The sequence below is a fragment of the Ectothiorhodospira shaposhnikovii genome (assembly GCF_016584105.1).
Taxonomy (GTDB): Bacteria; Pseudomonadota; Gammaproteobacteria; order Ectothiorhodospirales; family Ectothiorhodospiraceae; genus Ectothiorhodospira; species Ectothiorhodospira shaposhnikovii.
In genome coordinates this window covers 1-48,677 of record NZ_NRSM01000028.1, presented here as the reverse complement: position 1 = coordinate 48,677, position 48,677 = coordinate 1, and the positions used below count along the sequence as shown (strand labels likewise).

45 protein-coding genes and 1 pseudogene are annotated in these 48,677 nt (G+C 64.4%); 36 read left to right on the top strand and 10 right to left on the bottom strand.

Annotated features, from left to right (window positions below; all coding sequences use genetic code 11):
• Positions 1-228 precede the first annotated feature (228 nt).
• The 7 genes from uvrA to lnt all read left to right on the top strand — a co-directional run bounded on the left by uvrA (position 229) and on the right by lnt (position 9,399).
• The gene (gene uvrA / locus CKO35_RS14050; protein WP_200176761.1) at positions 229-3,066 is read left to right on the top strand and encodes an excinuclease ABC subunit UvrA; all 2,838 of its coding nucleotides are present in this window, start codon (positions 229-231) and stop codon (positions 3,064-3,066) included.
• A 330-nt stretch (positions 3,067-3,396) separates the two neighbouring features.
• The gene (gene ssb, locus CKO35_RS14045; protein ID WP_200176760.1) at positions 3,397-3,843 is read left to right on the top strand and encodes a single-stranded DNA-binding protein; all 447 of its coding nucleotides are present in this window, start codon (positions 3,397-3,399) and stop codon (positions 3,841-3,843) included.
• A gap of 207 nt (positions 3,844-4,050) precedes the next feature.
• Complete coding sequence (gene miaB / locus CKO35_RS14040; protein WP_200176759.1) at positions 4,051-5,421, top strand: tRNA (N6-isopentenyl adenosine(37)-C2)-methylthiotransferase MiaB; 1,371 nt, start codon at positions 4,051-4,053, stop codon at positions 5,419-5,421.
• A 78-nt stretch (positions 5,422-5,499) separates the two neighbouring features.
• Entirely contained in the window at positions 5,500-6,486 is a 987-nt protein-coding gene (locus CKO35_RS14035; RefSeq protein WP_200176767.1) for a PhoH family protein, read from the top strand.
• Positions 6,486-6,932, top strand: coding sequence for an rRNA maturation RNase YbeY (ybeY, locus tag CKO35_RS14030; protein WP_200176758.1), 447 nt, complete (start codon positions 6,486-6,488; stop codon positions 6,930-6,932). Before CKO35_RS14035 ends, ybeY begins: the two co-directional genes overlap by 1 nt.
• Positions 6,933-6,953: 21 nt before the next feature.
• The gene (locus tag CKO35_RS14025) at positions 6,954-7,832 is read left to right on the top strand and encodes an HlyC/CorC family transporter (RefSeq protein WP_200176757.1); all 879 of its coding nucleotides are present in this window, start codon (positions 6,954-6,956) and stop codon (positions 7,830-7,832) included.
• Between the two features lie 4 nt (positions 7,833-7,836).
• Entirely contained in the window at positions 7,837-9,399 is a 1,563-nt protein-coding gene (gene lnt / locus CKO35_RS14020) for an apolipoprotein N-acyltransferase (protein ID WP_200176756.1), read from the top strand.
• Here lnt and CKO35_RS14015 read toward each other — a convergent pair.
• Complete coding sequence (locus CKO35_RS14015) at positions 9,396-9,920, bottom strand: zinc ribbon-containing protein (protein ID WP_008931207.1); 525 nt, start codon at positions 9,918-9,920, stop codon at positions 9,396-9,398. The genes lnt and CKO35_RS14015 overlap by 4 nt on opposite strands.
• Positions 9,921-10,269: 349 nt before the next feature.
• On the opposite strand from CKO35_RS14015, the gene leuS reads away from it, so the two are divergent.
• The 13 genes from leuS (at position 10,270) to tldD (ending at position 26,041) form a co-directional block, all read left to right on the top strand.
• Positions 10,270-12,726, top strand: a complete 2,457-nt coding sequence (leuS, locus tag CKO35_RS14010; RefSeq protein ID WP_200176755.1) for a leucine--tRNA ligase — start codon at positions 10,270-10,272, stop codon at positions 12,724-12,726.
• Positions 12,726-13,253, top strand: a complete 528-nt coding sequence (locus CKO35_RS14005) for an LPS-assembly lipoprotein LptE (RefSeq protein ID WP_242467206.1) — start codon at positions 12,726-12,728, stop codon at positions 13,251-13,253. The genes leuS and CKO35_RS14005 overlap by 1 nt, the downstream gene beginning before the upstream one ends.
• An 8-nt stretch (positions 13,254-13,261) precedes the next feature.
• Positions 13,262-14,293: a DNA polymerase III subunit delta gene (gene holA / locus CKO35_RS14000; RefSeq protein ID WP_200176754.1), complete on the top strand. Its 1,032-nt coding sequence runs from the start codon at positions 13,262-13,264 to the stop codon at positions 14,291-14,293.
• Positions 14,294-14,298: 5 nt separating this feature from the next.
• Complete coding sequence (locus tag CKO35_RS13995; protein ID WP_200176753.1) at positions 14,299-15,573, top strand: glutamate-5-semialdehyde dehydrogenase; 1,275 nt, start codon at positions 14,299-14,301, stop codon at positions 15,571-15,573.
• Positions 15,574-15,591: 18 nt separating this feature from the next.
• Positions 15,592-16,245 carry a nicotinate-nucleotide adenylyltransferase gene (gene nadD, locus CKO35_RS13990; protein WP_200176752.1) on the top strand — a complete coding sequence of 218 codons (654 nt, stop codon included), beginning with the start codon at positions 15,592-15,594 and terminating at the stop codon, positions 16,243-16,245.
• Positions 16,246-16,333: 88 nt separating this feature from the next.
• Complete coding sequence (rsfS, locus tag CKO35_RS13985) at positions 16,334-16,732, top strand: ribosome silencing factor (protein WP_200176751.1); 399 nt, start codon at positions 16,334-16,336, stop codon at positions 16,730-16,732.
• 6 nt (positions 16,733-16,738) lie between these two features.
• Complete coding sequence (gene rlmH, locus CKO35_RS13980) at positions 16,739-17,209, top strand: 23S rRNA (pseudouridine(1915)-N(3))-methyltransferase RlmH (protein WP_200176750.1); 471 nt, start codon at positions 16,739-16,741, stop codon at positions 17,207-17,209.
• A gap of 61 nt (positions 17,210-17,270) precedes the next feature.
• Positions 17,271-17,852, top strand: coding sequence for a Maf family protein (locus CKO35_RS13975; protein WP_200176749.1), 582 nt, complete (start codon positions 17,271-17,273; stop codon positions 17,850-17,852).
• 10 nt (positions 17,853-17,862) lie between these two features.
• Positions 17,863-19,341 (top strand): ribonuclease G, encoded by a 1,479-nt coding sequence (rng, locus tag CKO35_RS13970; RefSeq protein WP_200176748.1) that lies wholly within the window; start codon positions 17,863-17,865, stop codon positions 19,339-19,341.
• A 37-nt stretch (positions 19,342-19,378) separates the two neighbouring features.
• Positions 19,379-23,206: a YhdP family protein gene (locus tag CKO35_RS13965; RefSeq protein ID WP_200176747.1), complete on the top strand. Its 3,828-nt coding sequence runs from the start codon at positions 19,379-19,381 to the stop codon at positions 23,204-23,206.
• Positions 23,207-23,249: 43 nt separating this feature from the next.
• On the top strand, positions 23,250-23,597 hold the full coding sequence (locus CKO35_RS13960; protein ID WP_200176746.1) for a hypothetical protein: 348 nt from the start codon (positions 23,250-23,252) through the stop codon (positions 23,595-23,597).
• A 24-nt stretch (positions 23,598-23,621) separates the two neighbouring features.
• Positions 23,622-24,446: a carbon-nitrogen hydrolase family protein gene (locus CKO35_RS13955; protein WP_338031807.1), complete on the top strand. Its 825-nt coding sequence runs from the start codon at positions 23,622-23,624 to the stop codon at positions 24,444-24,446.
• A gap of 149 nt (positions 24,447-24,595) precedes the next feature.
• On the top strand, positions 24,596-26,041 hold the full coding sequence (gene tldD, locus CKO35_RS13950; RefSeq protein ID WP_200176745.1) for a metalloprotease TldD: 1,446 nt from the start codon (positions 24,596-24,598) through the stop codon (positions 26,039-26,041).
• On the opposite strand, the gene yjgA is transcribed toward tldD, so the two are convergent.
• Positions 26,035-26,550 carry a ribosome biogenesis factor YjgA gene (gene yjgA / locus CKO35_RS13945; RefSeq protein ID WP_200176744.1) on the bottom strand — a complete coding sequence of 172 codons (516 nt, stop codon included), beginning with the start codon at positions 26,548-26,550 and terminating at the stop codon, positions 26,035-26,037. The two genes, tldD and yjgA, sit on opposite strands and share 7 nt — an antisense overlap.
• A gap of 65 nt (positions 26,551-26,615) precedes the next feature.
• Here yjgA and pmbA point away from each other — a divergent pair, with 65 nt between their 5' ends.
• The 3 genes from pmbA to CKO35_RS13930 all read left to right on the top strand — a co-directional run bounded on the left by pmbA (position 26,616) and on the right by CKO35_RS13930 (position 30,368).
• Positions 26,616-27,959 carry a metalloprotease PmbA gene (gene pmbA / locus CKO35_RS13940; protein WP_200176743.1) on the top strand — a complete coding sequence of 448 codons (1,344 nt, stop codon included), beginning with the start codon at positions 26,616-26,618 and terminating at the stop codon, positions 27,957-27,959.
• Positions 27,960-28,155: 196 nt separating this feature from the next.
• The gene (locus CKO35_RS13935; protein ID WP_200176742.1) at positions 28,156-29,307 is read left to right on the top strand and encodes a flagellar motor protein MotA; all 1,152 of its coding nucleotides are present in this window, start codon (positions 28,156-28,158) and stop codon (positions 29,305-29,307) included.
• 44 nt (positions 29,308-29,351) lie between these two features.
• Positions 29,352-30,368: a peptidoglycan -binding protein gene (locus tag CKO35_RS13930; RefSeq protein ID WP_200176741.1), complete on the top strand. Its 1,017-nt coding sequence runs from the start codon at positions 29,352-29,354 to the stop codon at positions 30,366-30,368.
• 22 nt (positions 30,369-30,390) lie between these two features.
• On the opposite strand, the gene CKO35_RS13925 is transcribed toward CKO35_RS13930, so the two are convergent.
• From CKO35_RS13925 to purM, 4 genes are read right to left on the bottom strand one after another with little or no spacing between them, the layout of a single operon-like run.
• Entirely contained in the window at positions 30,391-31,815 is a 1,425-nt protein-coding gene (locus CKO35_RS13925) for a dihydrolipoyl dehydrogenase family protein (RefSeq protein ID WP_200176740.1), read from the bottom strand.
• Positions 31,802-32,524 carry a DUF3108 domain-containing protein gene (locus CKO35_RS13920; protein WP_200176739.1) on the bottom strand — a complete coding sequence of 241 codons (723 nt, stop codon included), beginning with the start codon at positions 32,522-32,524 and terminating at the stop codon, positions 31,802-31,804. Before CKO35_RS13920 ends, CKO35_RS13925 begins: the two co-directional genes overlap by 14 nt.
• Positions 32,525-32,552: 28 nt before the next feature.
• A complete protein-coding gene (gene purN, locus CKO35_RS13915) occupies positions 32,553-33,233 on the bottom strand; it encodes a phosphoribosylglycinamide formyltransferase (RefSeq protein ID WP_200176738.1) in 681 nt (226 codons plus the stop codon).
• Positions 33,233-34,288, bottom strand: a complete 1,056-nt coding sequence (purM, locus tag CKO35_RS13910) for a phosphoribosylformylglycinamidine cyclo-ligase (RefSeq protein ID WP_200176737.1) — start codon at positions 34,286-34,288, stop codon at positions 33,233-33,235. Before purM ends, purN begins: the two co-directional genes overlap by 1 nt.
• A 295-nt stretch (positions 34,289-34,583) precedes the next feature.
• On the opposite strand from purM, the gene CKO35_RS13905 reads away from it, so the two are divergent.
• Genes CKO35_RS13905 through hda form a run of 3 tightly spaced genes read left to right on the top strand, consistent with a single transcriptional unit; the run spans position 34,584 to position 36,845 of the window.
• Positions 34,584-35,558: a DUF2066 domain-containing protein gene (locus CKO35_RS13905; protein WP_200176736.1), complete on the top strand. Its 975-nt coding sequence runs from the start codon at positions 34,584-34,586 to the stop codon at positions 35,556-35,558.
• Complete coding sequence (locus CKO35_RS13900) at positions 35,555-36,112, top strand: CDP-alcohol phosphatidyltransferase family protein (RefSeq protein ID WP_200176735.1); 558 nt, start codon at positions 35,555-35,557, stop codon at positions 36,110-36,112. Before CKO35_RS13905 ends, CKO35_RS13900 begins: the two co-directional genes overlap by 4 nt.
• A 37-nt stretch (positions 36,113-36,149) precedes the next feature.
• A complete protein-coding gene (gene hda, locus CKO35_RS13895) occupies positions 36,150-36,845 on the top strand; it encodes a DnaA regulatory inactivator Hda (protein WP_200176734.1) in 696 nt (231 codons plus the stop codon).
• A 9-nt stretch (positions 36,846-36,854) separates the two neighbouring features.
• On the opposite strand, the gene CKO35_RS13890 is transcribed toward hda, so the two are convergent.
• Both CKO35_RS13890 and wrbA read right to left on the bottom strand, forming a co-directional pair.
• A complete protein-coding gene (locus tag CKO35_RS13890; RefSeq protein ID WP_200176733.1) occupies positions 36,855-37,196 on the bottom strand; it encodes a DUF2069 domain-containing protein in 342 nt (113 codons plus the stop codon).
• Positions 37,193-37,813: an NAD(P)H:quinone oxidoreductase gene (gene wrbA / locus CKO35_RS13885; protein WP_200176732.1), complete on the bottom strand. Its 621-nt coding sequence runs from the start codon at positions 37,811-37,813 to the stop codon at positions 37,193-37,195. The genes CKO35_RS13890 and wrbA overlap by 4 nt, the downstream gene beginning before the upstream one ends.
• Positions 37,814-37,954: 141 nt before the next feature.
• Between wrbA and CKO35_RS13880 the strand changes: the two genes are divergently transcribed.
• The 3 genes from CKO35_RS13880 to CKO35_RS13870 all read left to right on the top strand — a co-directional run bounded on the left by CKO35_RS13880 (position 37,955) and on the right by CKO35_RS13870 (position 39,360).
• Positions 37,955-38,260, top strand: a complete 306-nt coding sequence (locus CKO35_RS13880; RefSeq protein ID WP_338031806.1) for a DUF4398 domain-containing protein — start codon at positions 37,955-37,957, stop codon at positions 38,258-38,260.
• A 128-nt stretch (positions 38,261-38,388) separates the two neighbouring features.
• Positions 38,389-38,976, top strand: a complete 588-nt coding sequence (locus CKO35_RS18050) for a LysM peptidoglycan-binding domain-containing protein (RefSeq protein ID WP_338031805.1) — start codon at positions 38,389-38,391, stop codon at positions 38,974-38,976.
• A 96-nt stretch (positions 38,977-39,072) separates the two neighbouring features.
• A complete protein-coding gene (locus CKO35_RS13870) occupies positions 39,073-39,360 on the top strand; it encodes an acylphosphatase (protein WP_200176731.1) in 288 nt (95 codons plus the stop codon).
• Between the two features lie 12 nt (positions 39,361-39,372).
• Here CKO35_RS13870 and CKO35_RS13865 read toward each other — a convergent pair whose 3' ends face one another.
• The gene (locus CKO35_RS13865) at positions 39,373-40,254 is read right to left on the bottom strand and encodes an HDOD domain-containing protein (protein ID WP_200176730.1); all 882 of its coding nucleotides are present in this window, start codon (positions 40,252-40,254) and stop codon (positions 39,373-39,375) included.
• A 134-nt stretch (positions 40,255-40,388) separates the two neighbouring features.
• Between CKO35_RS13865 and CKO35_RS13860 the strand changes: the two genes are divergently transcribed.
• From CKO35_RS13860 to CKO35_RS18675, 6 genes are all read left to right on the top strand, one after another.
• On the top strand, positions 40,389-42,779 hold the full coding sequence (locus tag CKO35_RS13860) for a DUF1631 domain-containing protein (RefSeq protein WP_200176729.1): 2,391 nt from the start codon (positions 40,389-40,391) through the stop codon (positions 42,777-42,779).
• A 99-nt stretch (positions 42,780-42,878) separates the two neighbouring features.
• Positions 42,879-44,039: an ABC transporter substrate-binding protein gene (locus CKO35_RS13855; protein WP_200176728.1), complete on the top strand. Its 1,161-nt coding sequence runs from the start codon at positions 42,879-42,881 to the stop codon at positions 44,037-44,039.
• A gap of 78 nt (positions 44,040-44,117) precedes the next feature.
• Positions 44,118-44,993: a branched-chain amino acid ABC transporter permease gene (locus CKO35_RS13850; protein WP_200176727.1), complete on the top strand. Its 876-nt coding sequence runs from the start codon at positions 44,118-44,120 to the stop codon at positions 44,991-44,993.
• The gene (locus tag CKO35_RS13845; protein ID WP_200176726.1) at positions 44,993-46,009 is read left to right on the top strand and encodes a branched-chain amino acid ABC transporter permease; all 1,017 of its coding nucleotides are present in this window, start codon (positions 44,993-44,995) and stop codon (positions 46,007-46,009) included. The genes CKO35_RS13850 and CKO35_RS13845 overlap by 1 nt, the downstream gene beginning before the upstream one ends.
• A gap of 4 nt (positions 46,010-46,013) precedes the next feature.
• Positions 46,014-46,823, top strand: coding sequence for an ABC transporter ATP-binding protein (locus CKO35_RS13840; RefSeq protein ID WP_200176725.1), 810 nt, complete (start codon positions 46,014-46,016; stop codon positions 46,821-46,823).
• A 37-nt stretch (positions 46,824-46,860) separates the two neighbouring features.
• Complete coding sequence (locus CKO35_RS18675; RefSeq protein ID WP_008931171.1) at positions 46,861-48,207, top strand: ATP-binding cassette domain-containing protein; 1,347 nt, start codon at positions 46,861-46,863, stop codon at positions 48,205-48,207.
• 16 nt (positions 48,208-48,223) lie between these two features.
• Here CKO35_RS18675 and CKO35_RS18485 read toward each other — a convergent pair.
• Positions 48,224-48,409 (bottom strand): annotated as a pseudogene (locus CKO35_RS18485) (hypothetical protein); the annotation flags it as partial.
• 79 nt (positions 48,410-48,488) lie between these two features.
• Between CKO35_RS18485 and CKO35_RS13825 the strand changes: the two are divergent.
• A partial coding sequence (locus tag CKO35_RS13825) for a transposase (RefSeq protein ID WP_200173378.1) occupies positions 48,489-48,677 on the top strand: 189 nt, incomplete at its 3' end.

The following is a 48,677-nucleotide window of genomic DNA, read 5'->3' as shown; positions in this document are numbered from 1 at the left end:
CTCATCATTACCGCACCCCGCGTCATGCCCCCCACCCCCTCCGTCATTCCCGCGAACGCGGGAATCCAGTGGCAGGGCAGAAAACCATGGACTCCCGCTTGCGCGGGCGTGACGACGGGGATGAGGTAAGGGAGCGACAATAAGACCTTGCTTTCACGGCAAGGGCTTTGCTTTCAGTGCTAAAATGCCCGTTTGCCCGCCGGCAACCCACTCGGGAGCCTCTGTTCCATGGAAAATATCCTCATCCGCGGTGCCCGCACCCATAACCTTCAGAATGTGGATCTGACCCTGCCGCGGGATCGGCTGATCGTCATTACCGGAGTATCCGGTTCCGGCAAATCTTCCCTGGCCTTCGACACCCTCTTTGCCGAAGGACAGCGTCGCTATGTGGAATCCCTGTCCGCCTATGCCCGACAATTCCTGTCGGTGATGGAAAAGCCGGATGTGGATCATATCGAGGGCCTGTCTCCCGCGATTTCCATCGAACAGAAGACCACGTCCCATAATCCGCGCTCCACCGTGGGGACGATCACCGAGATCTACGACTACCTGCGTTTGCTGTTTGCCCGCGCCGGGATTCCCCGTTGCCCCGATCACGACACCAGCCTTGAGGCCCAAACCGTGAGCCAGATGGTGGATCAGGTCATGGCGCTTCCCGAAGGTGAGAAGCTCATGCTGCTGGCCCCCGTTATCCAGGAGCGCAAGGGTGAGCACCAGAATGTGCTCGAAGGCTTGCGAGCCCAGGGCTATCTGCGCGCCCGTATCGATGGCGAACTGGTGGAACTGGATGATCCCCCCAAGTTGGAACCTCGTCGCAAGCACACCATTGAGGTGGTGGTGGATCGTTTCCGAGTGAGGGATGATGTCCGCGTGCGCCTGGCGGAATCCCTGGAAACGGCCTTGAATCTCTCCGAGGGGATCGCCTTGGTGGCCTGGCTGGATGAGCCGGACCGGACGCCGATGGTGTTTTCCTCCCGCTTTGCCTGCCCTGTCTGCGGCTATGCCATTCAGGAACTGGAACCCAGGCTGTTTTCCTTCAACAATCCGGTGGGCGCCTGTTCCACCTGTGACGGTCTGGGCGTGCAGCAGTTCTTCGACCCCGAGCGGGTGGTGGCCCACCCGGAACTGAGTCTGGCCGGTGGGGCGGTGCGAGGCTGGGATCGTCGCAACGCCTATTACTTCCAGATGATCCAGAGTCTGGCGCGGCATTATGATTTCGATATCGAAGCACCGTTTCAATCTCTGGATGTATCGATTCGCCACGTGGTGCTCCATGGCAGCGGTCGCACGCGTATCGAGTTCGAATATCAGAACGAACGAGGGCGGACCGCTCGTTCCACCCACCCTTTTGAGGGGATCATCCCCAATCTGGAGCGACGTTACCGGGAGACGGATTCCAGTGCCGTGCGCGAGGAACTGGCCAAGTATCGCTCAATGCATCCTTGCCCGGATTGTCGGGGAACGCGCCTGAACCGGGCCGCCCGACATGTGTTCATCGGGAATCATTCGTTGCCGGAGTTGACCCGTCTGCCCATCGGGACGGCCCGACACTTTTTCCAGGATCTTTCCCTGCCCGGCAAGCAGGGCAGGATTGCGGACAAGGTCGTCAAGGAAATCGTCGCCAGGCTGGATTTTCTGGTGAACGTGGGACTGGATTACCTCACCCTGGACCGATCCGCGGATACGCTCTCCGGAGGTGAGGCCCAGCGTATCCGGCTGGCCTCCCAGATCGGTGCCGGGTTGGTGGGTGTCATGTACATCCTGGACGAGCCTTCCATCGGTCTGCATCAGCGGGACAACGAACGCCTGCTTAATACCCTGACCTATCTGCGGGATCTGGGCAACACGGTGATCGTGGTGGAGCATGATGAAGATGCCATCCGCCGGGCGGATCATGTGGTGGACATCGGTCCCGGGGCCGGTCGTCACGGTGGTCGCATCGTGGCTCAGGGAAGCCCTGAGGAGATCAGTCGTGCCGCTGATTCCCTGACCGGCCAGTACCTGTCAGGGCAGCGCCGGATTGATGTTCCCGTCCGGCGGCATCCGGCGGACCCGGAGCGTCAACTGGCCATCCGGGGCGCCAGCGGCAACAACCTGCGTGATGTGGATCTGTTCATCCCGGTGGGGTTGTTCACCTGTGTCACTGGCGTTTCCGGTTCCGGCAAGTCCACTCTGATCAACGATACCCTGTATCGCCTCATGGCCCTGCGCATCAATCGTGCCGGTGAACAGCCGGCTCCTTATGCCGCACTGGAAGGGGCAGAGTTTTTTGACAAGGTGGTGGACATCGACCAGAGCCCCATCGGTCGCACACCCCGTTCCAATCCGGCCACTTACACCGGCCTGTTCACGCCCATCCGCGAACTGTTCTCCGGTGTACCGGAGGCCCGTTCACGAGGCTATGCCCCGGGGCGTTTCTCGTTCAACGTGAAGGGCGGGCGTTGCGAGGCCTGTCAGGGTGACGGCGTCATCAAGGTGGAGATGCATTTTCTGCCGGATGTCTATGTGCCCTGTGATGTCTGCAAGGGCAAACGCTACAACCGTGAGACCCTGGAGATTCGTTACAAGGGCAAAACCATCCATGAAGTGCTGGAAATGACCGTGGAGGATGCCCTGGAGTTTTTCCAGGCGGTGCCGGCACTGCGGCGCAAGCTGGAAACACTGATGGATGTGGGGCTGTCCTACATCCAGTTGGGGCAGAATGCCACCACCCTGTCCGGTGGCGAGGCCCAGCGGGTGAAGCTGGCGCGGGAACTGTCAAAGCGGGATACCGGTCGTACCCTTTACATCCTCGACGAGCCCACCACCGGGCTGCATTTTCACGATGTGGAACAATTGCTCAAGGTGCTGCACCGCCTGCGCGACCATGGCAACACGGTGGTGGTGATCGAACACAACCTGGACGTGATCAAGACGGCGGACTGGCTCATCGATCTGGGGCCGGAAGGAGGTTCCGGTGGCGGCGAGATCATCGCCACGGGGACGCCGGAGCAGATCGCCGCCGAGCCTCGCTCACATACGGGGCGGTTTCTGGCACCGATGCTGGCGCTGGATCCCACTGGATGACCGAATACGGCTCTCAGCATGTCATTAGATTCTCAGCAGGTCGTTATACGGCTCTCAGCATGTCATTCCCTCGAAAGCGGGAATCCTGTCGCGGGCTGTGAAGTTCTGGACTCCCGCTTTCGCGGGAGTGGCGGTAAGTCTTTTCCGGGTGTAGCGGCAAGCCTCCTTGCTTGAGTCACGGCAAGGGAGGGGTGGTGAGCCTGGACAGTAGCATGACCTGTTCCCCATGACCCATGGACGGTCTATGCTCTGGTGGGCGGGCGGATAAATTCCGGCCTTGCCCCCTCAATCACGATACAATGGACGATTTCTGTTTTCGGGAGCGGTCTCATGGCTAAAGGCATCAACAAGGTCATCCTCATCGGCAATCTGGGCAATGATCCGGATGTGAAATACATGCCCAGTGGGGCCGCCGTGGCCAACGTGAGCCTGGCTACCGCGGAACGCTGGAAGGACAAACAGACCAATGACTGGACGGAGCGCACCGAGTGGCACCGCCTGGTGTTCTTCGGGCGTCTGGCAGAGATCGCCGGCGAATACCTGCGCAAGGGCTCCCAGGTCTATGTGGAAGGGCGCCTGCAGACCCGGGAATGGGAAAAGGACGGCATCAAGCGCTATACCACCGAGATCGTGGTCAATGAAATGCAGATGTTGGGTGGTCGCAGCGGCGGTCATGATCCTGGCGATGGCGGCAGACCCGCTCCCCGGCAGGCACCGGCCCCGGCTTCTTCCAGTCGTCCGATGCAGGATGATTTCGAGGACGATATTCCGTTCTAATTGCCACGTTTTTATGTTTATGTTTATTTAACCCTTCCCTTTCCCACCCGTGGGAGACGGGAAGGGGATGAGGGGAGGCCGGACACCGGCTTGATGCCGGTGCCGGGTACCCTGCCCCTTACCCCAACCCCTCTCCCATAAGGGGGGAGGGGCTTGTTCTGCGGCATTCATTTCGCTTTGCCTTACCGGACTCCCAAGAATCACCCCATGCGTACCAAAATCTATATCCAGACCCACGGCTGCCAGATGAACGAGTACGACTCGGGCAAGATGCTGGACGTGCTGCGTGAATCCCATGGGGGCGAGTTGACGGACGATCCCATGGACGCGGATGTGCTTCTGCTCAACACCTGTTCCATTCGGGAAAAGGCTCAGGAAAAGGTCTTTTCCCTGCTGGGGCGTTGGCGTGCCATCAAGGAACAGCGCCCCGGCGTGGTGATTGGTGTCGGCGGTTGCGTGGCCAGCCAGGAAGGGGATCTGTTGCGGGAGCGCGCGCCCTTCGTGGACATGGTTTTTGGCCCCCAGACCCTGCACCGGCTGCCCCAGATGCTGGAAAGCGCCCGGGGTGGCCGCTATCCGGTGGTGGACGTGTCCTTCCCCGAGATCGAGAAGTTCGACGCTCTGCCTGAACCCCGGGCCAACGGCCCCACGGCGTTTGTGTCCATCATGGAAGGGTGCAGCAAGTACTGCACTTACTGTGTCGTCCCCTATACCCGGGGTGAGGAGATCAGCCGGCCCTTCGACGATGTCCTGGCCGAAGTGGCCCAGCTGGCGGCCCAGGGGGTGCGGGAGGTGAACCTGCTGGGGCAGAACGTGAACGCCTACCGGGGACGCATGCACGATGGCGAGATCGCCGACCTGGCCCTGCTGATCCACTATGTGGCAGCGGTGGACGGGATCGATCGCATCCGCTTCACCACATCCCATCCGGTGGAGTTTTCCGACAGCCTGATCCGCGCCTTCGCCGAGGTGCCCCAGCTGGCCAGCCATCTGCACCTGCCGGTACAAAGCGGTTCGGACCGGATACTGGCGGCCATGAAGCGCGGACATACGGCCCTGGAGTACAAGTCCAAGATCCGGCGCATCCGCGAGGCCCGGCCGGACATCTGCCTGTCTTCGGATTTCATCGTCGGCTTCCCCGGTGAAACGGAGACGGATTTCCAGGCCACCATGAAACTGATTCATGACATCGGCTTTGACCAGTCCTTCAGCTTCATCTACAGTCGCCGTCCCGGCACCCCGGCGGCAGTGATGGAGGATGACGTGCCCCTGTCGGTGAAGAAGCAACGCCTGCAGTACCTGCAGGACACCATCAATGCCTCCGCCCAGGCCATCAGTGAAGCCATGGTGGGGCAGGTGGAGTCGGTACTGGTGGAAGGCCCGTCCCGCAAGGATCCGCGCTGGATGGCGGGACGCACCGGCAACAACCGGGTGGTGAACTTCCCGGCGGATCCGGACTGCATCGGACAATTCGTTCCGGTGCGCATTACCGAGGCCCTGAGTCATTCACTGCGGGGCGAACGGGTGCCTGACGAGCAACAACCCGAACCGATGCCGAAGGCCGCCGCGAGCGGCTGATCAGGCTATACTCCGTGGACACACAACCTGCCTTGATGGCCTGAACCTGCCTTGACTGAAACTCCTGCCGATTCTCAAGTGGCGGCCTCCCCGGTGACAGTGGAACTGTCCCTGGAGCCCGCCGACAACCTGCGCCTGGCAAATCTCTGTGGTCAGTTCGATGAGCATCTGCGGCTCATGGAGCAGCGCCTGGGCGTGGAAATCAACAACCGGGGTGCCCGCTTCAACGTGATCGGTGACCCGCAACCGGCCCAGGCCGGCGCCGAGCTGTTGCGGGATCTCTACCGGGCCACCGCGAAGGAGACCCTCAACCCCGCCCGCGTCCACCTGCATCTGCAGGCGTCGGGGATTGACCGCCTGTTGTCCCGACGGGAGGAAAAGGCGGACGAGGATGAAACGCCGCTGCATCTCAAGCGGGGCGTGATCCGGGGTCGCGGGGCCAACCAGCTCCGCTACCTGCGCAACATCCGCACCCATGACCTGAACTTCGGCATCGGGCCGGCGGGTACGGGCAAGACCTACTTGGCCGTGGCCGCCGCCTGTGAGGCCCTGGAAACGGAGCGGGTGCGGCGCCTGGTGCTGGTGCGTCCGGCGGTGGAGGCCGGGGAGCGACTGGGATTTTTGCCCGGGGACCTGGCCCAGAAGATCGACCCCTATCTGCGGCCCATGTACGACGCCCTCTACGAGATGCTGGGTTTTGAAAAGGTGGCCAAGCTGATGGAGCGCAACGTCATCGAGGTGGCCCCCCTGGCCTACATGCGTGGCCGCACCCTGAATGATGCCTTCGTGATCCTGGACGAGGCCCAGAATACCACCTCGGAGCAGATGAAAATGTTCCTGACACGCATCGGCTTTGGTTCCACCGCAGTGGTGAACGGTGACGTGACCCAGACGGACCTGCCCAATCCCCGGCAGTCGGGGCTACGCCACGTGATCGAGATCCTGCAGGATGTGAAGGGTATCAGCTTCACCTTCTTCACCTCCCGGGACGTGGTCCGCCATCCCCTGGTGCAGCGCATCGTCGAGGCCTATGACGCGAGCGAATCGTCTCGCAAGGACCGCTGATGTTCCGGGATGTGCAATTGCAATACGCGGTGCCGCGCAAGGGGATACCCGGACCGGCGAGCTTTCGTCGCTGGGTGGACCTGGCCTGCCAGGGCTGCGAGGGGGCGGTGCTGATCCGCGTCACCGATGAGGCGGAAAGCGCCGAACTCAATCATCAGTACCGGGGCAAGTCCGGCCCCACCAATGTGCTGTCATTCCCCTTCGAGGCCCCGGTGGACGTGCCGATGGCCCACCTGGGAGACCTGGTGATCTGCGCCCCGGTGGTGGCCCGGGAGGCTGAGCAGCAGGGCAAGCCGGTGCAGAGCCACTGGGCGCACATGGTGATCCACGGTGTACTGCACCTGCGCGGCTTCGATCACCTGTCAGAGGCCGAGGCCGAGGTGATGGAGACGATTGAAACATTGCTCATGGCAGAATTGGGCCATGCAGACCCCTATGCGTACTGAATCCTTCCGACCTCTCATCCCATGAATACCGATCGCTCCAGCGAACCTCCCGCCCGTAGTTGGGTGGAACGTCTCACCCTGGCCCTGTCCGGGGCCGAGCCCAGGGACCGCGCCCAACTGGTGGAACTGCTGCGCGGCGCCCATCAGCGCCAGATCATCGATCCCGATGCCCTGGGCATGATCGAGGGGGTGATGCAGGTCTCCGAGATGCAGGTGCGGGATATCATGATCCCCCGCGCGCAGATGGATGTGGTGCGGCGGGATGCCGCCCTGGACGACATCGTCGCCATCCTGGCCGATTCGGCCCATTCCCGCTTTCCAGTGATCGGTGACGACCGGGACGAGGTGGTGGGCATCCTGCTGGCCAAGGACATGCTGCGTTATTTCGTGAAGGACGGTCGGGAGGTCTTCGACATGCAGGACATCTTGCGCCCCGCCGTCTTCGTGCCCGAGAGCAAGCGCCTGAACGTGCTGCTCAAGGAGTTCCGCAACAGCCGCAATCACATGGCCATCGTGGTGGATGAGTACGGCGGCGTGGCGGGGCTGGTGACCATCGAAGATGTGCTGGAGCAGATCGTCGGCGAGATCGACGACGAGCATGACATCGAGGACTTCCTCACTCACATCCTGCGCCACGCCAATGGCCGCTTCACGGTGAAGGCCCTCACGCCCATCGAGGAGTTCAACGCCTATTTCAATACTGATTACAGCGATGACGAGTTCGACACCATCGGCGGATTCGTGATCCATCGCTTCGGCCATGTCCCCAAGCGCGGCGAGGAACTGAGCTTCGATCGTTTCCATGTCCGGGTGTTGCGGGCCGATAACCGCCGGGTGCATCTGCTGGAACTCAGTTACCGTGAAACCCCGCCCGCCGAGGCGGAGCCCACCCCGCTCTGATCCCATGACCCACGCGCTCGCGGCTGTGCCCCTGATCCGGACGCTGGAACGGCACCCCCGTTGGGCCCTGTGTCTGGCCCTGTTGGCCGGCGCCGCCCTGGTGCCGGCCTTTGCCCCCTTTGAACTGCGTGTGCTGGGTGTGTTGGCGCCGGCCCTGCTGTTCGTGCTCTGGGCCGGGGCACAACCCCGCCAGGCGGCCTGGCGGGGCTATGCCTTCGGCCTTGGCATGTTCGGGGCCGGCGTCTACTGGGTGTATTACAGCCTGCACCTGTTCGGCGCGGCCATTGCCCCCCTGGCGGCCCTGATCACGGCCGGCTTCGTCATGCTGCTGGCCCTGTTCCCGGCCCTGCTTGGCTATCTGGCCGCCCGCCTGAGGGGGCGGACGCCCGCCTTTGTGCATCTGGTGCTGTTGGTGCCGGCCCTGTGGGTCCTGTTCGAGTGGTGGCGTGGCTGGTTTCTCACCGGATTCCCTTGGCTGCTGCTGGGGACGGCCCAGCTGGATACGGCCCTGGCCGGCTACATGCCGGTGCTGGGAGTCTTCGGTACCGGCATGGTGGCGGCGATGATGGCCGGCGCCCTGGCCTGGGGTGTCGTGAGCGGGCATCGTCGGCTGGCGGCGGGGCTGGGATTGGTGGGATTGCTGTGGCTGGGGGGGCTGGGACTCAAACAGGTGGAATGGACCCGCCCCGTGGGCGAGCCGTTGCAGGTCAGCCTGTTGCAGGGGAACATGGCCCAGGAGGACAAGCTGCGTCCGGAGGAACTGGTGACGGCCATGGGCCTGTATGCCTACCTGACCGAAGAGGCCTTCGGCAGTGACCTGATCCTCTGGCCCGAGACGGCGGTGCCCAATTTCTATCATTACCTGGAAGAGGATTTCCTCCTGCCCCTGGAGGCGGAGGCGCGCACCCATGGCAGCGAACTGCTGGCCGGCATCTTCACCTACGAACCCGAAACCCGGCGCATGTTCAACAGCATCGCCAAGGTGGATGCCGAGCGCCCTCAGTTCTATCACAAGCGCAAGCGGGTGCCCTTTGGTGAATACCTGCCACTACGGGGACTGCTGGAGTGGCTGGACGGCTATATCGAGCTGCCCATGGCGGACCTGTCCAAGGGATATGGGGATTTCACGCTGGAAGCGGCCGGGATCGTGCTGGGAGCATCCATCTGCTACGAGGATGCCTTCGGACATCTGATCATCCGTGCCCTGCCGCGGGCACAGATGCTGGTGAACGTGACCAACGATGCCTGGTTCGGGGATTCCATCGCCCCCCATCAGCATCTGGAGATCGCCCGGGTGCGGTCACTGGAAGCGGGGCGGGAAATGCTCCGGGCCACCAATACGGGGATCTCGGCGGTGATTGATCATCGGGGCGGGATCCGGGATCGTTCGCCCCAGTTCAAGACCCACGTGCTGACCACCCGGGCGCAGCCCCGGGAAGGGCGTACCCCCTATGCCCTGTGGGGGAACTGGCCGGTGGTCACGGGGCTGACGTTGCTGGTGGCGGGGCTGGTGCTGGCCGGGCGACGCGGCCCGGCGTCCCCTTCATCACCGGTGCCTCGCTCCTAGTCCCGGGCCCTTCGATATTCGGTGCCGTGGCACTTCGGGCAGGGCGGGATCCGGCCGCTCTCGGTGAAATGCAGTTCGGTGTCACACCGCTTGCAGGCCAGCACTCCCGGCGCCGCCACTTCACCGGTGTGCCAGACTCCCACCGCCCGGGCACGGGCCTCCAGTTCCGCCAGCTCCACCCGGGTGCGGTCGGCGATGGAGGACAGCAGGTCCAGGATCCGGGCCTCGATGAGTTGCAGGTCCATGCGGAACCAGGTGCGAAAATCCCGGCTCGACTCGTTCAGGTAGTCGCCGATGTCATGCAGATCCCGGCGGATGTATTCGGCCACCTCGTGGGCCTCCTCGCGGGTGGCCTCGCCCAGTTCCACGGCTTTGTGACGGGCGTCCTCGATGGCATGTTCCAGGGTCGGGCCGGTCTTTTCCTCTGCCACTTCCACGGCATGCCGCACCCGTTCCAGCATCCGGTCGTAGGCATGGACCAGTCCGTCCCGGATGGGATGTTCGCTCTGTTTGTCCGACATGATTCCAACCTCCAGTGAATTCATCAAAAAATGGATCGGTGCCGCAGAAGGGGTAGGCCGTGGTCCTGGCGGCGGGCGTTTGCCGCAGGGATGCGGCAATCAAGCCTACAGGGACGTATTCACGGCGTCCCGCCGATGGGGCCACGGCCTACCTCTGTCTTCCACCATGCTTCCAAGAGTACACCAGGTTTCACGCGTACCACCCATGCCTCGGCTCAGGTCAATGTGCCGGAAGTTGTGACCCCCCGGCAGTCACGCTATCCTTGCCGGTCTTCCCGGAGCCATGGACAACGCAGCGGCGGTCCGCGCCCCTGGCCCGTGCATTCCCAGATTCAGCCGGTGGAACCCCATGCAAGAACACTACGAACCCGAAGTCATCGAAACCGATGCCCAAGCCTGGTGGGAAGCCAATGACTGCTTCCGTGCCCGGGAGGATGACGGCCGGGAACCCTTCTACTGCCTCTCCATGTTCCCGTACCCCAGTGGGCGGCTCCACATGGGCCATGTGCGCAACTACACCATCGGCGACGTCATCGCCCGCCACCAGCGCATGCAGGGGCGCAACGTGCTCCAGCCCATGGGCTGGGATGCCTTCGGCCTGCCCGCCGAGAATGCCGCCCTCAAGCACGGCGTGCCCCCGGCCAAGTGGACCTACGAGAACATCGACTACATGCGCGGCCAGCTCAAGCGCCTGGGGTTTGCCTACGACTGGTCCCGGGAAATCGCCACCTGCCGGCCCGAGTATTACCGCTGGGAACAGTGGCTGTTCACCCGCCTGTTTGAAAAGGGGCTGGTCTACAAGAAGACCGCCGTGGTCAACTGGGACCCGGTGGACCAGACTGTACTGGCCAATGAACAGGTCATCGACGGCCTGGGGTGGCGCTCCGGTGCCCCGGTGGAACGCCGGGAGATCCCCCAGTGGTTCCTGCGCATCACCGACTATGCCGAAGAGCTGCTCAACGGCCTGGATACCCTGACCGGCTGGCCGGAGCAGGTACGCACCATGCAGCGCAACTGGATCGGCCGCTCCGAAGGGGTGGAAGTGGTCTTCCAGGTAGACGGCCACGACACCCCCCTGACCGTCTATACCACCCGCCCCGACACCCTGATGGGGGTGAGCTATCTGGCGGTGGCGCCGGAACACCCCCTGGCCGCCCTGGCCGCCGAGGACAACCAGGCCCTGGCCGGTTTCATCGAGGAATGCAGCCACACCAAGGTGTCCGAGGCCGACATGGCCACCATGAAGAAACGGGGTGTGGCCACCGGTCTCAAGGCCATCCACCCCATCACCGGGGAAAGGGTGCCCGTGTGGGCCGCCAACTTCGTGCTCATGGAATACGGCACCGGCGCCGTGATGGCGGTGCCCGCCCACGACCAGCGGGACTGGGAGTTTGCCCGGGCCTACGGGTTGCCCATCCGGCAGGTGATCCGTCCCGCCGACGGGGCCGCCGCCATCGACCTGGACAAGGAAGCCTTCACCGAAAAGGGCATTCTGCTGGCCTCCGGCCGTTTCGACGGCATGGCCTTCGACCAAGCCTTTAATGCCATCGCCGATCAGCTGGAAGCCGAAGGCCAGGGGCGTCGTCGGGTTAATTACCGGCTGCGGGACTGGGGTGTCTCCCGGCAGCGTTACTGGGGTTGCCCGATTCCCATCATCAACTGTCCTGACTGCGGTCCGGTCCCCGTCCCCGAAGACCAGCTGCCGGTGGTACTGCCGGAAGCGGTGGCCTTCGACGGTGTGGGTTCCCCGATCAAGAAAATGCCCGAATTCTACCGCACCACCTGCCCCCGCTGCGGCGGCGAGGCGGAGCGGGAAACGGACACCTTCGATACCTTCTTCGAGTCCTCCTGGTATTACGCCCGCTACGCCTGCCCGGACAACGACGGCGCCATGATGGACGAGCGGGCCCGTCACTGGCTGCCCGTGAATCAGTATGTGGGCGGCATCGAGCATGCGGTGCTGCACCTGCTCTATGCCCGCTTTTTCCACAAGCTGATGCGGGACGAGGGGCTGGTGCCGGGGGATGAACCCTTCGCCAACCTGCTGACCCAGGGCATGGTGCTCAAGGATGGGGCCAAAATGTCCAAGTCCAAGGGCAACACGGTGGACCCCCAGGAACTGATTCAGCGGTACGGTGCCGATACCGTGCGCCTGTTCATGATGTTCGCCGCGCCGCCGGAGATGTCCCTGGAATGGTCCGATTCCGGGGTGGAGGGGGCATCCCGTTTCCTCAAGCGGCTGTGGAAACAGACCCACGACCATGTCAGTGCCGGACCTGTCACGGCCCTGGACGCGGCATCGCTGACCGAAGCCCAGGCGGATCTGCGCCGCAAGCTGCACCAGACCATCGCCAAGGTGAGCGATGACATGGGCCGGCGCCACACCTTCAACACCGCCATCGCCGCCTGCATGGAACTGCTCAATGATCTGAGCCGTTGCGAGGACACCACGCCCCAGGGACGCGCCCTGATGCAGGAGGCCCTGGAGGCCATCGTGCTCATGCTCTCGCCCATCGTGCCCCACATCACCCATCGCCTGTGGGCCGACCTGGGACACCCGGATGCCCTGGTGGATCGCCCCTGGCCCCTGGTGGATCCCACTGCCCTGGAGAGTGACACCCAGGAGTTGGTGATTCAGGTGAACGGCAAGCTGCGCGGCCATCTGCGGGTGCCCACCGGCGCCGAGCGCGACGCCATCGAAACCCTGGCCCTGGCCGACGAGAACGTCAGGCGACACATCGACGGCAAGACCGTGGCCAAGATTATCGTGGTCCCGGGCAAGCTGGTGAATGTGGTTGCCAAGTGATGAGCGGCCGGATCGCCAAGCGATGGCTGGCGGGACCGGGGCGGGTTGCCCTGGCACTGACGGCGTGCCTGTTGCTGGTAGCCTGCGGCTTTCAACTGAGAGGGGCGGTCGGGTTGCCGCCGGAGATGGCGCATACCGCCATCACCGGGCTGAGTGCCACCGATCCCCTGGTGATCGAACTGCAGATGGCCTTGCGTGCCGGCGGGGTCGTATCGGTGCCCTTGTCCGAGGCCACGGCCGAGCTGCGCATCCATGACCTGAGGACCGGCCGCCGCGCCCTGTCCGTGGGGCGAGATGCGCAGATCTCCGAGTACGAGATATTTACCCGCCTGCGCTATTCGGTGAGAGGGCGGGGCAATGACTTCGAGATCCCCGAACAGACTCTGACCCTGACCCGGGACTATCTCTTCGACCCGGAAGGCGTGCTGGGCCAGGCCCAGCAGGAACAGAGTCTGCGGGAGGCCATGCGCCGCGACATGGTGCAGCTGATCCTGTTGCGACTGCAGGCGGTCGCACGGGACGACTGATCGCTGCCATGCGACTCAAACCGGAACAACTGGAAGGACATCTGCAAAAGGGGCTGGCGCCCATCTATCTGCTCAGCGGCGAGGAGCCATTGCAACTGATGGAGGCTGCCGATGCGATCAGGGCGCGGGCCCGGGCCGAGGGGTTTGAGGACCGGGAGGTCTTCACCGTGGACAAGGGATTTGACTGGGGTCAGGTCCAGACCGCCGCCGAGAGCCTGTCCCTGTTCGCCCAGCGCCGGGTCCTGGAGCTGCGCATGCCGTCCGGCAAGCCCGGCGTCCAGGGAGGCAAGGTACTGGAGGGCTGTGCCGGGCAGCCGTCCGCGGATACGGTACTGATCGTTCAGTGCGGCAAGCTGGAACGACAGGAGCAAAAGTCCCGCTGGTGTCAGGCCCTGGAGCAGGCCGGGGTGATGATCCAGGTCTGGCCCCTGGACCTGGCGGGGACCGAAACCTGGATCACCCGTCGCATGACCCGCCGTGGGCTGCGCCCCACCGCCGAGGCCGCCCGGTTGCTGGCGGAACGGGTGGAAGGCAACCTGCTGGCGGCGGCCCAGGAGATCGACAAGCTGGTGCTGTTGCAGGGGGACGGTCCGGTGGACGAGGCCGCGGTGATGGCCGCCGTGGCCGACAGTGCCCGTTTCAGTGTCTATGATCTGACCGACGCCGCCCTGGCCGGGGAGACGGGCAGGGCGGTGCGGATACTGTCCGGTCTGCGGGCCGAGGGCATCGCACCGGTGCTGGTGAGCTGGGCCCTGGCCCGGGAGATCCGCACCCTCAACCGGCTGGCGGAACAGGCCGCCGCCGGTACGCCGCCCCAGGCGGTGCTCAAGTCGGTCTGGCCGCCCCAGCGCCAGCCGGTGGTGCGCCAGGCCCTGCGACGCCTGTCCCTGCATGCCCTGGGGCAATTGCTGCGGGAGGGCGCGCGGGCGGATCAGGTGGCCAAGGGGCAGAAGCCGGGCAGCCCCTGGGATGAATTGTTAGACTTGACCCTGGGACTGGCAGGACATCCGTCTTTCTTGAGCCGCAACCACTCACATTGAAAAAGATGGCAGACACCGTGATCGAGAACATCAACGACTACATGCTGCAGCTGGGTCGACAGGCCCGTGCCGCTTCCCGGGTCCTGCTGCGCGCCGACACCGCCGCCAAGAATGCCGCCCTGCTGGCCATGGCGGAACTGATCGAGGCCCGGGCCGACACCCTGATGGCGGAAAACCGCAAGGATCTGGAGGCCGGTGAAAGGAATGGCCTGGATGCCGCCATGCTGGACCGTCTGGCCTTCAATCCCGAACGCCTGGGCACCATGGCCGAGGGGCTGCGCCAGATCGCCGCCCTGCCGGATCCGGTGGGTGCCATCTCCGATCTCAATTACCGCCCCAGCGGCATTCAGGTGGGCCGCATGCGCGTCCCCCTGGGGGTCATCGGCATCATCTTCGAGTCCCGGCCTAATGTCACCGTGGATGCCGCCGGCCTGTGCCTCAAATCCGGCAATGCCGCCATCCTGCGCGGAGGCTCCGAGGCGTTTCATTCCAACCGGGCCCTGGCCGACTGCATCCGCGAGGGTCTGGACCGGGCCGGCCTGCCCGCCGACGCGGTGCAGGTGGTGGGGACCACCGACCGGGCCGCGGTAGGCGCCCTGCTGCGCCTGAAGGATCATGTGGATGTGATCGTGCCCCGGGGCGGCAAGGGACTCATCGCCCGGGTCAGCGAGGAATCCCTGATTCCGGTGATCAAGCACCTGGACGGCATCTGTCATGTCTACATCGACGATCATGCGGACCTGGACAAGGCCGTCAGGGTCACCCTCAATGCCAAGACCCAGCGCTACGGCACCTGCAACACCCTGGAAACCCTGCTGGTGGCCGAATCCATCGCCCCCAGGGCCCTGACCGCCCTCAAGCCCCTGTTCGACGACAAGGGCGTGGAACTGCGGGGCTGTGCCCGTACCCGTGCCTTCCTGCCGGATATCAGCGAGGCCACCGAGGAGGACTGGCAGACGGAATACCTGGCGCCGATCCTGAGTATCCGGGTGGTACCCGGACTGGACGAGGCCATCGATCACATCAATCACTACGGTTCCCGCCACACCGATACCATCGTCACGGAAAACTACACCCGTGCCCGGCGGTTCCTGCGGGAAGTGGATTCCAGTTCGGTGATGGTGAATGCCTCCACCCGCTTTGCCGACGGCTTCGAATACGGCCTGGGGGCCGAGATCGGCATCAGCACCGACAAGCTCCATGCCCGTGGCCCGGTGGGGCTGGACGGTCTCACCACCCTGAAATACGTGGTTCTGGGGGACGGTCATGTGCGCGGGTGAGCACGGGCTCGGGGAGCGATGATCGGCATCCTGGGCGGCACCTTCGATCCCATCCATTTCGGACACCTGCGTCCGGCGCTGGAGATCCAGGAATGCCTGGATCTGGATGAGCTGCGCTTCATCCCCTGCGGCCTGCCGCCCCACCGGCGCCGGCCCGAGGCCGACATGTCGCACCGCCTGGCCATGGTGGAACAGGCGGTGGCCCTCCATCCCGGTTTCAGCGTGGATCGTCGTGAGCTGGAGCGGGCCGGACCTTCCTACAGCGTGGACACCCTGGAGAGCCTGCGCCGGGAACTTGGCTCGCGTGTACCCCTGTGCCTGCTGTTGGGCATGGACGCCTTTGCCGGCCTGTCCTCCTGGCATCGCTGGCAGGAGCTGTTCGGCCTGGCCCATATCGTGGTGGCCCACCGGCCGGGCAGCGACGAGCCCCGGGCCCTGGAGGCCTGGGCGGCATCCCGGCGGGCGGCAGACCCCGCCGAACTGCGCGCCGCGCCGGCGGGGCGTATCCTGTGCATGCCCGTGACCCAACTGGATATCTCCGCCACCACCATCCGTGGTCTGGTGGCCCGGGGGCGCAGTCCGAGATTTCTGCTGCCGGAGCCGGTGCTGGAGTACATTCACCGTCACGGACTCTATCAGGAACACGCCGCGGCTACGGGTAGCCCGTGCTGACCGGGTCGCCCCCTCGGGCGGCCGTGTCGGCGGCATTGTCGTAATCCTGGCTTTATCTTTATCTTTCACCGCTTTCCCAGAGGGATGCATGCAGACAGAACAACTGACCCAGATCGTCCTCCAGGCCCTGGACGACATGAAAGCCCAGGACGTCAAGTGCATTGACGTGCGAGGCAAGACCGCCATCACCGACACCATGGTGATTGCCTCCGGTTCATCCAACCGCCATGTGAAATCCCTGGCCGACAACGTCATCATCAAGGCGAAGGAAGCCGGCATCCAACCCCTGGGCGCCGAGGGCGAGCGGGAAGGGGAGTGGGTGCTGGTGGATCTGGATGACGTGGTGGTCCACGTGATGCTGCCCCAGGTCCGCGACTTCTACAATCTGGAGAAGCTGTGGCTGACGGACGAATCCCTGCAGGCGGCCTCGGATGAGGAAACGGACGAGGATTCTCCGGCCGCGGCCCTGCGCCGCCTGCGTCGCTAGGCCTGCGTGCGCATCCATCTGCTGGCGGTGGGCAATCGCATGCCCGGCTGGGTGACCGAGGCCTACCGGGAATATGCCGGGCGACTGCCCGCTGAATGCAGCCTGGAGCTGCGGGAGATCCCTTCGCCCCGGCGGGGACGCAACGCCCCGGTGGAGCGTCTGCGGGAAGAGGAGGGCGAGCGTCTGCTGGCGGCGGTGCCCCGGGACTGCTGGGTGGTGGCCCTGGACGAGAAGGGCCGCGGCCTGGATACCGCCGGCCTGTCCCGGCAACTGGATCAGTGGATGCAGTCGGGCCGGGACGTGGCCCTGCTGGTGGGGGGCGCCGACGGTCTGTCCGACGCCTGCCGCGCCCGGGCGGACTTCAAGTGGTCCCTGTCGCCGCTGACCTTTCCCCATCCCCTGGTGCGGGTGATCCTGGCGGAACAGATCTACCGCGGCTGGAGTCTGTTGCGCAATCACCCCTATCATCGGGCGTGACCGTCGGCACGGCCTCCGTGCCAGGTGCCCAACCCGATGCCTCACACCCGGAGATTCGCCCATGCTCATCCTTGCCTCCGCCTCGCCCCGCCGCCGCGAACTGCTGGATCAGATCGGTGTGGCCTGGCAGGCGCATCCGGTGGACGTGGAGGAGATCCCCCTGGCCGGAGAATCCCCCGAGGATTTTACCCTGCGCATGGCGGTCACCAAGGCCCGGTCAGCCCATGACGCCGTTCCCGGTCACCTCCCGGTGTTGGGCGCGGACACCGTGGTCAGCATCGACGGTGATATCCTGGGCAAGCCCAGGGATCGGGAAGATGCCCTGGACATGCTCGGCCGTCTGTCCGGTCGGACCCATGAGGTCCTCTCCGCCGTGGCCCTGCTATATCAGGGGTGCTGTCATCAGGCCCTGTCCACCACCCGGGTGCGATTTCGCGACCTGAGTCCCGCTGACATGGACGCCTATTGGGCTTCCGGAGAACCGGCCGACAAGGCGGGTGCCTACGGGATTCAGGGCCTGGGCGCCCTGTTCGTCGCCCACATTGAGGGCAGTTACTCCGGTGTGGTGGGGCTGCCCCTGTTCGAGACCGGGGAACTTCTGCGTCGCTGCGGTCTAATATCCGGCATTGATAATCAAACCTGAAGGCACCCCGATGATGGGCACGGAAATCCTAATGAACGTCACCCCCCAGGAGACCCGCGTGGCCCTGGTGGAAAACGGTGTGCTGATGGAACTCAGCATGGAGCGGGCCCGGCGCCGGGGGCTGGTGGGCAACATCTACAAGGGGCGAGTCAGCCGGGTGCTGCCGGGCATGGATGCCGCCTTCGTGGACATCGGCCTGGAGCGGGCCGCCTTTCTGCACGCCTCCGACGTGGCCCCGGTGGAACGGGAAGAACTGCAGGGCGGCGAGACGGAACGTACCGAGCCCATCCAGCGCCTGCTGCGGGAAGGGCAGGACATCCTGGTGCAGGTGATCAAGGACCCCCTGGGCACCAAGGGGGCACGCCTGACCACCTACATCACCGTGCCCTCCCGGTATCTGGTGCTCATGCCCGGCAATACCACCGTGGGCATCTCCACCCGCATCGAGTCGGACACCGAGCGCGCCCGGCTCAAGGGCACGGTGGAAGGCCTGCAGGCGGAACTCGGGTGCAGCCACGGTTTCATCGTGCGCACCGCCGCCGAGGCCGCGCCCCTGGAGGCCCTGCGCAACGACATGATCTTCCTGGTGAAACTCTGGCAGACCATTCAGCAGGCGGTACAGAAGGTGCGGGCCGGTTCCGAGGTCTACATGGACCTGCCGCTGACCCTGCGAATCCTGCGGGACATGGTGGGGGTGGAACTGGAGAAGATCCGCATCGATTCCCGGGAGACGGTGCAGCGGGTGAGCGAGTTCGCCGCCCAGTATGTGCCCGAGCTGCTGGACCGGATCGAGCATTATCCCGGCGAGCGCCCCATCTTCGACCTCTACAACGTGGAGGACGAGATCCAGAAGGCCCTGGAACGGAAGGTGGAACTCAAGTCCGGTGGTTATCTGATCTTCGACCAGACCGAGGCGATGACCACCATCGACATCAACACCGGAGCCTTCGTGGGCCACCGCAACCTGGAAGAAACCATCTTCAAGACCAACCTGGAAGCGGCCCAGGCCATTGCCCGGCAGCTGCGCCTGCGCAATCTGGGGGGCATCATCATCGTCGACTTCATCGACATGACCCAGGAGGATCACAAGCGCCAGGTGCTGCGTTCCCTGGAAAAGGCGATGGAAAAGGACTATGCCAAGAGTCAGATCTGTGATGTCTCGCCCCTGGGACTGGTGGAAATGACCCGCAAGCGTACCCGCGAAAGCCTGGAACATCTGCTCTGCGAACCCTGTCCCACCTGCATGGGGCGCGGTTACGTAAAGTCCGCCGAGACCGTTTGCTACGAGATGTTCCGGGAGATCCTGCGCGAGGCCCGTCAGTTCGACGCCCGGGAACTGCTGGTGCTGGCCTCCCAGCCGGTGGTGGACCTGCTGCTGGACGAGGAGTCCGCCAGCGTTGCCCAGCTGCAGGAATTCATCGGCATCCCCATCCGTTTCCAGGTGGAGAGCCTTTATACCCAGGAGCAGTTCGACGTCGTGCTCCTGTAACCCCGCATTCCGCCCCGGACCTTGAGGAGTCCGTCGCTTGCTCAGACCCACCCTGGCCGTCAGCCTGCGTATTCTGGTCATCAGCCTGCTGGTGGCGGCAACTCTGGTGGCAGGCCTGCGGCTGATCGCGCCGCAGCTGGATGGGCTGCGCGCACCGTTGGAACGCTTTCTCTCCGAACAGTCCGGCCAGCGGGTGACGGTGGGCGCACTGCACGCCCGGTGGCGCATTCTGTCGCCCCAGGTCACCGTCTCCGATGTTCAGGTCCACGGCACCGACGAGGCAGAACCGATCCTCGTCCTCAAACATCTGGATCTTGGTCTTGCTCCCTGGCGCAGCCTGCGACAGGGGCGGCTGGTGCTGGGGCATGTGGAGATGCGGGGTGCCGATCTGCACCTGCATCGGGACGAGGCCGGGCGGGTACAGGTGCGCGGTGTGGATGCCCTGCCGCCGCAGTCTGATGCCCCGGCATCCGCGCCGTCACCGGATGTGCTGGCGCTACTGGTGGGCCGGGCCTTCACCCTGAGCGAAAGCCGGTTGCGCTGGGAAGATTTGCGACTGGGCATTGATTACCAGTTCGACGACCTGAACCTGGACATCTCGCTGGAGCCCCGTCGGGTACGCATGGCCGGAGAGGTCTTTCTGCCGGAGGAGTTGGGCCGTTCGTTCCGGGTGGGCATGGATCTGAACCACAGCGGCCAGTGGGATGGCTGGGACGGCAAGACCTTCATCCAGGCCGATGGGCTGGAACTGGAGGGGCTGCCCGAGGATGCCCGTGCCGCCCTGGGTTTGCGCACGGGTAACCTGGACGGCCGGCTCTGGTTGCACTGGCGCCGGGGTGGTCTGCAGCGGGCTTACCTGGAACTGGCCTTGCGACATCTGGAAATGGTCTCCCTGGAGGATCCCGACCTGCCCGCGCCGGTGCTGGATGCCCTGGAGGGACGGGCCTTGTGGTATGCCCGTGAGGGTGGCTGGGATCTGCGGGTGGACGGACTGAGGCTGTCGCGCCAAGGGGATCACTGGCCCGGGGGTGGCCTGGACCTGAGCGTGGTGGAAGATGCCCGGGGTGTGCAGGTGAATGCCTGGCTGGACTATCTGCGTCTGGAGGATCTGCTGCCCCTGGTTCTGCATCAGCCCTGGGTGGACAACCCCTTCCAGCAGCTGCTTGCGGCACTCTCGCCCAAGGGGACGTTGACGGAAACCCGTGTGGGGCTGATCCTGCCCCCCGAGGGAGGGCTTCGCTTTATCACCGATGGGCGTTTTCAGGGCGTGGGTATGGTTCCCTGGACGGTGTTGCCGGGGATCCAGGGGGCGGACGGCGCCTTTGCCTTCACCGAGGCGGGCGGCGAGCTATGGCTGGATAGCGTCGGCCTTGGAGTGACGTTGCCGGACCTGTTCGACCACGAGCTGCGGGCCGATACCCTTAAGGGACTGGTGCGCTGGCTACCGGAGCCGGATGGGTCCAGGCTGCACCTGGAAGGACTGACGGTGGCCAATGCCGACCTGCAGGCCCGGGGGCAGGGCGTGATTCACCTGGGCGCCGAACCGGGCATGGATCTGCAGCTGTCCTTTGCCGAGGGTGACGGTGCCCGGACGGCCCATTACCTGCCCCGGGGCATCCTGCCGGAGAAGACCTATCAGTGGCTGAGTCGCGGCATCCTGGATGGTCGGGTCATCGAGGGCGGCCTGCTGTTCCGTGGAAGGTTCAGTGACTTTCCCTTCCGCGAGGACGAAGGGGTCTTTCTGGTCAGCGCCCGGGTGGAAGAGGGCGTGCTGGACTATGAAGACGGCTGGCCGCGTCTGGAAGCGATTTCTGCCACCCTGGAGTTTCGTAACCAGGGCATGCGGATTCATGACGGGGAGGCACGACTTTTCGATGCCCGCATACACGATGCCCGGGTGCGGATCGATGATCTTGAAAGCCCTGTGCTCACTATCGAGGGACAGGCATGGGGACCGGCGCGGGATTATCTGCGTTTCGTCGGCGAAAGCCCCCTGGGGGAAGGGCTGGAGACCCTGCTGGCCGGGGTTTCGGCCCGGGGCGAGGCGGGGCTGGAGGTACGGATAGACATCCCCCTGGAAGATCGCGAGACCCTGGAACATCCGGATACGGTCAGGGGGCGCCTGACCCTGGATGGCAACCGGCTGTCCCTGGCGGATCCCCCGCTGGTTCTGGAATCGGTGCAAGGTGCGGTGGATTTCACCGAGCGTAGCGCCCGGGCCCGGGATGTCTCCGCCCGGCTCAATGATGCCCGCATCCGGGTGCAACTGGATCGCACTCCCGCGGGAGCCGTGGAGATCCAGGCTGCGGGTCCTCAGCCGATCAGGGGGTTGCTGGGCGATATTGCGCCCGAGCCCTGGCTGGGCTGGCTGGAGGGAACCTCCCGCTGGGAGGCGCGGCTGAGCGTGCCTCCCGAAGGGTTGTCGCAGGGTGTACTGAGCCTGTCTTCCGATCTGGTGGGGGTCCGTTCCAGTTTGCCTCTGCCGCTGGCAAAGACCCCGGAGGCGGCGCGTCCCCTGGCGGTAAGAATTCCGCTGGATCGGGGCGAGAATGTGCCTTTTCGGGTGACGCTGGGAGAGGACCTGCGTGCCCTGTTCACCCTTGATGAGGCAGGTCGGGTGCAGCGGGGGGAATTGCGTCTGGGGGGGCAGCCCGCCGGTCTGCCGGATCAGGGTTTCAGGGTCAGGGGCAGTCTCTCGGGGTTGTCCCTGGATGACTGGCTGGCGGTGCTGGATGATATCGGCGAGATCGAACCGGCCGGTCGGGACGGGTGGCTCAGGGAACTGGATCTGCACCTGGACCGTCTTCAGGTCATGGGACGACGCATCAATGATCTGAGCCTGCATGCGCGCCAGGAGTCGCGCCATTGGACCGCCCAGGTGGCCTCCCCCCTGATGCTGGGCCGCATCCAGTGGCCCTTGGAGGCCGGAGATGGCTTGATCATGGATCTGGAACTGCTGGATCTGGATCAGCTGGAAGGGGCCGCGGTGCAAACTGCCGAGGGCCGGGCCCGGCCGGATCCGGGCGGTTTGCCGCCGTTGCGCCTGTCCGCTCAGTGGCTGGTATTGCAGGGGCATCGGCTCAAGGATCTGCGACTGGAGACCGAGCCCGGCCCCGAAGGCCTGGCGATCCGCCGCTTCTCGCTCGCCGATGGCGAGGGTCTGACCCGGGGCCAGGCCGAGGGGCATTGGCTCAGGCGGAACGATGATGCCCACGAGACCCTGCTGCAGATGACCCTGGAGAGCGAGGATCTGGGACGGAGTCTGACCTTGCTGGGTTTTCAGCCCGTTTTTCGTGGCGGCAGGGTCGGGCTAGAGGCGCGGCTGCACTGGCCCGATACCCCTGCCCATGTGGACTGGTCCAGCCTGGAAGGTGAAGGGCACGTGCGCGTGGACGACGGCCGCCTGACCGAGGTGGAGCCCGGGGCGGGGCGTCTGCTGGGGCTGTTCAGCCTTGATCTTTTGCCCCGGCGCCTGGCCCTGGATTTTCGGGACTTTTTCCAGCGCGGGTTTGCCTTTGATCATCTGGAAGGAACATTCCGGTTCAGCCAGGGGAATGTCCATACCGATGATCTGAGCATCCACGGGCCGGCCGCCCGCATCCGTATCCATGGCCGGACCGGGGTGGAGGCCAGGGATTATGACCAGACCATTACCGTGACTCCCAGCGTGAAGAGCACGCTACCCCTGGCCGGCGCACTGCTCGGTGGGCCGGTGGCGGGTCTGGCGGTATTCGTGTTCGACCGGGTGTTGGGGGTGGGGGAGCGCATCGACGAGGCGGCCCGGGTGGAGTACCGGGTGACCGGGGACTGGTCGTCACCCCGGGTGGAGGCCGTGGCCCGGATCCTCGAAGGGCGGGGTTCCTGAGGGACTGTCGTCATTTTCACCTTTCTGTTGCTATAGTAGCGCCATGCTGCCGATCCTGCGCCGGGGCCTGACCCTGATCCTCCTGTGTTTCCCCCTTCTCCTGCCAGCGGGCGAGCCCGCCTTTACCCTCGATGCCGATGTCTGGACCCGCCCGCGGGACGCCGCTTCCCTGGTGGCCGAACCTGCCTTGCGCGGTCTGCTGTCCCGCTATGAGTCCCGGGGGGGTGGGCAGGTGATCCTGCGTCATCCTCCGGGGGAGCAGGGCCGGCTATGGGCCGCCGAACTGCAGGACTGGCTGGTGGCACTGGGCATTCCCTCCGCGGACATCATGCGCGTTGCGGGGGAAGGCCTCACCGGCCGGATGGAGCTGTCTCTCCAACCCCTACCCTGAACCGCAATAGCCAAGGGAATTAATGTGACGATTGCCGCTGCCATTCAAATGGCCTCGGGGACCAACCTGAGTGCCAACCTTCAGGAGGCCGGACGCCTGATCACCCAGGCCGTTCAGGCCGGCGCCCGCCTGGTGGTCCTGCCGGAAAACTTCGCCCTCATGGGGATGACCGAACATGACAAGGTGGGGCTGCGGGAGGCACCGGGCCAGGGCCCGATCCAGGATTTCCTGGCGGAACAGGCCCGGCGCCACGGGATCTGGCTGGTGGGGGGAACGATCCCCATGGAATGCCCTGACCCGGGCAAGGTGTTTGCGGCCTGCCTGGTTTATGACGATCAGGGACGGACGGTGGGCCGTTACGACAAGATCCATCTGTTTGACGTGCATCTGCCGGACAATGACGAACACTACGAGGAATCCGAGACCATCTCTGCCGGAGACCAGGTGGTGGTGGTGGAGACCCCCTTTGGTGTGATGGGGCTTTCGGTCTGCTACGACCTGAGATTTCCGGAACTCTACCGTGGGTTGCTGGACCGTGGCGCGGAGATCGTGGTGCTTCCGGCGGCCTTCACCGCCGTGACCGGCCGTGCCCACTGGGAGGCGTTGGTGCGGGCACGGGCCATTGAGAACCAGGTCTATATGGTGGCGGCGGCCCAGGGCGGGTATCACGTGAACGGCCGTGAGACCCATGGAGACAGTATGGTGGTCGATCCCTGGGGCAATGTGCTGGATCGCCTGCCCCGGGGGTCCGGGGTCGTGACCGGAACCCTGGACCGGGAGCGGCAACAGTCCATCCGCCGCGGCTTCCCGTCCATCTACCATCGCCGGCTGTCTTGCGATCTTCGCTGAGGGGCGACCGGAGCGGTGGAGGGCATGGCTGAAAATCCCTTGTATTCTGAGGGCTTGAAATACAGCCGCCACGCCCCAACACTGCAAGGACAGCCCTCTACCGTAATCGCCGTGCGCCTGTACCAAGACACTGACCAAAGGCCCTGTTCATGACCCAAGCCCTGGATACCGCCCGCCTGCATCTGCTGGAACCCGCCGGCCTCACCGAGGCCGACCTGGACCGGGTGCTCGGGACCCTGTGCGGTCCCGGGCTGGATGGGGGCGACCTGTATTTTCAGCTTTCCCGCCATGAGTCCTGGATGCTGGAGGACGGCATCGTCAAGGATGCCGGCTACAACATCGAGCAAGGGGTGGGGGTACGCGCCCTGTCCGGCGACAAGACCGGTTTTGCCTATTCCGACGAGATCCTGCTGCCGTCCCTGATGGAGGCGGCGCGCGCCGCCCGCGCCATCGGCCGGGATCATCGTGACGGCACGGTGCCGGTGCGTCGGCGGGAGGCGGGACACCGCCTGTATCTGCCGGTGGACCCCCTGGGGACCCTGGACGAGAATGCCAAGATCGATCTGCTACAGCGTCTGGACGCGGAGGCCCGACGTCAGGATCCCAGGGTGAGCCAGGTGATCGTCAGCCTGGCCGGGGTCCATGAGGTGGTGATGGTGATGCACACCGACGGCACCGTGGCGGCGGATGTGCGGCCCCTGGTGCGCCTGAACGTCCATGTCATTGCCGAGGACGACAAGGGGCGCCGGGAGCAGGGCTCCAGCGGCGGCGGCGGGCGCAGCGGTTACGAATTCTTCCTGGATCAGGAACGGGGTCTGGGCTATGCCCGGGAAGCGGTGCGTCAGGCCCTGGTGAACCTGGAGGCGGACGAGGCCCCGGCGGGCACCATGACCGTGGTGCTGGGATCCGGCTGGCCCGGCGTGCTGCTCCACGAGGCCGTGGGCCACGGCCTGGAAGGTGACTTCAACCGCAAGGGTACTTCGGCCTTCAGCAACCGGGTGGGACAGAAGGTGGCGGCATCCGGGGTGACGGTGGTGGATGACGGCACCCTGGCCGGGCGGCGCGGTTCACTGAACGTGGATGATGAAGGCATCCCCACCCAGTCCACGGTGCTGATCGAGGACGGTATCCTCAAGGGCTACATGCAGGACCGGCTCAATGCCGGGCTGATGGGGCTGGCGCCCACGGGCAACGGTCGCCGCGAGTCCTACGCCCATCTGCCCATGCCCCGCATGACCAATACCTACATGCTGGCGGGGGCCCATGACCCGGGCGAGATCATCGCCTCGGTGGACAAGGGACTCTATGCGGTGAATTTCGGCGGTGGTCAGGTGGACATCACCTCCGGCAAGTTCGTCTTCTCCGCCTCGGAAGCCTATCTGATCGAAGGCGGCAAGGTGACCCGGCCGGTACGGGGCGCCACCCTGATCGGCAACGGCCCCGAGGTCATGAGCCGGATTTCCATGGTGGGCAATGACCTGGCCCTGGATACCGGCGTGGGTACCTGCGGCAAGGAAGGTCAGAGCGTGCCGGTGGGGGTCGGACAGCCGACCCTTCGGGTGGATGCTCTGACGGTGGGTGGTACCAGTCACTGACCGTCTTGCGGTGGGTTCTCCGGTGTCTGCATCGTGTCGGACACCAGGCGGAACAGGGCACGGGATGCCCCGGGGCGCTGCGAGCGGGCATCGGCGGCCAGCGTCGCCAGGCGCTTGCGGTTGACACGGGGGTACTCATCGCAGAAGGTGGCCAGTGCCGTCTCCCCCTCGGTGACCAGACGGTCCCGCCACTGCTCCATCCGGTGGAACTGCCGGGCCCGGGCCCGGCGTGCCGCCTCCCTGGCCTCGATGGCCGCCTGAATGGGGCCGGCATCCACCTGACGCATCAGCTTGCCGATATACTGGCGTTGTCTTCGCAGGGCCTCCTTGCGCAGGCCACGGCAGTGGCGAAGGGCGTCCAGCAGGCGTTCCGGCAGGTCCAGGGCCTTGAGGTCCGCCTCGGAAAGCTCAAGCAGGGCCTCGCCCAGGTCCTTGGCGGCCTGAGCCTCCCGTTTGCGGGAACCGCGGCTGGGGCGGTCGAATTCATCAAGTTCATCATCGGTCGTCATGGGGCATAGTGTATCCCGAAGACGCCCTTCAACGAGCATGCCACACGCATTACCAAGGAGATCTCATGTCCGCACCCCAGACCCCGGTTCTTGATGCGCAGGCGCTGGAACATCTCGTCGGGCAGGTCCTGGACGAGGCCCGTCGCGCCGGGGCCACGGCCGCCGAGGTGGCGGTCAGCCACGATACCGGCCTGTCGGTCAACGTACGCCTGGGCGAGGTGGAGACCCTGGAGTTTCACCGTGACCAGGGCGTGGGCGTCACCGTCTACATCGGCCGGCGCAAGGGTTCCGCCAGCAGTTCCGATCTGCGTGCCCGATCCCTGCGGGAGGTGGCCGAGGCCGCCTGCCGGATCGCCCGCTATACCGCCGAGGACCCTTGTGCAGGCCTGGCTGACGCCGGACTCATGGCCCGGGACTATCCCGCCCTGGACCTGGATCATCCCTGGGACCTGGAGGCCGATGACGCCATCGAGATTGCCCGACGCTGCGAGGCCGCGGCCCGCGCCGAGGATGCCAGGATCGTCAATTCGGAAGGTGGCAGCGTGAACACCTTTCGGGGCACCGCCATCTACGGCAACACCCATGGCTTCATCGGCGGCTACGCCGCCACCCGCCATTCCCTGAGTTGCTCCGTGCTGGCGGGGGATGGCGGCACCATGGAGCGGGATTACTGGTACACCGTGGCCCGCGAGGCCGGTGCCCTGGAAACGCCCGAGTCCGTGGGGGTCGAGGCCGCCCGCCGGGCGGTGCGCCGTCTCAATGCCCGGCGTCTTTCCACCCGCCGCGCTCCCGTGCTTTATACCCCGGATGTGGCCCGTTCCATGCTCGGACATTTCGTCGCCGCCATCCGCGGCAGTGCCCTGTATCGCAAGTCCTCGTTCCTGGTGGACCGGCTGGGGGAGCGGATCTTCCCCGAGTTCGTGCATATCCACGAGCAGCCCCACATCCCCCGTGCCCTGGGCAGCGCACCCTTCGACGGCGAGGGGGTGGCCACCCGGGCCAGGGATCTGGTCCGTGACGGTCGCCTGGAATCCTATGCCCTGGACAGCTACTCCGCCCGTAAACTGGGTATGGAGACCACGGGGAATGCCGGCGGCGTGCGCAATCTCACCATTGACCCGGGCACCGGGGATGCCCAGGCCCTGTTGCGGGAGATGGGCACGGGGCTGCTGGTGACCGAGCTGATCGGTCACGGCATCAACATGGTCAATGGCGACTACTCCCGGGGCGCGGCCGGATTCTGGGTGGAAAACGGCGAGATCCTGTATCCGGTCTCGGAGATCACCGTGGCGGGCAATCTCAAGGACATGTTCATGAATCTGGTGGCCGTGGGTTCGGACGTGGACTTGCGCGCCAATATCCGGACCGGTTCCCTGCTGATCGACGGGCTCACCGTCGCCGGTGACTGACCAGAACCCGACCGGTTCCACGGCAATCCCACCCGTGGTCTTGTTACCATAGCCCCCTCTCTCCTTGTGGGAGAGGAGGCTGGTATGGAATACACTCTCTACCTTCCTGAATCCCCTCTCCCTGTGTGGGAGGGACCGGCGTGGTTGCCGGGTTAATATCTCCATATCGGAACCATCCGGCCGGGGGAGCCATCGCATGCGCAAGACCAGGGACAGCATCATCTGGATGAGCGTCTTTTTGCTCGCGGTCATGACGGCCGCGTTGCTGCTGTCCGGTCCCCTGCTGGCGGCCTTTCTGGCCAACCCGGCCTTCAACGGCATGATCCTGTTCGTGCTGCTGGTGGGACTGGTGGTGAACTACCGGCAGGTACTGATCCTCAATCCCGAGGTGCGCTGGATCGAGGCCTTCCGCACCAGCGATGTCCCGGAGGCCGCCCAGCTCCCCCGTACCCGGTTGCTGGGAGCCATGGCCCGCCTGCTGACAGGGCGGCGTGGCGACCAGTTCACCCTGTCCACCGTCTCCATGCGCACCCTGCTGGACGGGATCCGGATGCGCCTGGACGAGTCCCGCGATCTGTCCCGCTATTTCATCGGTCTGCTGGTTTTCCTGGGGCTGTTGGGGACCTTCTGGGGCCTGCTGGATACCCTGCGGGGCGTGGGTGCGGTGATCTCGGACATGGGTATCGGCGGCGAGGACATGAACGGGGCCTTTGCCGCCCTGCAGAGCGGTCTGGAGAAACCCCTCTCGGGGTTGGGAACCGCCTTCAGTTCCTCCCTGTTCGGGTTGGCCGGTGCCCTGGTGCTGGGCTTTGTGGACCTGCAGGCGGGCCACGCCCAGAATCGCTTCTACAACGAACTGGAGGAATGGCTTTCGGGCCTCACCCGCCTCTCCACCGGTGCCCTGGTGTCGGAGGGGGAGGGGACGGTCCCGGCCTATATCCAGGCCCTGCTGGAACAGACTTCCGACAGCCTGGACAAGCTCCAGCGCCTGATGGCCCGGGGGGAGGATGAGCGCCGGCTCACGGACCAGCGGTTGATCGCCCTGACCCAGGAAGTGGCCGAAGTGGCCCAGCTGGTGCGCGGCGAGCAGAAGGCCATGCTCGGGCTGGCCCGCACCCAGTCGGAGCTGCAGGGGGTGCTGGAGCGGTTGGCCGAAGCCACCGGCGCCCGTTCCGACAGCGAGCAGGAGATGAGCCGGCACCTGTCCGGGGTGGCCGATACCCTGTCGGAGCTGCGGGTGCAACTGGGCGAGGACCGGGGGCATTTCATCGGCGTGCTGCGTGACGAGGTCCGCCTGATGACCCGCACGGCGGCCCGTCTGGGGGAAGGGGGACGGGAGCGGGAATGATGATGCACCGTCCAGCGATGCCATCCGGAGCCTGCTGACCACTCATGCTGCCCTCCAGTCGCCGCCGCAGTCGTGCCTCCCTGGACATCTGGCCCGGGTTCGTGGACGTGCTGGCCACCGTGGTGCTGGTCTTCGTCTTCCTGCTCATGCTGTTTGTGGTGTCCCAGTTCCATCTCTCCGATGTCCTGTTCCAGCGGGACCAGACCGTGGAAACCCTGCACCAGCGCATCGGCGAGCTGTCCCGGACCCTGGCCCTGAAGGAGGCGGACAACGTTCGCCTGGAAGGGCGCATCCACGCCCTCACCGCCACCCTGCAGACCACCTTCGAGGAGCGGGAGGCCGCCCTGCAGGCACAGGATGCGGACCGTCGGCTGTTGATGCAGGTCCAGGAAGACCTGACCCGGGAACGGGTCCTGGGGATGGAAACCCAGACGGACCTGGCACAGTTGCAGTGGCAGCTGGAGCAGGTGCAGCTGCAGCTGACTGCCCTCAACCAGGCCCTGGAGGCGCGGGAGGCGATAATCGTTGCCCAGCGGCTGCAGGTGGAGAACCTGGGGGAGCGCCTGAACCTCGCCCTGGCTGACCGGGTGCAGGAACTGGCCCGGTATCGCTCGGAATTTTTCGGGCGTTTGCGGGAATCGCTGGCGGACGTGGAGGATATCCAGATCGTCGGCGACCGTTTCCGGTTCCAGTCCGAGCTGTTCTTTGCCTCGGGTTCCGCCGATCTGGAGGTGGAAGGCCAGGCGCGGCTGGACCGGGTGGCGGTGCTGGTTCGGGAAATCGAGCAGCGCATCCCCGCGGATATCGACTGGGTGCTGATGGTGGAGGGGCATACGGACCGGCGCCCCATCCGCACCGAGCAGTTTCCGTCAAACTGGCAGCTTTCCACCGCCCGGGCGCAGCGCATCGTGGACTACCTGATCGATCGCGGGGTGGCGCCCCGGCGCCTGGCGGCGGCGGGATACGGGGAATTTCACCCCCTGGACCCGGCGGATACGCCGGCGGCACTGGCCCGCAACCGGCGCATCGAGATGCGCCTGACCAGCGCTCCGGAGCAGTGATCCCAAGCGTGAGGGGAGGGCCTTACGGCCCGAATACCTGGTTGCCCAGCCCCCATTTTCCGGCCAGGGTCTCGGCGGCATTGAGTATCTCTTCCGTCCGCGAGGGGTGATTGAAGGCCCCCCGGGCGATCCAGGCCAGGGCCGTATCCCGGTCCGGGGCCAGGGACAGCAGGTGGATCAATTCTCCGGCCTGGGCACCCAGAATCTCGCCCCCCAGCAGGGCGCCGGTGTCCATGTCCGCGATCAGGCGCACAAAGCCTTCGGTGTCATCCTGGCCCAGGGCGCTGGGGGACGTCGCGAAGGCGGCAAAACCCACCGCCGGTTCGTGTCCGGCGTCTTCCGCCATGGTTTCATCCATCCCCAGGCGGGCCAGTTCCAGGGCGCTGTAGACCACCATGGGCACCCGCAGCGGGTCCAGGTGTCGTGCCTGCCCATCCCGGATGTGGCCGATGACGGCGGTGGCCTCGGCCAAGGCATGATTGGCGGTCATCCATTCACAGGCCACGTCGCCAATGGCGTAGATGTGAGGGACATCGGTTTGCAGCTGCCCGTTGCGGCGGATGAATCCCCGGTCGTCGGTGCGAATCCCGGCCTGCTCCAGCGCCAGTCCCTCGGTATGGGGGCGGCGTCCCGTCCCCAGGCAAACCCAGTCCACGGCGAGGGTCTCATCCCCTGACAGGTGCAGCCGGACGTCGTCTTCGGTCACCGTGATCGCCTCGAATCCGATCCCGCTGCGCAAATGCAGTCCCTGCCGTGCCAGGGCCTGGGTCAGGGCGTCCCGGGCCGGCCGGCTCAGGGGCAGGCGACGCAGCATGGGGGAGCGGGCCAGCCAGGTGACCTGTCTCCCCAACTGACTGAAAATATAGGCAAACTCGGTGGCCACCACGCCGCTGCCGATCACCGCCACCCGCTCGCCCGGTGGCGGCGGAGCGTCGAACAGCATGTCCGTGGTGAGCACCTTGTCGGGGATGGGCTCGAACGGGGCCGGTATCACCGGCTGTCCGCCGGTGGCGATGATGACATGGTCGGCCCGGACCCGGCGGGTCGGCCGGTCGGGGTGCTCCACCGACAGGTGTCGCGGGTCCAGGAAGCGGGCATGGCCGTCGAGCCGGGTCACCTTCAGGTGGTGCAGGTAGTCCAGATAGCGGGTCCGGATGCCGTCGACCACCCGGCGCTGATGCGCCCAGGCCCGGCCCAGGTCCGCCCGCAGTTGCCCATCGAGGCCGCGCCCGGCAAAGTGCGCCTGGGCCGCCATCAGGCGGGCGGTGTGATACCAGTCCTTCTTGGGTACGCAGCCCCGGTTCAGGCAGCATCCACCCCAGTCGGCCTTTTCGATGATGACGACGGACAACCCCCGCAAGGCCCCCAGCACCGCTGCCCGATAGCCGCCGGGTCCGGAGCCGATGACGGCCAGATCACAGTCCAGGACCGGATCAGCGGCTGTCATGCCATTCCACCGACTGGATGGTCAGGACCAGCCGTTCGCCGTCCTCCAGCTGTTCCAGGCGGACCGGCAGATAGTTGAGGCGGGGCGCGAACCAGGTACTGACGGTGGTATCCCGTTCCTCGTTGTAGCGGGTGACCGGGATGGCCTCCACCGCGCCCATGGGGGTGTCGATGGTTTCGGGTTCTCCCACCGTGAATTCGTAGGTCCGGATGCGATTGCGTTCGACGATGGTTTCCGTGAATTCACGCTGTCCGCTCCAGACGTCATGGATCATGGAGAGCTGAAGGGCGAAGCGGTCGATGGCCCGGTCGGGAATGTCCAGCTCGAAGGCCCGGCCATTATGGCTGCCGCCGGCCTTGAGGGCTTCCCAGTCGAAACGGATCTCGGTGCGCCGGTCCCGGCTGGCGCCGGTATGACTGTAGAGGTACTCCTCGCTGCGCAGCCCGGCGGGGGTCAGGCGCAGGATGCTCTGCTCGATGATCTCGTCGTTGCGTACCCAGGACAGCATACCGGTGGGCCTGACCCGGGCCCGGTAGCGCAGGCGCTCTCCTTCCCGGGTGAGGGTGATCCTGGCCACCACCGACAGCCCCATCTTCTGCGCCCGGTATTCCGCCGTATAGGAGGGCGGGACAAAGGGCAGGGTCTGGGCCTGGGTTGCCGGCATGGCCATGCCCAGCAGCAGGACTGCCAGCGTGGTACCGATCAACATCCGGTAAGGTGACCGCCTGCTTCGGGTATCAGCAGGCACTGTCCGCGAGGGTGATCGGGTCCGAAAATTGAAGGGGTGCCTGCAGAGGTTTTTCATCGAGCCATACCTGTCCGTTGCGGAGTGTCAGTCGACCCTGGCAGAACCACTGAATCACTCGGGGATAGGCCCGGTGTTCCTGTTGCTGTACCCGCGCCGCCAGGGTTTGTGGGGTGTCATCGGGCAGCACGGGAACGCTTGCCTGCAGGATGACCGGCCCGCCATCCAGTTCGGTATTGACGAAGTGGATGCTGCAACCATGCAATTGGACACCGGCTTCCAAAGCGCGTTCATGGGTGTGAAGACCCCGGAAATCCGGCAACAGGGAGGGATGGATATTGATCAGGCGCCCCTCATGGTGCCCCACGAATGCCGGGGTGAGCACGCGCATGAAGCCGGCGAGCACCACCAGATCAGGCTGATGCTGGTCGATGGCCGCCATCAGCGCCTGATCGAAGGTGTCCCGGTCGGAGAAGTCCTGGTGATTGATCACCCGGGCCGGGATGCCGGCACGACGGGCCCGTTCCAGCCCGGCCACCTCGGGACGGTTGCTGATCACCCCCCGGATTTCGCCGTGGATATCCCCGTTGGCGACGGCATCGATAAGGGCCTGCAGGTTGGTGCCGGAACCGGAGATGAGGACGACGATCCCAGGTGAAGGACTCTGACGCATCAGCGGGTCAGCTCCACACGGGCTTCGCCTTCACCGGCCTCGATGCTGCCCAGCCGCCAGCTGTCGATACCGGCCTGGCTCATCAGGGCCTCGGTGGCGGCCACGGCGGTTTCCGGCAGCACCAGGATCATGCCCACGCCGCAGTTGAAGGTGCGCAGCATCTCCCGCTCATCAATGCCGCCGGCCTGTTGCAACCACTGGAATACCGGGGGTCTTGGCCAGGCCTGGGGGTCCACTTTGGCCACGGTGCCGGATGACATCACCCGGGGCAGGTTCTCCAGAATGCCCCCGCCGGTGATGTGGGCCAGGGCATGGACGGGCTGTTGCCGCAGCAGCTCAAGCAGGGGTTTGACATAGATGCGGGTGGGGGCCATCAGGGCATCGCCCAGGGTGGTCTCGCCGCAGGGGCTGTCCAGGTCCGCGCCGGTGATCTCCAGCAGGCGCCGGATCAGGGAATAGCCGTTGGAGTGGGGGCCGGAGGAGGCCAGGCCCAGCAGTACGTCACCGGGGCTGACCTGGCTGCCGTCGATGATGCGGGCCTTCTCCACAATGCCCACGGCAAAGCCGGCCAGGTCGTATTCGCCGGGTGCGTACATGCCGGGCATCTCCGCAGTCTCGCCGCCCACCAGGGCGCAGCCGCTCTCGGCGCAGCCGTCGGCGATGCCCTTGACCACATCCGCGGCGGTATCCACATCCAGACTGCCGGTGGCGTAGTAGTCGAGGAAGAACAGGGGTTCGGCGCCCTGGACGATGATGTCGTTCACGCACATGCCCACCAGGTCGATGCCGATGGTGTCGTGGCGGCCCAGCTGCTGGGCCAGCTTGAGCTTGGTGCCCACGCCGTCGGTTCCGGAGACCAGTACCGGTTCCTTGTAATCTGCGATGGGCAGTTCGAACAGGGCGCCGAAACTGCCCAGGCCCGCCATGACACCGGGGCGGCGGGTGCGCTGCGCGTGGGGCTTGATGCGTTCCACCAGGGCGTTGCCCGCGTCGATGTCCACACCGGCATCACGGTAGCTGATGCCCTGGGTGGGAGGAGTCTTTTTCTGGACCATGGAAAGTCTGTCCTTGCGTGGGAGGGATGATGCGATGTTTGGGCTGTCCCCAGAGGGCGTTGATGTTACCAAAGGGTGTACGGGGCAAGCCATCTTCAAGTCAGTCAAGGGAATGGGGAAAACCGCTTTGCCCGCACGCTTGGCTGGGGGGTATTTATGCTATTTTAACCAGTCCAATGCCTGTAGCCCTAGTACCGGACCTATGAGAACACTGGTTTCGTTTCGCTTGATTGCTACGTTGTTCCTGCTGCCGGCCTTGCTGGCCGCTCCCTTGTCTGGGGTTGCGGAGACAGGAATGTCACTGGGTGAAGCCGAGGTCAGGGTAGCTTCCAGGGACCGCCCCGAGCGCATGGAGGGGTTCAGTCAGGCCCTGGCCGAGGTTGTGGTTCGACTGTCGGGGCATCGAGACATTGTCAGTGATCCCCGTGTCGTTTCCCTGCTGGAACAGGCCCCGCGCCATGTGCAGCAATATCGGTACCTTGACGCGCCCGACGAAGGCACCAGCCTGTTGTGGGTTCGTTTCGATGTCCGTGCGGTGGAGCAGCAGCTTCTGGATGCCGGTTTGCCGGTCTGGTCCGGGGAGCGTCCTGCCCTCCTGGTTTGGCTGGGTGTTCAGGACCGGCAGGAACGCAGGCTGATCTCGGCAGGTGACGATCATGACGCCAGAGCCTCGCTGGAAAGCGTTGCCCGTGAGCGTGGAATCACCCTGCTGTTCCCCCTGATGGACCTTGAAGACCAGGGGCGAGTGAGTCTGGTCGATGTGATGGGAGGATTTCATGAGCCCTTGCTGGAAGCATCCCGCCGCTACGGCCCCGGCGGAGTGCTGGTTGTCCGGGTGCAGCCCTCAGGCAGTCGCTGGCAGGCCCGGTTGCAGCTGTTTGGCGGTGACGAGTCCGAGCAGTGGCAGGGCGATGGTGAGACGCAGGCGGACGCCATTGCCGCTGTCATGCATCAGCTGGGTGATTACCTGGGAAGGCGCCTGACTGTCGCGGGTATTCAGCCGGATCGAGGCGGGATCATGGTCAGCGTCACTGGGGTGGAATCCCTGGGGGATTATTTGCGAGTGCAGAGCTACCTTGCCGATATGGCTGCGGTATCCCGTTTGCGTCCCCATGGGGTGAAACCGGATCGTGCGTTGTTTCTGGTTCAGGTGCGTGGCAGTGGGCGTGACCTGGAGCGCGCCGCTCTGCTGGGCTCCACGCTGGTTCCGGATCCCTTGACCACGGCAGTGGATGGGATTGAAACCATCGGCTTCAGGTTGCTGCGGTGAGTTTTCGTCAGTTGCCCAATGTCATCACGTTGCTGCGCATCGTGTTGACTGGGCCCATCATCTGGGCGCTGGCCACCCATCAGTATGTGCTGGTCCTGTGGCTCTTGCTGATCGCTGGCCTGTCGGATGGTCTGGATGGCTGGCTGGTGCGTCGCTACGGGTGGTATACCCGGCTCGGGGGGTACCTGGATCCCCTGGCGGACAAGATTCTCATGGTGGGCACCTATTTCACCGTGGCCTGGACCGGATTGCTTCCCTGGTGGCTGGTTGTGCTGGTGCTGGCGCGTGATGGCGTTATCGTTCTGGGGGCCATGGCTTTCCGTGCGGTGACCCGCAGCCTGGAAATGCAGCCGCTTTTCATCAGCAAGGCCAACACTTTCTTTCAGATCGTGCTGGTGCTGTCGGTGATCATCAACGCCGGTGTGCTGGAACTTCCCGAATGGTATCTGCACGGTATGCTGATGCTGGTGCTTTTCACCACCGTGAGCAGCGGTCTGGCTTATGTCTTTGCCTGGGGCCGCAAGGCTTATCTTCACTGGCGGTCAACCGCATGAAACGGTTTTACCCTCCCGAAGTGGCACCGAGGGGTACATGGCACGTCAGTTGACTCTGGATGTCACCCTCCGTGACGGCACGGATTTCGAAGCCTTTCACCCAGGGAGAGAGGCCCTGGTGCCCGAGGCGGTGAGGGGGTTGGCCCGTGGTACGGGAGAACGTCAGCTGTATCTTTTCGGTGAATCCGGCGCGGGCAAGACCCACCTGCTGCACGCGGCGTGTCATGATGTGGCGGAATGGGGTGGTCGCGTGGCCTACCTGCCCATGGCCATCACCGCAAGGGCCGGGTGTGATCTGCTTGAAGGCTGGCAGGCGGTGGATTTGGTGGCGCTGGATGACCTGGACCGGATGCCATGGGAGCCTGACCTGGAGCAGGCACTTTTCAACCTGATCAACAGCGTGCGTGATTCGGGTGGGCGTTTGCTGATGGCATCACGCACCGCGCCTCAATTCTTGCCCGTGGTGTTGCCGGATCTGCGTTCACGCCTGTTGTGGGGACCGGTCTTCCAGCTGCGTGTACTGGCGGACGCGCACAAATGCGAGGCATTGATGGCGCGGGCCTTGAGGCGGGGTTTCGAGTTGACTCCGGAGGTCTGTGATTATCTTCTTCGCCATTATCGCCGGGACCTGCCTTCCCTGATTGCGTTGCTGGATCAGCTGGACAGGGAGTCCCTTGCCACCCGGCGTCGGGTGACGGTGCGGTTTGTCAAGCAATTTCTTGACGAACTCTGAGCGGAGCCATCAGCGTTGTTTGGTCGCTTGCGCAAACCCGACGCATCCGGTGAACAGGGCCAGACTTAGCAGGACCATGAGGACTCCGTACAGCCGCTGCTCGCCGGCGGCTGCCAGTGAGCAGCCGATCAGAACATAGGGCAGACTCAGCAGGCTCGTCCATATGTGGGTCCGAGGACGGGCGTGGAGCAGCCCCCGCAGGGGCAGCAGCAGCGGTCCCAGCAGCAGCGCCAGAAGGATCGCCCGGGGGAATTGTTCCGGCGGAGCGATCCAGAGCGTCCAGACGAAGATCAGGCCGAACAGCCCCAGAAGACCGGCCAGGGATAGTCGGTTATACCCTTTTCCCTTCATTCCTTGATCCCCCGCACGAGAGCCAGGGCTGTTCGCGCCAGGCGCCGACCCAGGGCGTGGCAAAGGGTCCGCTCATGGTCCGTCAGCGGGTTGTTGCCCTGGGTACCGGCCACATGGCTGGCGCCATAGGGGGTGCCGCCCGAGGTGGTTTCGCTGAGGGCCGGTTCCGTGTAAGGGATGCCGGTGATCAGCATGCCGTGATGGAGCAGCGGGATGATCATACTGAGCAGTGTGGTCTCCTGCCCGCCGTGCTGGGTGCCGGTGGAGGTGAACACGCCCGCGGGCTTGCCCGCCAGTGCGCCCGCGAGCCACAGGCCGCTGCTCTGGTCCAGAAAGTACTTCAGGGGGGCGGCCATGTTGCCGAAGCGGGTGGGGGAGCCCAGCGCCAGGCCCTGGCACTCCCTCAAGTCCTCCAGAGTGGCGTAGGGGGGGCCATCGGCGGGGATGTCCGCGGCCACGGCTTCGCAGGTGGCGGATACGGGTGGTACGGTACGCACGCGGGCGCTGCAGTGCTTCACTTCCTCGATCCCCCTGGCCACGTGGCGCGCCATCCGGGCGGTGGCGCCGGATCGGCTGTAATACAACACCAGGATCTCGATGTCGGACGTCTGACTCATGGGTGATATCTCCTGGTTGGCGGGGCGGGTTAATTTTAATGAAATTACAACAGGTTTAGGGTGTAGGTAGTTGTTGTCTTGACGTTTTTTAGGGGGGGTGTTAGTGTCAATCACATGCCCACGCGAGTATGTACCAGCGTCGTGTCCAACAGACCCCGCCATCGCCCCTTGTTACGGCGCCTGCTCATGGCAGTATACGTGACGATCCTGTTTGCGGGATGTGCCACCATGGCGCCGGTGCAGGAAATGAGTGATGCCCGGCAAGCCCTGCGCGCGGCCGAGGAGGTGGGTGCTCCCGAGCGGATGCCCGAAATCTACGAACGTTCCCGTCAGTTGCTGGAGCAGGCCGAGAGCAGTCTTTCCGCCGGTGAATTCCATACGGCCCGCCGCAAGGCCAAAGAGGCCAGGGAGTTGGCCATCGAGGCGCGTATTCAGTCCGCTGAATGATGTTCGTGGCGTGGGCATGGCGTGTTTTCATGTTCCCCATTCGCCATGTCTCCATTGATCGTATAAAATCAGCATAAAGGCCCTGAATGGGCCCACCTCCCGCACAGGTCTCAAATGGAGCTCTAGCCGTGAATACAAAAAAGAAAATGATCTTTCTGGCCGGCCTTGCCTCGGCGGCTCTTATGGCGGGCTGCGCCAACGTATCGGAGGTTCCCGTCGGAACTGCCTATGTGGTTGACGGCAGTGGGGCCTACGCACGTAGCGCCGCATCCGGAGAATGCGTTCGCACCGGATACTGGAGTCGAGAGACTGCCAATGAAATCTGCGATCCCGACCTGTTCGCCCGCGCCCCTGAGCCGGCTCCGGCGCCCGCGCCCGCTCCGGCACCCGCTCCGGCACCCGCGCCAGCAGCGGAACCTGCCTACATGACGTATGAAGTGGTCCGTGGCGACAGCCTCTGGAAGATCTCCGGTCGCAGTTCCGTCTACGGCAATCCCTATCAGTGGCCGCTGATCTACCGGGCCAATGTGGACCAGATCCGTGATGCGGACCTGATCTTCCCCGGACAGCGCCTCAAGATTGAACTCCGTCCCTCCAGTGCCGACGTGGATGCTGCCGTGCATCATGCCCGCACCCGCGGTGCTTGGGCGGTTGGTCCCGTTGAACGCTCCGATCTGCGTTATCTTGATCAGTACGGTCTCGCCCCCAAGCGCTGATCATGTTGCGCTGATGTACTGCTAGTATTGAAAGGGCCCGCTTGCGCGGGCCCTTTCTCGCTTTAAGGGCTCAATAAAATCAGAGGGGTTACTTGCTTGTCAGCCAACCAGGATGATGAAGTGGCCTGCCGTTGCTGGGTGTCCGGCAAGGTGCAGGGTGTCTATTTTCGGGTGTCCACGCAGCATCAGGCGCTATCGATGGGGTTGCGAGGATATGCCCTGAATCTGCCCGACGGCCGTGTGGAGGTGGTGATTGCCGGTCCTGAAGATCAGGTGGCTCGTCTCGTTGCCTGGCTTCATGAGGGGCCACCCAAGGCCAGTGTCGAGCAGGTTCTTTGCGAAGACTTCGTCGGAGAGGTCGAGGAAGGCTTTGCCGTCCGCTGAGCGGGAATATTACTACTGCCTGGCCTGGGGGATCAGCACGCTGAGTGTTTCAGTGAATCTCCGGTTCGCGCTGTCGCAGCAACTCTCCGCGCCTTGGCTGCTCAGTCCAAGCCGGTCCCATACCTCTGAGGGAATCGTTGATTCCCTCGGGCCGAATTCACTGAAGCAGCCTTGATCGGTCCGGTTGCTCAGCGAATCTGCCAGATAGACCAGCGTGGCTTCCAGCCCGGCCTGTAATGCCATTTCGGGGCGATGGTGTAGCCTGATGGCGGTCTGCAATGATGGTGGCAGGCCCCATCTGCCCAATAGTTCTCCTCCCGCATCGGCGTGGTCAAAACCGAGTATCTCACGCTCAAGGCTTGCCAGAAGCGGTTCCTGACCTCGGGTGGCAAGCAATGCGTCCCTGAGTTGATCGGGATAGCGGTGGTACAGGATCAGGCTGCCGACATCGTGGAGCAATCCTGCGACGAACAGGCGTTCGGGGTGCAACACGTTGCAGCGCTGGGCCAGATCCTGGGCAATGAGCGCGGTGAATACGCTATGCCGCCAGAATACGGCCATGTTCACAAGTTCACAGGGAAGACGGGAGAAAGAATGCGTGGCCGTGATCGCCAGCGCCAGGTTGTATAGCGCGCGAGTGCCGATGATGGAGATGGCGCGGCTGACGGTATCCACTCGATGGGGCAGGCCGTACAGGGCGGAATTCGCCAGGCGCAGGATCTGGGCGCTCAGGTTCGGATCCTGCGATACGATGGTTGCCAGCGAGTTGGCGGAGCTGCCCGGTGTGTCAAGGGCGAATCGCAGGCGAATGATGATCTCGGGAGGGGATGCCAGCCCGGAAACGTCCTTCAGCACGTCATCCAGGTTGCACCGCCCGTCGGAAAGATTATCCATGTTGCTGATCACCCGGTGAATTTTTGAAGTGTGTACTGGTCTTAAAGTCCTAATATGGACTATAAGGCTTGCATGTCAACAGTTGCTAATCGGCCCCGCCCGGCCGGCACGAACCGCCCGCCCAGGTGTTCGCCATGAATGAAAAAGCCCAAGAGAATGTGATTGCCTTCAATCCCGCTGAACGCAGGGCTGGTCTGCAGCCCTCGCCGTTCCAGATTCTTGGGCACTGCCGCAATCTGGCCTCGCGTCATGTGGATCCCTTGCTGAAGGAAATGCTGGATAACGCCGATGACGCCTTGTTCCGGTTGGCCGAAAAGGCAGAGGACAACCGATCCCAGACCGCGTTTTTCGATGCCATGAGAGCGCTGCGTCGGCAGCGTTCAACCATGGAAAGCGAGTATGTCACACAGATCGCCCGCGTGTTTGAGGCCTGCATGCGCCCTGTTCCGGGGGGGCGAAAGCTGGATGTGGTTCCCGCGGATGAACTGTCCCTGGTGGCTTCGGATGACCTGGAGGAGGATCTGGCCATCGATGGCATGGTGGCCAAGTCGCGCCGTCTTGTTGAATCCGATCTCTATGCGTTACGCCGGCGTCTGGGTTCGGTCATGGATCGCCCCAACCTCATGGAGGATGACAATCCCCTTGATCCCAGGGCTTTCTGCAAAGCCTTTCGCGATGCCATGCAAGTCCTTGATGTGGATATCAGGATTCGGCTGATCATCTACAAGCTGTTTGATCAGTATGTGGTGAGTCAACTGGCCTCCCTTTATCAGGACGTGAACCGCTATCTGCAGGAAATGCGGGTATTGCCGGACTTGCAACCTGAACATCGCCATGATGTCCCCGGTTTACGCAAGGATGGGCGCGGTGTGAGGAGCGCTGCGGGGCAGGGTGAGTCGGTGCAGGACCAGGATCATTCCGGTGGTAATGCCCCGGAGCATATGGAGGATGGCGATCTCCAGCATATTCTGGAGGCGCTTGCCCGGGGCCGGTTCAATCCCCCGGGGGAGGCCGGTGGTGCGTTTCAGGGCAGAAGCTCAGGGACGTCGGGCGCGTTTAACAGAACCGCAGATGCGGGCAGTCTGCTTTCCGCCTTGTCTTCCATTTCCTTGAGTCAGCTTGCGCCCACTGGAAACAGCATTTCAGGCGACGATCTCAAGGGAGCGATGATGGCCGCCCTCAACCCTGGCGGGAGTCAGGCGATGGTTATCAATGGCGCGGATGAGTCAGCCATTGATGTCGTTTCAATGCTCTTCGAATTCATTTTCGATGACCCTGCTCTGCCGGCGCCCATCAAGGAATTGATCGGGCGCCTTCAGATTCCCCTTCTGAAGGTTGCGATCCTCGACAAGACCTTTTTCAGTCGGAAACGGCATCCTGCCCGACGTCTGCTGAGCGAATTGTCCCGGGCTGGCCTGGGATGGTCTGAGTCCAGTGACGAGGAAGACGGCCTGCGCGCCAAGATCGAATCACTGGTGGAGCGCCTGCTGGATGATTTCGATGATGACGTGGGATTATTCGACGAGGTTCTGGCGGATTTCCAGTCATTTTGTGAGGCGCTGGCGGTGCGTGCCCGGCAAAGGGAGGAGGAGGTTGCCCAGGTTGTTCAGGGGCGTGAGCAGCTTCTGGTGGCCAAGGCCGTGGCCGCTGAGGCGATTGACCATGTGGTGGCTGATCAGAAGTCGCTGCCCGTACCTGTCCGCCGATTGCTGGAAGGTACCTGGAAAGAACTGCTGGTACTGATCTATCTCAAGCATGGTGAGCATGGCCCGCTATGGCAGAAGGCATTGAATGTGGCCTCTCTGCTGGTCTGGAGCCTCATCCCCAAGCAGGGGCAGGAAGAACGGGACCAGTTGACCAGTCTCCTGCCATCCCTGCTCAAATCACTGCAGGAGGGTATGAACAGGATGTCCATGCCCCAGGCGGAGCAACGGGAGGTGTTGCAATCGCTGGCGGCTGAGCATGCCCGCATGGTCAAGGCGCCTGTTGCCGTGGAGTCTCCAACAGTGGCTGACAAGCCCATCCTGGGGGATGAGGTGACCACCACGGCTGATTCCACTGTCAGCACGTCCGTCCCTGTTGCCGGTGAGAATCCTCCGATGCCTGATGCTTCCACTCCCAAGGACGGTCGCGGTTTCATGGCTCGCAAGGTGGCGGAGATCAATCAACTCATCGCCGAGGGACGCTTCCAGGTACTCCCTCCGGAGTCCTCGCCCGATGGGGTGCCGGATGCCCATTTGGAAGACCTGCACCTGCTTGCGGCCAGGGAACTCAGGGAGGGCACCTGGCTGGAAGTGGATGACGAAGAGTTGAACAAGGTAAGGCGCATGAAGCTTTCCTGGAAGAGCCTGATCACCGGCAAGTATTTCTTCGTCAATCAGCAGGGACTCAAGGTTCGGGAAATGACGGTAGAGGTTCTGGCAGCGGAATTTCGGGCCGGACGTGTCCGCGTCATCGAAGATGTGCCGGTGTTTGACCGGGCCATCAGCCGGCTGATGGCGAACCTGGAGCAGCCCGCAGGGTGATCTGCTGCCCCTGAGCACTGGTCGTCGGTAGCGCCCCCGGCGCTATTGTGGTTTTATAGGCGGGTTTTTCCCCTCGCAACCACAAGGGTGTCCGGAATCATGGTGACCAAGAACCGTTCTCCGTACCGCGCCGTACTGCTGATCCTCCTGCTGATCTGCGGAATGGTGGCCCCCGCGATGGCCGCCGAACCGATCCGGATCGGCGCCCTGGTGTCCGCCACCGGGCCGGCCTCCTTTCTGGGGGACCCCGAGCTCAAGACCCTGGAAATGTATGTGGAGCGCATCAACGCGTCGGGCGGCGTGATCGGCAGGCCCCTGCGTCTGTTTCACTATGATGATGGTGGCAATGCCAACGAGGCCCGTAACTTCGCCAATCGCCTGTTGCGTTCCGACCGGGTGGACCTGGTCATCGGCGGCAGTACCACCGGCACCACCATGGCCGCCGTGCCCTTGGTGGAACGGGCCGGCCGTCCCATGATTTCCATGGCCGGTGCCCTGGTGATCACCGATCCGGTCCGTCCCTGGGTCTTCAAGACCCCGCAGTCCGACCGCATGGCCGCAGAACGGGTACTGGCCGATATGCAGTCCCGCGGCATCACCGGTATCGGCCTCATTTCGGGCACCGACGGTTTCGGTCGTTCCGGCCGGGAGCAGACCCTGGCGGTGGCCGCCGATTTCGGCATCCAGGTGTTGGCGGATCAGACCTACGGTCCCCAGGATACGGACATGACCGCCCAGCTGACCCGGATCCGTAACACCCCGGGTGTGCAGGCCGTATTCAACTTCGGTTTCGGTCAGGGGCCCGCCATCGTCACCCGCAACTATGCCCATCTGGGGATCGAGTTGCCCTTCTATCAGTCCCACGGCGTTGCCTCCGACCGCTTCCTGGATCTGGCCGGTTCCGCCGCCGAAGGGGTGCGCCTACCGGCCTCCGCCCTGCTGGTCCCTGACGCCCTGCCCGATGATGATCCGCAAAAGCAGGTGGTGCAGGATTACAAGGCCGCCTACGAGGCCCGATGGAACGTGTCGGTTTCCACTTTCGGCGGCTATGCCTACGACGCCCTGATGCTGGCGGTGGCCGCCATCGAGGCCGCCGGTTCCACCGAGCCCGAGGCAGTCCGTTCCGCCCTGGAGCAGATCCAGGGCCATGTGGGGGTCACCGGCATATTCAACATGTCACCGGATGACCACAACGGCCTGGCGCCCGAGTCCTTCCGCCTGCTGGAAGTCCGTGACGGACAGTGGGTACTGGTTGACTGATCATCCAGGGAGGGGCGGACGCGTGCCGTCCCTCCCCGTGACTCACTTTCCCGATACAACATCCACTCTGGTTCATTCATGTTTGCCGAGTTTCTCCAGTACCTCTTTTCGGGCGTCACCATCGGCGCCACCTATGCCCTGGTGGCCCTGGGGTTCACCCTGGTCTACAACGCCAGCCACGTGATCAATTTCGCCCAGGGTGAGTTCCTCATGATCGGCGGCATGTCCACGGTCTCGCTGCTGGCCATGGGGGTACCCCTGCCGCTGGCCATCGCCATGGCCGTGGCCCTGGCGGCCGTGCTGGGGGTGGCGCTGCACAAACTGGCCATCGCCCCCGCCCGCAAGGCGGACGTGATCACCCTGATCATCATCACCATCGGGGCTTCCATCTTCCTGCGCGGGCTGGCGCAGATCATCTGGGGCAAGGAGTTCCATGCCATGCCCAGCTTCAGCGCCACGGAGTCGGTGAACGTGCTGGGCGCCGTCATGTACACCCAGAGCCTGTGGGTGCTGGCGGTGGCCGGTGTCCTGGTCCTGCTGCTGGCCCTGTTCTTTACCCGTACCCTGATGGGCAAGGCCATCCTGGCCACCTCCATGAACCCCGGGGCGGCCCGCCTGATGGGGATCCGCACCCAGTTCGTGCTCATGCTGGCCTTCATGCTGGCGGCGGTCCTAGGGGCCATGGCCGGGATCATGGTGGCTCCCGTCACCCTGACCGCCTATGACATCGGCATCATGCTGGGTCTCAAGGGTTTCGTGGCCGCGGCCATCGGCGGCATGGGCAGCGGGGTGGGGGCCGTGGTGGGCGGCTTGCTGCTGGGCATCGCCGAGGCCATGACAGCGGGCTACATCTCTTCCGACTACAAGGATGCGGTGGCCTTCCTGCTGATCCTGGTGATCCTGTTCTTCATGCCCCGCGGTCTGTTCGGTGCTCGTGTGGCGGAGCGTGTCTGATGGCGTTGCGATTGCCTGAACGCGTGCCGGGCCTGCCGGTGCTGGCCCTGGTGCTGTTGCTGTTGCCCCTGTTTTTGGGTAACGAGTTTCACCTGGACATCGCCACCCAGATCGCCCTGATCGCTGCCACCGTGGTGGGCCTGAACCTGCTGGTGGGCTACGGCGGCCAGGTGAGCCTGGGTCATGCGGCCTTCTTCGGCATGGGGGCCTATGCCAGTGCCATCCTCACTGGTACCTATGGCTGGACTTCGATCCCGGCGCTGCTTTGCGGCGCACTGCTGGTGGCGGTCCTGGCCTGGACCCTGGGACGTCCCATCCTGAGGCTCAAGGGACACTATCTGTCCATGGCCACCCTGGGCATGGGCATCATCATCGCCATCGTCATCAACAACGAGGGCTGGCTCACCGGCGGACCCGACGGCCTGGCGGTGGAGCCTCTCACGGTGCTGGGTGCCGAACTGAGCATTTTCGATCATTACTCCCTGCTGGGTCTGGAAGTCTCCGGGGCGATGCTCTGGTACGGTCTGGCGGCCCTGTTGCTGCTGCTGGCGGTCTGGATCGCCCAGAACCTGGTGGATTCACCCATCGGGCGGGCCCTGCGGGCAGTGCACGGTTCCGAGGTGGCGGCCCGGGTGGTGGGGGTGGATACTTCCCATTACAAGCTGCTGATTTTCGTGATCTCCGCGGTCTATGCCAGTGTCATGGGCAGTTTCTACGCCCATTACACCGGTTTCATCACCCCCCAGGTGGCGTCCTTCGAGCACTCCATTGAACTTATCACCATGGTGGTGTTGGGGGGCATGGCCTCCACCTACGGCGTCATCCTGGGCGCAGTGCTGCTGATGCTGCTGCCCCAGTTGCTGACGGATTTCCAGGACTACGAGATGATGATGTTCGGCCTGATCCTGATGCTGACCATGATCTTCATGCCCAAGGGGCTGTTGCCCACCCTGAGCGAGGCCGTCAGGCGTCTGCGACCGCGGCCGGCCACCACCCCGGCGTCCGGGCAGGAGTAGGGGCATGAATCAGAACGTGCAACAGACCGAAACGTCCCGTGACGACACCGCCCGGCTGACCCCTCTGCTGGAAGTCCGGGGCCTTGGCAAGGCCTTTGGCGGCGTCCATGCGGTGGATGACCTGAGCTTCCGGATCCTGCCAGGAGAAGTCTATGCGGTGATCGGACCCAACGGGGCCGGCAAGACCACCCTGTTCAATCTCATCACCGGCCTGTACCAGCCTGATCAGGGGGAAATTTCCCTTAAAGGTGAAGCGGTGCAGGGACTGCCGCCGGAGCGCCTGGCGCGGCTGGGCATGTCCCGGACCTTCCAGAACCTGCAGATTTGCATGAACATGACCGCCCTGGAAAACGTCATGCTGGGCCGGCATCTGCATCTCAAGCGCAATTTCCTGGCGGCCCTGCTGCGTTGGCCCAGTCTGCGGGCCAGTGAGCGGACCTGCCGGGCGCAGGCGGAGGAGCTGATCCGGTTCGTCGGCTGCGGCGACTATGTGGATGCCGATGCCGCCGCCATGCCCTACGGTGCCCTCAAGCGCCTGGAGATCGCCCGCGCCCTGGCCACCCAGCCCTCCATCCTGCTGCTGGACGAACCGGCGGCGGGGCTGAACTCCACCGAGACCGCCGCCCTGGAGCAACTTATCCGCAAGGTGGCGGCCGGCGGCATCACCGTGGTCCTGGTGGAGCACGACATGAAACTGGTGATGTCGATTTCCGACCGGGTGCTGGTGCTGGACTACGGCCGCAAGCTGGCCGAGGGCACGCCCCGGGAAATCCGCGACAACCCGGACGTGATCGCCGCCTACCTGGGCGGCTAGTCCCGACCACGTACTCTTCATTGCCAGCCGGAATCCCATGACCGAGCATCGCCACGATCCCCGCGAACAGGCCGTCCACATCATCACCCGGGAACATCTGAACCTGTGGCGCATCATCCTGTTGCTGGAGCGTCTGCAAAAGGATATCGATGATGAGGCCCAGGCCCCGGACGAGGTCCTGATCAACGCCATTCTGGACTATTTCGAGCACTTCTCCGAACGGGTGCAGAGTCGCCCCAATGAGATCCTGCTGTTCCAGTGCCTGCGGGCACGGGCCCCCGAGGGCATTCCCGCGCTGGACGAGCTGGAACAGGACTACCTCACCGCCCATGACGCCCTGCAGCGGCTGCGCACCCTGTTGCACGAGAGCCTGGACGATTGGCCGCGGGGCAGGGAGCCCTTCATCCAGGCCATGTTCCGGTTCACCCAGACACTGCGTCGCCACGTTCTGCAGGAGGAACGGGTGCTCATCCCCCAGGCCCGGGCACTGCTGGACGAGTCGGACTGGGAGCGGATCGCCCAGGCCAAGGATCAGTACGACGATCCGCTGTTTGGCGAGCGGGTGCGGGAGGAGTTCAAGGAGCTGCGCCACCGCATCATCAACATGGCCCCCGAGCACGTGGGCGGGCTGGGCATTGATCACCCCCGGCGTCTGGACCCGGCACCGGCCCGGGAGGCCCTGCTGGAGGTGCGGGGCCTGGTCACCTCCTATGGTCGCATCGAGGTGCTGCATGAAGTGGACCTGACCATTTGCCGGGGCGAGATCGTCTCCCTGGTGGGGGCCAACGGCGCGGGCAAGAGCACCCTGCTCATGACCCTGTCCGGTCTGCAGCCGGTGGACCGGGGCGGACTGACCTACGCCGGGGCGGACCTGACCCGCCTGCCGGCCCATCGGCGGGTGGCCATGGGCATCGTGCAGGTGCCCGAGGGGCGGCAGGTGTTCCGGGATCTGAGCGTGCACGACAACCTGCGCCTGGGGGCTTTCACCCGCAAGGGCGGGGCGGAGGTGAACGAGGATCTGGAGCGGATCTACAACCGCTTCCCCATCCTGCGGCAGAAACGCCATCAGCTGGCGGGGATGCTCTCCGGCGGGCAGCAGCAGATGCTGGCCATGGGGCGGGCCCTGATGGCCCGGCCCCGGCTGCTGCTGCTGGACGAGCCCAGCATGGGGCTGGCGCCCCTGATCGTGGAAGAGATCTTCGACATCATCCGCGAGCTCAACGGCGAAGGGATCACCGTATTCCTGGTGGAGCAGAATGCCTCCCAGGCCCTGGCCATCTCCGACCGGGCCTATGTCCTGGAAGCGGGCAGGGTGGTGCTGGAAGGCGCCGGCCGCGACCTGCTGGAGGACGACAAGGTCAAGGCGGCGTATCTGGGCATCTGATGTCTGCCGGGAGGGATCAGGCCGCGTCTTGCATGGCTGCAAGTTCATAAAGACGTGCAGGTGACAGCTCAAGGCCATGAGGCCAGCACAGGGCTCCCGCATCGATGAAGGCTTTTTCTGCAAATCCAGGATCATGCAGTGGCTTGAGCAGGCTGCCTGAGTGTTTGCTCAGATAATCCTGTAAATCAAAAACGCCCTGTCTTGAATCAGAGAAAAATGAAGTGGTCCAATTGTAGCGGACACCCCGTTAAGCCCTCGTAGGCTATGCATTGGAGGTGTTCATGAGCAAGAAGGCACGACGTCGATACACGGCGGAATTCAAGGCTGAGGCAGTGGCGTTGGTTGAGCGCCAGGGGTATGGGGTGGCCGAAGCTGCCCGGTCTCTGGGAATCAATCGCAGCCTGTTGGATCGGTGGTTGCGCAAGGAACGTGAGCGGCAATCTCCCCAGCATGACCAACAGGAGGACCAG

What these genes read in the sequence shown, in the direction of transcription:
- uvrA (WP_200176761.1), top strand. Translation starts at nt 229, where the DNA reads ATGGAAAATATCCTCATCCGCGGTGCCCGCACCCATAACCTTCAGAAT.
- ssb (WP_200176760.1), top strand. Translation starts at nt 3,397, where the DNA reads ATGGCTAAAGGCATCAACAAGGTCATCCTCATCGGCAATCTGGGCAAT.
- miaB (WP_200176759.1), top strand. Translation starts at nt 4,051, where the DNA reads ATGCGTACCAAAATCTATATCCAGACCCACGGCTGCCAGATGAACGAG.
- ybeY (WP_200176758.1), top strand. Translation starts at nt 6,486, where the DNA reads ATGTTCCGGGATGTGCAATTGCAATACGCGGTGCCGCGCAAGGGGATA.
- CKO35_RS14025 (WP_200176757.1), top strand. Translation starts at nt 6,954, where the DNA reads ATGAATACCGATCGCTCCAGCGAACCTCCCGCCCGTAGTTGGGTGGAA.
- lnt (WP_200176756.1), top strand. Translation starts at nt 7,837, where the DNA reads ATGACCCACGCGCTCGCGGCTGTGCCCCTGATCCGGACGCTGGAACGG.
- CKO35_RS14015 (WP_008931207.1), bottom strand. Translation starts at nt 9,920, where the DNA reads ATGTCGGACAAACAGAGCGAACATCCCATCCGGGACGGACTGGTCCAT.
- leuS (WP_200176755.1), top strand. Translation starts at nt 10,270, where the DNA reads ATGCAAGAACACTACGAACCCGAAGTCATCGAAACCGATGCCCAAGCC.
- CKO35_RS14005 (WP_242467206.1), top strand. Translation starts at nt 12,726, where the DNA reads ATGAGCGGCCGGATCGCCAAGCGATGGCTGGCGGGACCGGGGCGGGTT.
- holA (WP_200176754.1), top strand. Translation starts at nt 13,262, where the DNA reads ATGCGACTCAAACCGGAACAACTGGAAGGACATCTGCAAAAGGGGCTG.
- CKO35_RS13995 (WP_200176753.1), top strand. Translation starts at nt 14,299, where the DNA reads ATGGCAGACACCGTGATCGAGAACATCAACGACTACATGCTGCAGCTG.
- nadD (WP_200176752.1), top strand. Translation starts at nt 15,592, where the DNA reads ATGATCGGCATCCTGGGCGGCACCTTCGATCCCATCCATTTCGGACAC.
- rsfS (WP_200176751.1), top strand. Translation starts at nt 16,334, where the DNA reads ATGCAGACAGAACAACTGACCCAGATCGTCCTCCAGGCCCTGGACGAC.
- CKO35_RS13975 (WP_200176749.1), top strand. Translation starts at nt 17,271, where the DNA reads ATGCTCATCCTTGCCTCCGCCTCGCCCCGCCGCCGCGAACTGCTGGAT.
- rng (WP_200176748.1), top strand. Translation starts at nt 17,863, where the DNA reads ATGATGGGCACGGAAATCCTAATGAACGTCACCCCCCAGGAGACCCGC.
- CKO35_RS13960 (WP_200176746.1), top strand. Translation starts at nt 23,250, where the DNA reads ATGCTGCCGATCCTGCGCCGGGGCCTGACCCTGATCCTCCTGTGTTTC.
- tldD (WP_200176745.1), top strand. Translation starts at nt 24,596, where the DNA reads ATGACCCAAGCCCTGGATACCGCCCGCCTGCATCTGCTGGAACCCGCC.
- yjgA (WP_200176744.1), bottom strand. Translation starts at nt 26,550, where the DNA reads ATGACGACCGATGATGAACTTGATGAATTCGACCGCCCCAGCCGCGGT.
- pmbA (WP_200176743.1), top strand. Translation starts at nt 26,616, where the DNA reads ATGTCCGCACCCCAGACCCCGGTTCTTGATGCGCAGGCGCTGGAACAT.
- CKO35_RS13935 (WP_200176742.1), top strand. Translation starts at nt 28,156, where the DNA reads ATGCGCAAGACCAGGGACAGCATCATCTGGATGAGCGTCTTTTTGCTC.
- CKO35_RS13930 (WP_200176741.1), top strand. Translation starts at nt 29,352, where the DNA reads ATGCTGCCCTCCAGTCGCCGCCGCAGTCGTGCCTCCCTGGACATCTGG.
- CKO35_RS13925 (WP_200176740.1), bottom strand. Translation starts at nt 31,815, where the DNA reads ATGACAGCCGCTGATCCGGTCCTGGACTGTGATCTGGCCGTCATCGGC.
- CKO35_RS13920 (WP_200176739.1), bottom strand. Translation starts at nt 32,524, where the DNA reads ATGTTGATCGGTACCACGCTGGCAGTCCTGCTGCTGGGCATGGCCATG.
- purN (WP_200176738.1), bottom strand. Translation starts at nt 33,233, where the DNA reads ATGCGTCAGAGTCCTTCACCTGGGATCGTCGTCCTCATCTCCGGTTCC.
- purM (WP_200176737.1), bottom strand. Translation starts at nt 34,288, where the DNA reads ATGGTCCAGAAAAAGACTCCTCCCACCCAGGGCATCAGCTACCGTGAT.
- CKO35_RS13905 (WP_200176736.1), top strand. Translation starts at nt 34,584, where the DNA reads ATGTCACTGGGTGAAGCCGAGGTCAGGGTAGCTTCCAGGGACCGCCCC.
- hda (WP_200176734.1), top strand. Translation starts at nt 36,150, where the DNA reads ATGGCACGTCAGTTGACTCTGGATGTCACCCTCCGTGACGGCACGGAT.
- CKO35_RS13890 (WP_200176733.1), bottom strand. Translation starts at nt 37,196, where the DNA reads ATGAAGGGAAAAGGGTATAACCGACTATCCCTGGCCGGTCTTCTGGGG.
- wrbA (WP_200176732.1), bottom strand. Translation starts at nt 37,813, where the DNA reads ATGAGTCAGACGTCCGACATCGAGATCCTGGTGTTGTATTACAGCCGA.
- CKO35_RS13865 (WP_200176730.1), bottom strand. Translation starts at nt 40,254, where the DNA reads ATGGATAATCTTTCCGACGGGCGGTGCAACCTGGATGACGTGCTGAAG.
- CKO35_RS13860 (WP_200176729.1), top strand. Translation starts at nt 40,389, where the DNA reads ATGAATGAAAAAGCCCAAGAGAATGTGATTGCCTTCAATCCCGCTGAA.
- CKO35_RS13855 (WP_200176728.1), top strand. Translation starts at nt 42,879, where the DNA reads ATGGTGACCAAGAACCGTTCTCCGTACCGCGCCGTACTGCTGATCCTC.
- CKO35_RS13850 (WP_200176727.1), top strand. Translation starts at nt 44,118, where the DNA reads ATGTTTGCCGAGTTTCTCCAGTACCTCTTTTCGGGCGTCACCATCGGC.
- CKO35_RS13845 (WP_200176726.1), top strand. Translation starts at nt 44,993, where the DNA reads ATGGCGTTGCGATTGCCTGAACGCGTGCCGGGCCTGCCGGTGCTGGCC.
- CKO35_RS13840 (WP_200176725.1), top strand. Translation starts at nt 46,014, where the DNA reads ATGAATCAGAACGTGCAACAGACCGAAACGTCCCGTGACGACACCGCC.
- CKO35_RS18675 (WP_008931171.1), top strand. Translation starts at nt 46,861, where the DNA reads ATGACCGAGCATCGCCACGATCCCCGCGAACAGGCCGTCCACATCATC.